The 55,749-nt window shown below is 69.3% G+C and carries 52 protein-coding genes and 1 pseudogene (1 of these 53 only partly in view); 21 read left to right on the forward strand and 32 right to left on the reverse strand.

What is annotated here, in order from left to right; translation table 11 throughout:
* The first annotated feature begins 247 nt into the window (after positions 1 to 247).
* Entirely contained in the window at positions 248 to 2,335 is a 2,088-nt protein-coding gene (locus tag F8M74_RS20970; protein WP_141253940.1) for a prolyl oligopeptidase family protein, read from the forward strand.
* Positions 2,336 to 2,430: 95 nt separating this feature from the next.
* On the opposite strand, the gene F8M74_RS20975 is transcribed toward F8M74_RS20970, so the two are convergent.
* Together F8M74_RS20975 and F8M74_RS20980 are read right to left on the reverse strand one after the other, a co-directional pair.
* A complete protein-coding gene (locus tag F8M74_RS20975) occupies positions 2,431 to 3,015 on the reverse strand; it encodes a GNAT family N-acetyltransferase (RefSeq protein ID WP_141253941.1) in 585 nt (194 codons plus the stop codon).
* 6 nt (positions 3,016 to 3,021) lie between these two features.
* Entirely contained in the window at positions 3,022 to 3,594 is a 573-nt protein-coding gene (locus F8M74_RS20980) for a helix-turn-helix domain-containing protein (protein WP_141253942.1), read from the reverse strand.
* A gap of 78 nt (positions 3,595 to 3,672) precedes the next feature.
* On the opposite strand from F8M74_RS20980, the pseudogene F8M74_RS38660 reads away from it, so the two are divergent.
* Positions 3,673 to 4,328 (forward strand): annotated as a pseudogene (locus F8M74_RS38660) (polynucleotide kinase-phosphatase); the annotation flags it as partial.
* A gap of 47 nt (positions 4,329 to 4,375) precedes the next feature.
* Positions 4,376 to 4,771: a hypothetical protein gene (locus tag F8M74_RS20990; RefSeq protein ID WP_228559199.1), complete on the forward strand. Its 396-nt coding sequence runs from the start codon at positions 4,376 to 4,378 to the stop codon at positions 4,769 to 4,771.
* Between the two features lie 136 nt (positions 4,772 to 4,907).
* Here the strand turns inward: F8M74_RS20990 and F8M74_RS20995 are convergent, their stop codons facing one another.
* Complete coding sequence (locus F8M74_RS20995; RefSeq protein ID WP_141253944.1) at positions 4,908 to 6,572, reverse strand: hypothetical protein; 1,665 nt, start codon at positions 6,570 to 6,572, stop codon at positions 4,908 to 4,910.
* Between the two features lie 251 nt (positions 6,573 to 6,823).
* On the opposite strand from F8M74_RS20995, the gene F8M74_RS21000 reads away from it, so the two are divergent.
* Positions 6,824 to 7,825, forward strand: a complete 1,002-nt coding sequence (locus F8M74_RS21000) for an alpha/beta fold hydrolase (protein WP_171410350.1) — start codon at positions 6,824 to 6,826, stop codon at positions 7,823 to 7,825.
* A gap of 63 nt (positions 7,826 to 7,888) precedes the next feature.
* On the opposite strand, the gene rpsD is transcribed toward F8M74_RS21000, so the two are convergent.
* The 3 genes from rpsD to F8M74_RS21020 all read right to left on the reverse strand — a co-directional run bounded on the left by rpsD (position 7,889) and on the right by F8M74_RS21020 (position 11,340).
* Positions 7,889 to 8,521, reverse strand: coding sequence for a 30S ribosomal protein S4 (rpsD, locus tag F8M74_RS21005; protein ID WP_141253945.1), 633 nt, complete (start codon positions 8,519 to 8,521; stop codon positions 7,889 to 7,891).
* A gap of 140 nt (positions 8,522 to 8,661) precedes the next feature.
* Positions 8,662 to 10,002, reverse strand: coding sequence for an MATE family efflux transporter (locus F8M74_RS21010; protein ID WP_228559201.1), 1,341 nt, complete (start codon positions 10,000 to 10,002; stop codon positions 8,662 to 8,664).
* A 282-nt stretch (positions 10,003 to 10,284) separates the two neighbouring features.
* On the reverse strand, positions 10,285 to 11,340 hold the full coding sequence (locus tag F8M74_RS21020) for an NAD(P)-dependent alcohol dehydrogenase (RefSeq protein WP_141253948.1): 1,056 nt from the start codon (positions 11,338 to 11,340) through the stop codon (positions 10,285 to 10,287).
* 301 nt (positions 11,341 to 11,641) lie between these two features.
* Here F8M74_RS21020 and ppsA point away from each other — a divergent pair, with 301 nt between their 5' ends.
* Positions 11,642 to 13,981, forward strand: coding sequence for a phosphoenolpyruvate synthase (ppsA, locus tag F8M74_RS21025; protein ID WP_141253949.1), 2,340 nt, complete (start codon positions 11,642 to 11,644; stop codon positions 13,979 to 13,981).
* Here ppsA and F8M74_RS21030 read toward each other — a convergent pair.
* Complete coding sequence (locus F8M74_RS21030; protein ID WP_228559203.1) at positions 13,978 to 14,871, reverse strand: symporter; 894 nt, start codon at positions 14,869 to 14,871, stop codon at positions 13,978 to 13,980. The genes ppsA and F8M74_RS21030 overlap by 4 nt on opposite strands.
* 194 nt (positions 14,872 to 15,065) lie before the next feature.
* Here F8M74_RS21030 and F8M74_RS21035 point away from each other — a divergent pair, with 194 nt between their 5' ends.
* The gene (locus tag F8M74_RS21035; protein WP_141253951.1) at positions 15,066 to 16,358 is read left to right on the forward strand and encodes a type I restriction enzyme HsdR N-terminal domain-containing protein; all 1,293 of its coding nucleotides are present in this window, start codon (positions 15,066 to 15,068) and stop codon (positions 16,356 to 16,358) included.
* 16 nt (positions 16,359 to 16,374) lie between these two features.
* On the opposite strand, the gene F8M74_RS21040 is transcribed toward F8M74_RS21035, so the two are convergent.
* Positions 16,375 to 16,773: a hypothetical protein gene (locus tag F8M74_RS21040; RefSeq protein ID WP_141253952.1), complete on the reverse strand. Its 399-nt coding sequence runs from the start codon at positions 16,771 to 16,773 to the stop codon at positions 16,375 to 16,377.
* A gap of 126 nt (positions 16,774 to 16,899) precedes the next feature.
* Here F8M74_RS21040 and F8M74_RS21045 point away from each other — a divergent pair, with 126 nt between their 5' ends.
* Both F8M74_RS21045 and F8M74_RS21050 read left to right on the forward strand, forming a co-directional pair.
* A complete protein-coding gene (locus tag F8M74_RS21045) occupies positions 16,900 to 17,631 on the forward strand; it encodes a helix-turn-helix domain-containing protein (RefSeq protein WP_141253953.1) in 732 nt (243 codons plus the stop codon).
* 99 nt (positions 17,632 to 17,730) lie between these two features.
* On the forward strand, positions 17,731 to 18,108 hold the full coding sequence (locus tag F8M74_RS21050; protein ID WP_141253954.1) for a VOC family protein: 378 nt from the start codon (positions 17,731 to 17,733) through the stop codon (positions 18,106 to 18,108).
* Between the two features lie 141 nt (positions 18,109 to 18,249).
* Here F8M74_RS21050 and F8M74_RS21055 read toward each other — a convergent pair whose 3' ends face one another.
* The 3 genes from F8M74_RS21055 to F8M74_RS21065 form a co-directional block, all read right to left on the reverse strand.
* Entirely contained in the window at positions 18,250 to 19,173 is a 924-nt protein-coding gene (locus F8M74_RS21055; RefSeq protein ID WP_141253955.1) for a bestrophin family protein, read from the reverse strand.
* Between the two features lie 69 nt (positions 19,174 to 19,242).
* Entirely contained in the window at positions 19,243 to 20,169 is a 927-nt protein-coding gene (locus F8M74_RS21060; RefSeq protein WP_141253956.1) for a hypothetical protein, read from the reverse strand.
* A gap of 132 nt (positions 20,170 to 20,301) precedes the next feature.
* Positions 20,302 to 20,562 (reverse strand): DUF378 domain-containing protein, encoded by a 261-nt coding sequence (locus F8M74_RS21065; RefSeq protein ID WP_228559227.1) that lies wholly within the window; start codon positions 20,560 to 20,562, stop codon positions 20,302 to 20,304.
* Positions 20,563 to 20,840: 278 nt separating this feature from the next.
* Between F8M74_RS21065 and F8M74_RS21070 the strand changes: the two genes are divergently transcribed.
* Entirely contained in the window at positions 20,841 to 21,653 is an 813-nt protein-coding gene (locus F8M74_RS21070; protein WP_228559205.1) for a hypothetical protein, read from the forward strand.
* A 29-nt stretch (positions 21,654 to 21,682) separates the two neighbouring features.
* Here the strand turns inward: F8M74_RS21070 and F8M74_RS21075 are convergent, their stop codons facing one another.
* A complete protein-coding gene (locus tag F8M74_RS21075) occupies positions 21,683 to 22,597 on the reverse strand; it encodes a LysR family transcriptional regulator (RefSeq protein WP_141253958.1) in 915 nt (304 codons plus the stop codon).
* Positions 22,598 to 22,727: 130 nt separating this feature from the next.
* Between F8M74_RS21075 and F8M74_RS21080 the strand changes: the two genes are divergently transcribed.
* Together F8M74_RS21080 and F8M74_RS21085 are read left to right on the forward strand one after the other, a co-directional pair.
* On the forward strand, positions 22,728 to 23,729 hold the full coding sequence (locus F8M74_RS21080) for an NAD(P)-dependent alcohol dehydrogenase (protein ID WP_228559207.1): 1,002 nt from the start codon (positions 22,728 to 22,730) through the stop codon (positions 23,727 to 23,729).
* Positions 23,730 to 23,938: 209 nt separating this feature from the next.
* Positions 23,939 to 24,673, forward strand: coding sequence for a glutathione S-transferase family protein (locus F8M74_RS21085; RefSeq protein ID WP_171410348.1), 735 nt, complete (start codon positions 23,939 to 23,941; stop codon positions 24,671 to 24,673).
* Positions 24,674 to 24,879: 206 nt separating this feature from the next.
* On the opposite strand, the gene F8M74_RS21090 is transcribed toward F8M74_RS21085, so the two are convergent.
* From F8M74_RS21090 to F8M74_RS21100, 3 genes are all read right to left on the reverse strand, one after another.
* The gene (locus F8M74_RS21090) at positions 24,880 to 25,914 is read right to left on the reverse strand and encodes a rod shape-determining protein (RefSeq protein ID WP_002638062.1); all 1,035 of its coding nucleotides are present in this window, start codon (positions 25,912 to 25,914) and stop codon (positions 24,880 to 24,882) included.
* Between the two features lie 169 nt (positions 25,915 to 26,083).
* Positions 26,084 to 26,635 (reverse strand): hypothetical protein, encoded by a 552-nt coding sequence (locus F8M74_RS21095; RefSeq protein ID WP_141253961.1) that lies wholly within the window; start codon positions 26,633 to 26,635, stop codon positions 26,084 to 26,086.
* A 184-nt stretch (positions 26,636 to 26,819) separates the two neighbouring features.
* Entirely contained in the window at positions 26,820 to 28,796 is a 1,977-nt protein-coding gene (locus F8M74_RS21100; RefSeq protein WP_141253962.1) for a hypothetical protein, read from the reverse strand.
* Positions 28,797 to 29,184: 388 nt separating this feature from the next.
* Between F8M74_RS21100 and F8M74_RS21105 the strand changes: the two genes are divergently transcribed.
* Both F8M74_RS21105 and F8M74_RS21110 read left to right on the forward strand, forming a co-directional pair.
* Positions 29,185 to 29,637: a hypothetical protein gene (locus F8M74_RS21105; RefSeq protein WP_228559209.1), complete on the forward strand. Its 453-nt coding sequence runs from the start codon at positions 29,185 to 29,187 to the stop codon at positions 29,635 to 29,637.
* A 139-nt stretch (positions 29,638 to 29,776) separates the two neighbouring features.
* Positions 29,777 to 31,876, forward strand: a complete 2,100-nt coding sequence (locus F8M74_RS21110; protein WP_141253964.1) for a cation:proton antiporter — start codon at positions 29,777 to 29,779, stop codon at positions 31,874 to 31,876.
* 42 nt (positions 31,877 to 31,918) lie between these two features.
* On the opposite strand, the gene F8M74_RS21115 is transcribed toward F8M74_RS21110, so the two are convergent.
* Positions 31,919 to 32,638 (reverse strand): glycosyltransferase family 2 protein, encoded by a 720-nt coding sequence (locus tag F8M74_RS21115; RefSeq protein WP_141253965.1) that lies wholly within the window; start codon positions 32,636 to 32,638, stop codon positions 31,919 to 31,921.
* Positions 32,639 to 32,710: 72 nt separating this feature from the next.
* Positions 32,711 to 34,153 (reverse strand): aminotransferase class I/II-fold pyridoxal phosphate-dependent enzyme, encoded by a 1,443-nt coding sequence (locus F8M74_RS21120; protein ID WP_141253966.1) that lies wholly within the window; start codon positions 34,151 to 34,153, stop codon positions 32,711 to 32,713.
* Positions 34,154 to 34,341: 188 nt separating this feature from the next.
* On the opposite strand from F8M74_RS21120, the gene F8M74_RS21125 reads away from it, so the two are divergent.
* The 3 genes from F8M74_RS21125 (at position 34,342) to F8M74_RS21135 (ending at position 36,282) form a co-directional block, all read left to right on the forward strand.
* Entirely contained in the window at positions 34,342 to 34,578 is a 237-nt protein-coding gene (locus F8M74_RS21125; RefSeq protein ID WP_228559211.1) for a SelT/SelW/SelH family protein, read from the forward strand.
* 814 nt (positions 34,579 to 35,392) lie between these two features.
* Positions 35,393 to 35,857, forward strand: coding sequence for a hypothetical protein (locus F8M74_RS21130; RefSeq protein ID WP_240462301.1), 465 nt, complete (start codon positions 35,393 to 35,395; stop codon positions 35,855 to 35,857).
* Entirely contained in the window at positions 35,854 to 36,282 is a 429-nt protein-coding gene (locus F8M74_RS21135; protein WP_163884516.1) for a hypothetical protein, read from the forward strand. The genes F8M74_RS21130 and F8M74_RS21135 overlap by 4 nt, the downstream gene beginning before the upstream one ends.
* A gap of 45 nt (positions 36,283 to 36,327) precedes the next feature.
* Here the strand turns inward: F8M74_RS21135 and F8M74_RS21140 are convergent, their stop codons facing one another.
* From F8M74_RS21140 to F8M74_RS21150, 3 genes are read right to left on the reverse strand one after another with little or no spacing between them, the layout of a single operon-like run.
* On the reverse strand, positions 36,328 to 36,510 hold the full coding sequence (locus F8M74_RS21140) for a hypothetical protein (RefSeq protein WP_141253968.1): 183 nt from the start codon (positions 36,508 to 36,510) through the stop codon (positions 36,328 to 36,330).
* A gap of 45 nt (positions 36,511 to 36,555) precedes the next feature.
* A complete protein-coding gene (locus F8M74_RS21145; RefSeq protein WP_141253969.1) occupies positions 36,556 to 36,738 on the reverse strand; it encodes a hypothetical protein in 183 nt (60 codons plus the stop codon).
* Positions 36,739 to 36,756: 18 nt separating this feature from the next.
* Entirely contained in the window at positions 36,757 to 36,933 is a 177-nt protein-coding gene (locus F8M74_RS21150; protein ID WP_153881031.1) for a hypothetical protein, read from the reverse strand.
* A gap of 229 nt (positions 36,934 to 37,162) precedes the next feature.
* Between F8M74_RS21150 and F8M74_RS21155 the strand changes: the two genes are divergently transcribed.
* The 5 genes from F8M74_RS21155 (at position 37,163) to F8M74_RS21175 (ending at position 40,721) form a co-directional block, all read left to right on the forward strand.
* A complete protein-coding gene (locus tag F8M74_RS21155; protein WP_216620375.1) occupies positions 37,163 to 37,480 on the forward strand; it encodes a hypothetical protein in 318 nt (105 codons plus the stop codon).
* A 53-nt stretch (positions 37,481 to 37,533) separates the two neighbouring features.
* Positions 37,534 to 38,358 carry a 2,3,4,5-tetrahydropyridine-2,6-dicarboxylate N-succinyltransferase gene (locus tag F8M74_RS21160; protein WP_140868529.1) on the forward strand — a complete coding sequence of 275 codons (825 nt, stop codon included), beginning with the start codon at positions 37,534 to 37,536 and terminating at the stop codon, positions 38,356 to 38,358.
* A 40-nt stretch (positions 38,359 to 38,398) separates the two neighbouring features.
* Entirely contained in the window at positions 38,399 to 39,049 is a 651-nt protein-coding gene (locus F8M74_RS21165) for a cupin domain-containing protein (RefSeq protein WP_141253971.1), read from the forward strand.
* 25 nt (positions 39,050 to 39,074) lie between these two features.
* Positions 39,075 to 40,163: a succinyl-diaminopimelate desuccinylase gene (gene dapE, locus F8M74_RS21170; RefSeq protein WP_141253972.1), complete on the forward strand. Its 1,089-nt coding sequence runs from the start codon at positions 39,075 to 39,077 to the stop codon at positions 40,161 to 40,163.
* 165 nt (positions 40,164 to 40,328) lie between these two features.
* Positions 40,329 to 40,721, forward strand: a complete 393-nt coding sequence (locus F8M74_RS21175) for a cell envelope biogenesis protein TolA (protein ID WP_141253973.1) — start codon at positions 40,329 to 40,331, stop codon at positions 40,719 to 40,721.
* A 74-nt stretch (positions 40,722 to 40,795) separates the two neighbouring features.
* Here the strand turns inward: F8M74_RS21175 and F8M74_RS21180 are convergent, their stop codons facing one another.
* From F8M74_RS21180 to F8M74_RS21235, 12 genes are all read right to left on the reverse strand, one after another.
* On the reverse strand, positions 40,796 to 42,307 hold the full coding sequence (locus F8M74_RS21180; protein WP_228565694.1) for a hypothetical protein: 1,512 nt from the start codon (positions 42,305 to 42,307) through the stop codon (positions 40,796 to 40,798).
* 228 nt (positions 42,308 to 42,535) lie between these two features.
* Positions 42,536 to 43,828 (reverse strand): hypothetical protein, encoded by a 1,293-nt coding sequence (locus tag F8M74_RS21185; RefSeq protein WP_141253974.1) that lies wholly within the window; start codon positions 43,826 to 43,828, stop codon positions 42,536 to 42,538.
* Positions 43,825 to 44,136 (reverse strand): 4a-hydroxytetrahydrobiopterin dehydratase, encoded by a 312-nt coding sequence (locus tag F8M74_RS21190; RefSeq protein ID WP_090487889.1) that lies wholly within the window; start codon positions 44,134 to 44,136, stop codon positions 43,825 to 43,827. The genes F8M74_RS21185 and F8M74_RS21190 overlap by 4 nt, the downstream gene beginning before the upstream one ends.
* A gap of 53 nt (positions 44,137 to 44,189) precedes the next feature.
* Positions 44,190 to 45,551 (reverse strand): hypothetical protein, encoded by a 1,362-nt coding sequence (locus F8M74_RS21195; protein ID WP_228559215.1) that lies wholly within the window; start codon positions 45,549 to 45,551, stop codon positions 44,190 to 44,192.
* Positions 45,548 to 47,038 carry a glycerol kinase GlpK gene (gene glpK, locus F8M74_RS21200; protein WP_141253976.1) on the reverse strand — a complete coding sequence of 497 codons (1,491 nt, stop codon included), beginning with the start codon at positions 47,036 to 47,038 and terminating at the stop codon, positions 45,548 to 45,550. Before glpK ends, F8M74_RS21195 begins: the two co-directional genes overlap by 4 nt.
* 92 nt (positions 47,039 to 47,130) lie before the next feature.
* Positions 47,131 to 47,355, reverse strand: coding sequence for a hypothetical protein (locus F8M74_RS21205; protein ID WP_141253977.1), 225 nt, complete (start codon positions 47,353 to 47,355; stop codon positions 47,131 to 47,133).
* 167 nt (positions 47,356 to 47,522) lie between these two features.
* Positions 47,523 to 49,157 (reverse strand): hypothetical protein, encoded by a 1,635-nt coding sequence (locus tag F8M74_RS21210; protein WP_141253978.1) that lies wholly within the window; start codon positions 49,155 to 49,157, stop codon positions 47,523 to 47,525.
* A gap of 164 nt (positions 49,158 to 49,321) precedes the next feature.
* The gene (locus F8M74_RS21215; protein ID WP_228559217.1) at positions 49,322 to 50,197 is read right to left on the reverse strand and encodes a hypothetical protein; all 876 of its coding nucleotides are present in this window, start codon (positions 50,195 to 50,197) and stop codon (positions 49,322 to 49,324) included.
* A gap of 189 nt (positions 50,198 to 50,386) precedes the next feature.
* Positions 50,387 to 51,625 carry a lipocalin-like domain-containing protein gene (locus F8M74_RS21220; RefSeq protein ID WP_141253980.1) on the reverse strand — a complete coding sequence of 413 codons (1,239 nt, stop codon included), beginning with the start codon at positions 51,623 to 51,625 and terminating at the stop codon, positions 50,387 to 50,389.
* A 3-nt stretch (positions 51,626 to 51,628) separates the two neighbouring features.
* On the reverse strand, positions 51,629 to 54,169 hold the full coding sequence (locus F8M74_RS21225) for an FtsX-like permease family protein (protein ID WP_141253981.1): 2,541 nt from the start codon (positions 54,167 to 54,169) through the stop codon (positions 51,629 to 51,631).
* Positions 54,166 to 54,894 carry an ABC transporter ATP-binding protein gene (locus F8M74_RS21230; protein ID WP_141253982.1) on the reverse strand — a complete coding sequence of 243 codons (729 nt, stop codon included), beginning with the start codon at positions 54,892 to 54,894 and terminating at the stop codon, positions 54,166 to 54,168. Before F8M74_RS21230 ends, F8M74_RS21225 begins: the two co-directional genes overlap by 4 nt.
* Before the next feature lie 65 nt (positions 54,895 to 54,959).
* Positions 54,960 to 55,749 carry the 3' portion of a carboxylesterase gene (locus tag F8M74_RS21235; RefSeq protein WP_141253983.1) on the reverse strand. Its footprint extends 17 nt past the window's final position, so 790 of the gene's 807 nt are visible here — the last part of the coding sequence; its start codon lies off the right edge, out of view — the gene reads right to left on this strand; its stop codon occupies positions 54,960 to 54,962.

The raw sequence follows: 55,749 nt of genomic DNA on the forward strand, positions 1-55,749 counted from the left end.
GGCCCGCGGAAGCGGGGGGGCCTGGGGGAAGGGAGCCGGAGGCGCGCTTCAGGGGGCTCGCCTGAGGTCGCCACGCGCGGACCCATACTCCCTTGCAGGCCATCACCGCCAGTCCCGATGCGATGCACGCACGACGGGCGCCCGCGGCCCCGCCAGCACGGCCGCCGTGGCACAGGCGTCATGGTCGGGGGAATGAGCGGCGGCTCGGTCTGTTGGGGGGGCACCTCGGGCATCGGGAGATGAGGACATGAGAAGGGCGTACGTGGCGTCGTTGCTGACCGGGCTGTTGACCTCCTCCGTGGCAACGGCCGAGGCCCCACCCCAGGACCCCTTCCTGTGGCTCGAGGAGGTCCAGGGCGAGAAGGCACTCGAATGGGTTCGCGCGCAGAACGCGCGGACGCTCGCGGTGTTGGAGAAGGACCCGCGCTTCGAGACCTTCCACGCCCAGGCGCTCGAACTGCTCACCTCCACCGACCGCATTCCCTCGCCCGGCTTCCGGGCTGGCGGTGTGGACAACTTCTGGCAGGACCGCGGCAACCCCCGAGGCATCTGGCGGCACACCTCGCTGGACGGCTACACGCGTTCCCAGACGCCGTGGGAGACGGTGCTGGACGTGGACGCGCTGGCGAAGGCCGAGAAGGCCAACTGGATTTGGAAGGGCAGCAACTGCCTGCCTCCCGCGGACCAGCGCTGCCTCGTCGCCCTGTCCAACGGAGGCAAGGACGCCGTCGAGCTGCGCGAGTTCGACGCCGCCGCGAAGCACTTCGTGGAAGGAGGTTTCCAGGTCCCGGAGGGCAAGCTGTCCGCGTCCTGGCTGGACTCGGACACGCTGCTGGTGGGGCGCGACTGGGGCGGGGACACGCTCACGGAGTCGGGCTATCCCTTCGTTCTCAAACGATGGAAGCGTGGCACGCCGCTGACGGAGGCGCAGGATGCCTTCCGGGGTGAGCGCACCGACGTCTCCGCGTCTCCCTTCCTGTTGCGGGACGCGGACGGCGCGCTGCAGGCGGTGCTGGTCAACCGCGCGGTGACCTTCTTCGAGTCGGAGTACTACCTGCTGGGAGACGCGGCGCCCGTGCGGCTCCCGTTTCCCCGGAAGTCCTCCCTCCAGGCCTTCGTGGGCGGGCAGGTCGTCTTCACGATTGAAGAGGACTGGGGCCGCTTCAAACAGGGCGCGCTGCTGGCATACCCGTTGGCCGCGCTGAAGGTAGAGCCGGCGAAGGCGAAGCCCACGCTGCTCTTCCAGCCGGGAGCGCGTCAGGCCATCGAATCGGTGGCGGCGACGCGCGGCCAGGTGCTGGTGAACCTCTATGAGGACGTGAAGGGCGCGCTGGATGTCTACACGCCGGTGAAGAACCGTTGGAGCCGCAAACGGCTGGCCCTCCCGAAGAACGCCTCGGTCGACATCACCGCGACGTCGTCATCGCATGACCGCTTCTTCGTGAAGTCCCAGGGCTTCCTCGAGCCGACGTCGCTGTGGCTGGCGGACGCGAAGGCGGGCACGGTGAAGAAGGTGAAGTCGTTGCCCGCGCGCTTCGATGCCTCGAAGCTCCAGGTGGACCAGTACTGGACGAAGTCGAAGGACGGCACTCGGATTCCGTACTTCCTGGTGCGGCCGAAGGCGCGGAAGCTCGACGGCACGCTACCGACGCTGGTGTATGGCTATGGCGGCTTCCAGGTGTCCAAGCCGCCCGTCTACCTGCCGGAGGAGGGCAAGTTGTGGATGGAGCGCGGCGGGGCCTACGTCGTCGCCAACATCCGGGGCGGAGGCGAGTTCGGTCCGCGCTGGCACCAGGCGGCTCTCAGGGAGCACCGCCAGCGCGCGTTCGACGACTTCGCGGCGGTGATGGAGGACCTGGTGCGGAGGAAGGTCAGCTCCCCGCGTCACCTGGGCATCTACGGCCGCTCCAACGGCGGTGTCCTCACCAGCGTGGAGATGACGCAGCGCCCGGACCTGTTCAACGCAGCCGTCATCGAAAGCCCGCTCATCGACATGATGCGCTACCACAAGCTGCCGGCGGGCGCGTCGTGGGTGGGGGAGTACGGCAACCCTGAGGTGCCGGGGGACGCGGCGTTCATCTCGAAGTACTCCGCCTACCAGAACCTCCGCGAGGGTGTGCGCTACCCCACGCCGTACATCACCACGAACACGAAGGATGACCGCGTCCACCCGGGCCACGCGCGGAAGTTCGCGGCGCGCCTGGAGGCCATGGGGCTGCCGTACCTGTATTACGAGAACACCGACGGCGGGCACTCCAACGACTCGGACCCACTGCTCAACGCGCGCCGGTGGGCACTGCACCACGTCTACTTGTCGCGGCAGTTGATGGACTGAACGGCCGGGGCCGTGCCGGTGTTCGACGCCGGCATGGCCCGGAAGTGCAAGCCCACGGCGAGGCCTGCGAAACCATGTCGTCGCGCGGGCGGATGTCAGACGTCTGGCCGTGTCATGTGCGCCAGGGATGAAGGGTGGGGCGCCAGGGCTTTGTACATGACGGTGGTGGCGTCGAGCCGGCTCCCGGTTGGGGCGAAGCTGAAGTCTGGAATGACGCCCACTGTCTGGTAGCCGAGCGAGGCATACAGTGGCTCGGCGTTGTCACCGGTGCGTGTGTCCAACGTCACCAGGGTGCGCCCCCGCTGGCGCGCATGGTGTTCGAGTCCAAGCATCAACGCGCGGGCCAGTCCCTGACGGCGGAAGTCCGGGTGCACCAGCAGCTTGCGCACCTCCGCGCGGTGGGGCTGATTCGGCGGCGTGTCGCAGTCGAGCTGGACCGACCCGGCAATCCGGCCCGCGCGCATTGCCGCCAGGACGGTGAGCCCACCTGCTCGCGCGGTGGGCAGCACCTTCTGGCGCCAGAATCGCTCACTGTCCTCTGGAGTGAATGGCAGCACGAAGCTGACGCAGGCGCCCGCGTTGACGCAGTCATGCAGCAGCGCGGCGAGCTCGGGGAGATGGCGGGCGACGTCGTCCGCCGAAAGCGCCGAAACATCCATGGTGGGGGTGTCGTGGGCCATGTCGCCTCACACGAGGAAGAGCACGTACCGGGCCGCGCTGTGCTTGGGCGTCGCGAAGGCGCTGGGGCCGAAGAGCTGGTAGCGCAGGCAATCCCCTGGCTGGAGTGTATGGGTTTGCCCATCTACGGTGATGTCCAACCGTCCTTCGAGCAGGAGCAGGTGGTGCTCCAGTCCGCGCCGGGGCGGTTCGTCGTAGGTGATGCTCGCGCCGGGCGCGAGCTCGCAGACCAGGGCTTCACCCGCCAGCGTCTGCGCGGGAGGCGACACCGAGCGCCGCTGGAAGCCCACGCTCGCGTCCGTCCAGACGGGCTGGGCCTCGCGGCGGACCAGCGGAACGAAGTTGGCCTCCACCATGTGCATCAGCCGTGACAGGGGCAGGCCGTAGGCCGCGCAGAGCTTGCCCAGGACCATCGCCGTGGCACTGACCTCGGCGTTCTCCAACCGGGAGAGGGTGGCGCGGCTGACCTGGCTGCGCCTGGCGAGTTCATCCAAGGACCAGCGCCGCTCCGCGCGGAGTGCTCGGAGCCGCTGGGCAATCTGCCGGTCGATGTCGTCCGCTGCCGGCTTGGGGTGTCCCATATTTGGGAATATTTCCCAGAAGGGAGACGTGGTCAATGTGCTGTGTGATGGAGGTGCTCGGGGAGCGTCAACAAGACGGTCAACGTGTCGGTGCTGGAGCAGGCGGTGAGGCGCGGGCTGGAAGTAAGGGAGTTGGCCACACGCTTCGGCGAGAAGGCACGCAGCGTGGAGCGGTACGTGGCGGCATACCGGCGCTACTGCTGGCCCGTGCATTCGCTGGAGGACGTGCGGTTCGCGCCCTTCCATCTGCTGGCGACGGAAGGGGTGGCGCACATGGAGAAGGACCATGTGTGGCACATGGAGACGCTCGCCCGGGTGTGCCAGGCGGATGCGACGTTGCTGGTGGCGACACCGTTCCGCGTGGTGGAGCTGGAGGATGAAGCCGCGGTGGCGGAGGGCGTGCGCTGGTGGGAGGAACTCACGGCGCGAGGAGGGGAGGGCATGGTGGTCAAGCCGCTCGACTTCGCGGTGCGAGGGCGCAAGGGGCTGCTCCGGCCAGCCATCAAGTCACGAGGGCCGGAATCATCTACGGTCCGGAGTACACCGCGCCCGCGAACCTGGAGCGGCTGTGTCAGCGTGGCCTGTCCACGAAGCGCTCCCTGGCACTGCGTGAGTTCGCGCTCAGGGTCGAAGGACTGGAACGGTTCGCGCGAGGAGAGCCACTGCGCCGCGTGCACGAGTGTGTCTTTGGCGTCCTCGCCCTTGAGAGCGAGCCGGTGGATCCACGGCTTTGATGTAGGCTCTGGAGCGGGAGCGCCAGGCGCCCCATGGAGGGATGTGGATGAACTTCTACGAAGCGTCGTCCCCATTCCTCTGGTGGGAGTCCAACCTGGGGTGGGTGCTCGCGCTGGCGATGTTCGCTGGGCTGGGCGTGTGGTGCTGGCTGCTGTGGGGGCCGCGCCAGGTGGGAGATGTCCTGCGGGTGGCGCCTGCGTCTGGCGTTGGCCGTCTGCCGCGGGTGTTGGATTCCGTCGCGTGGGCCGTGATGGCGGCTGCCTTCATGGGCCCCATGGCGTTCGTCACATCCTGGCTGGTGGCGACCGACTCGCTCGTTCCTCACTGTGAGGTGGTGGCGGGGCAATCGTCGTTCTCATTCTTCATCCGGTGGCCTTGGTTCGGATTGGCCCTGGTGGCGCTCGTGGGCGGCATTGCCTACGCGCGCCGGGCCAGGAACTGATGGAGCCCATCGACATGCTGGCGACCTGGGCACTGCGCCGCCGGGAGGCGGTGAAGCAGGCCCGCGCCGCGTAGGACGCTCGCGAGGAGCCTCCTACGCCGCGCGAGCCGCGCTGAAGTCCGTGGCGGTGCGCCCCTCAGGGGCGCTGCTGGGCCAGCATCCAGGCGAACACCTTGGGCTCTTTGTAGACCCGGTCCCAGATGTAGTGATTGCCATCGTGGAAGAGGGTGAAGAGCACGGGTTTCACCGGCCCGGCGCCCGTGGTGTCGGTGTTCGTCTGTCCATCAATCCATTCCCACTGCCCGCTCCCAGGCCGGAAGAACGCCGTCGCTGTACGAGCCGGGGAGGGATAGGTATCCATGACGCCACCTGTGCCGCCCATGGCGTGTCCCAGGTGCGTGAACCAGGCGGCGGTCGCGGTGTAGAAGATGTCGTTGTCGAGCAGGCCGTGTGAGCCCCAGATGGGGAGGTTCGCTTGGACCATCTTCAGGGCATCCGCGGCGCTCGAACCGTAGCCTCCGTTGCAGATGGGGATGGCGGCGGCGAGCTTCGAGGGGAAGAGCGATGCGTAGTTGAACGTCCCCGCGCCGCCCATGCTGAGGCCCGTCAGGTAGACGCGCTTCCTGTCTGTCTTGAGCGTCGCCAGGATGTGCTCGAAGAAGGGGTCCAGGTTGTATTGGGCTTCGTAGGCGCTCCAGAATCCCGACGTCTGTGGAGAGACCAGGATGAAGGGATAGTCCTTCCCCTCCCGGTCGATGTACGCCTGAGGCCCGTGCGCACGAACCCTCTTGAGCTGGTCGACGCCGCCATCACCCTGCTCGCCCATCCCGTGGAGGAAGAAGACGACGGGCCAGTTCGAACCCTCCTCGTAACCGGGAGGCAGGTACAGGACATAGCCGTAGCCGCCCGGCGTCGAGGATGACTTGTAGACCTCCTGCGTGGTGCCACGGCCCGTGGGCGCGGGTGTCACCTGGACCTGCATTCTGTCGCTGGCGGTAGCGCCGTCGTCGTCCGTCACCGTCAGCTCGAACTCGTAGAGCCCCTGCACCAGCCCGGATGCCGTCGCGGAGAGCGTCGTGGCGCCCGTCAGGGTCGCGGTATTGGGTCCGGACACCTGGGTCCACTGCCTCGCCACGACTGTTCCGTCGCTGTCCGTCGCGGTGCCCGTGAGGGTCGCGGCATTCGTGGGTAGCATCACTGACTGGTCCGCTCCGGCGGAGACCGTGGGCGGAAGGTTGGCGGGCGGCTCACCCGTCACGGGGGCGCCGTAGATGACGACTTCGTTCATGCCCGCATAGCGGGTCCTCGAAAGGTGGATGTACCGCGTTCGCTGGGTGACGGGCACGACCCACCAGGCTTGCCACCGGGTCAGGGTGATGTTCGTCACCGGCGTCCAGGCACCCGGCTCGCCGACCGCGAAGGAGACGCTGCCGCTGTCGAAGGTGTCGAAGACGCCAATCTCCGTGATGTCATGCAGCGCGCCCAGGTCGATGATGAGACCCATGGGGTACGCGGAATTGTCGAAGATGACGTCCCCCCAGGTCGTGACGGGCGCGGCGCCCGTTCCCGCGCGAGGGTCTCCAATGAGCGCCTGCTCATCGAAGAGGTTCTGGTACGGACCCGCGACGGGACGAACTCCGTCGGGCTGCACCATGGACGCGGTGAGGGTCAGCTTGCTGCTCGTGAGGAGCGGCGCCGTCGCGGTGACGTCGCCGGAAGGGTCCACGGCTTCGGGACTGCCACACCCGGCAATCATTGCGAGCGCGAAGACTGCCTTTTTGATGCGGTCATGAATATGCATGGAGAATCCAATGGTGGCTGTGAGTGGGCTCCGGTGGCCGGAGCAATGGTAGTCCAAAAGCTGAAATCTTGGAATACTCGTATATATGTGTTTTTAGTGCGTGGGCCTGGCTCCGCACTTTGAGGGGGACACATCCCCGCAGGGCCAGGAGGCATGGCGGCACCATCCCCCCGCCCCATGCGGGCAAGGGGAGAGGCAGCCCCGGCGTGCGCTGGTGCTTGGCGAAGGCGCTCGCCAGTATTCCCAAGCGCATGCGAACGAACCTCGTGGGTGCCGCGCTTCTCTTGTGGGCTGGTTGTGATTCCTCTCCGTTGGCCCCTGGGCCCGATGACACGCCGTCCCTGCACCAGGTGACGCGTGTAGAGGCCGTCCGGGGTGTCGAACTGGAGGTGCTCGACTATGGCGGCCAGGGCCCGGCGCTCATGTTCCTCGCGGGCATGGGCAGCACGGCCCACATCTTCGACGAACTGGCGCTCGAGTTCCGGGACACGCACCACGTCTACTCGCTCACCCGCCGTGGCTACGGCGCCTCGGATTGGCCCGACACCGGCTATGACACCGCCACGCTGGCCACGGACGTCCTGGGGACGCTGGACAAGCTGGGGCTGTCGAAGGCGTCGTTCGCGGGCCACTCCCTGGCGGGGGACGAGTTGACGTGGCTGGCGCTCCACCACCCCGAGCGCGTGGAGGCACTCGTCTACCTGGACGCCACCGACAGCCGGGGCGAGATTGCCGCGTTCCTGGAGGGCGAGCCGTTGCCGCCGCTGCCGTTCTCTGTGCTCGACGGCCTTCCTTCACGGCAGGCGGTGGCGGAGCGGCTGGCGCAAGATTTGGGCGGAAGGCTTCCCGCGCACGAAGTCGAACAGGCGTATGCGTTCGACGCCGCGACGGGTGCCTACCTGCGCGAGCGCCGCCATCCTGGTGCCACGGAGCAGTCCGTCCGGGGTGCAGCCATCATGGACCTCGGGCGCGTGCAGGGGCCTGTGTTGTCCCTGTCGGATGGGCAGGGCTTCACGGGTTGGGTAGAGGCCCTGGTGGCGGCCGAGTCGCTGCCGCTGGAGTTCCGGGAGAAAGCCCGCGACTTCCTGCCCGACATCCAGCAGCACGAGACGGACCTGGAGGACGCGTTGCGGCGTCATCCTGGCTGGAGACACCTTCAGCTGGAAGGCGCGGGGCACTACATCTGGCTGACGAACCGGGCGGAGGTGGTGACGCGGATGCGCGACTTCTTCGCCGCCACCGCCGCGCCGTAGCCCGCCCCCGCCAGCGTTGTCTGTCCGAGCCACCTGTCCGGACAGACAGCCGCGGAGAACGGCTCAGCTCCGCTGCGCGTAGTACTCCACGATGAAGGGCTCGTTCACATCCACGGGGATTTCCTCCCGCTCCGGCAGGCGCATGTAGCGCAGCCCTTCGCCCTCACCCAGCACCTGGACGTAGGCGGGCACGGACCGCGACTTCATCCGGCTGAAGGACTCCTGCACCACGGCGAGCTTCAGGTGCGCCGCGTGGAAGCGGACTTCGCTGCCAGGCTTGACGCGGAAGCTCGGGATGTCCGCCCGCTTGCCGTCCACATGAAGGTATCCGTGGCGCACGAACTGCCGGGCCTGGCGGATGCTGGTGGCCAGACCGGCGCGAAGCACCAGTGAGTCCAACCGGCTCTCCAGCAGTTGCAGCAGCACCGTGCCGGTGTTGCCCGGCGCCCGGCTCGCTTCCTGGAAGGCCGCGCGGCACTGCTTCTCCATCAGGCCGTAGTACAGCTTCAGCTTCTGCTTCTCTCGCAGACGGCGCGCGAAGTCGCTCACGCTGGTGCGCGCGGTGGCACCGTGCTGGCCAGGGGGATAGGGCCGGCGCAGCACCGGGTCCTTGTCCGGGTCCTTCGCGGTGATGCGCGAAAGCGGAATCCCCAGCCGACGACACATCTTTCCCCGCGGTCCCAAGTCGCGTGCCACGTGTTCCTCCGACCATCTCCCGGTGCTTGAATTGGAGATGAAGTTGATAATCAGTATCAATTTCAATAACTCCAGGTCGGGCCGGCGGTCAAGTCCGGAATTCGAGGTGGGGGACGCGGGGGCGGGCTGGACGGCGCCGCTCAGGTGCCGCGCGGCGCCGTCTCCCGGCGGAAGATGGCGCCTGCGAGCACCGCCACGACGGTGACGCCGGCGTAGGCCACCAGCCCGGCGGCCACCATGGCGAACAACGCGGAGAGCCCCGCATCGAGCCGCGCGGCGACGAACCACCCGACGCCCGCGCTGATGACCAGGCGCGAGGTGCCCGCCAGGAAGGGCCACAGCACGTGGCCCGCGCCCTGTGCGGCGAACGCGAGCACGAAGCCCAGGCCCAGCAGTCCGTAGAACGGCGCTACGATGCGCAGGTAGTCCAGGCCCGGCGCCACGACAGATGGCTCGCGGCTGAAGGCATGGAGCCAGACTTCGGGCGCCAGCGCCGCGGCCAGTCCAATGGCTCCCGCGGCCACGAAGCCCAGCCCGCCGCCCAACCAGGCGATGCGCCGGGCGCGCTCGTGCTGTCCCGCACCCACGTTGGTGCCCACCAGCGTCAGCACGGCCGTGCCCAGGCCAAAGAGAATCGGGATGACGAGGTAGTCCAGGCGCGACGCCATGCCATAGCCGGCCAGCGCCTCCACGCCGAACAGGCCCACGGCGCCGGTGATGACCATCACCATCAGGTTGGGCTGAAGCGAGCTCAACGCCGTCAGCAGGCCCACGCGCAGGATGTCGCGAAGCAGCCGCGGCTCCAGCGGCCCCTTCGTGAGGCGGACCGTGGCCCGTCCGGACGCCATGTAGCGCAGCAGCCAGAGTGCCGCGCCCACGTAGAACAACGTCATCGCGAGCCCAGCGCCCGCCAGCCCCAGCGCGGGGACCGGGCCGAAGCCGAAGATGACCCCTGGCGTCACGACGAGGAAGACGGCGGCGCCCACCAGGGTCACCAGCGCCGGGACGCGCACTTCGCCTGCGCCGCGCAGGGCCGCCGCGAGCAGGTTCACCAGCCAGAAGGGAATCGAGCCCGCGAACACGTAGTTCGAATATTGGAGCGCGGCGTCCAACGCGCCCGCCCGTCCACCCAGCGCCGTGTACAGCGCGGGGCCGGTCATCCAGGCGAGGACGCTGAAGACAAGGCCAATGGCCAACGCCAGCACCACGGCATGCCAGACCAGGGCATTCGCATCGTCCCGCCGGTTCGCGCCCAGGGCTCGCGCCACCGCGGAGGCCACGCCGCTGCCAATGCCTCCGTTGGACATCATCGTCATCAACATCACGACGGGGAAGACGAGGGAGACGCCCGCCAGCGCCTCCGTGCCCAGGAAGCTCGCGTACCAGTTCTCCGCCACGCCCACCAACGACTGGGCAATCAGGACCAGCGTGGTGGGCACGGCGAGTTGGAGCAGGGGTTTCAGCAGAGGGCCCCGCAGCATCGCGTCTTGAAGTGCTGTTCGTCCGGGGAGAGCGGAAGGTGTGGACCCGGGCACTGCATCCTGCACCGGGGTTGCGTCGCTGCTGGCTGCGTCACCCATGGGACGTCACCTCACGTGCTCAGCGCACCAGGATAGCCACCGGAGGACAAGCCTTGTTTGACCATGCGGCTCACGTCATCGGCGAGCACTTCCTCCTTGCCGGCTTCCAGCGCAGCCCGCGTGAGACTCACCACATCTGTAGGATTCACCTTCGCGCGGATGCCCCACGGGGTGGGGCGGGGCTCACGGCTGGATGGCCACCTTGAAGACGCCGTCACGGCGCTCGCCGAAGAGGACGTAGGCCTCCTGGATGTCCGCGAGCTTGAAGCGATGGGTGATGAGCGGCGACAGGTCGATGCGCTTGTGGTGCACCAGGTCCATGAGGCGGCGCATGCGCTCCTTTCCTCCTGGGCACAGGGTGGTGACGATGCGGTAGTCCCCCAGGCCGGCGGAGAACGCGTCGTAGGGCAACTGGAGCTTGCCCGAGTACACACCCAGGCTGGACAGCGTGCCCGCGGGCCGCAGGCAGCGCAGCGCGCTCTCGAACGTCTGCTGGGTGCCCAGCGCCTCGATGGCCACGTCGGCGCCGCCGCCCGTGAGCCGTTTCACCTCGGCTACGACGTCCTGCTGACGGTGGTCGAGCACCACGTCCACGCCCATCCTCCGCGCCATCTTCATCCGCGACTCATCGCCGTCCACGCCGACCACGAGCGAGGCGCCCATCAACCGCGCACCAATGGAGGCGCACAGGCCGATGGGCCCCTGCGCGAAGACGACCACGGCATCGCCGATGCGCACACCGCCTGCCTCCGCGCCGCTGAAGCCCGTGGAGGCGATGTCCGACAGGAGGATGACCTGCTCGTCCGTGAGCCCATCTGGAATGGGCGCGAGGTTGGCCTGCGCGGAGGGAATGCGGATGTACTCGGCCTGGGCGCCATCCTGGGTGTTGCCCATGCGCCAGCCTCCCAGGGCCTCATAGCCCGCGCCGTGGCCGCACTGCGAGAGGTGACCGGACAGGCAGGCCCCGCATTGTCCACACGGGGTGATTGCGCCCACGAGGACACGCTGCCCCGGGCGGTAGTCCGTCACGCCGGGACCAAGCTCCTCGATGACACCCACGGGCTCGTGACCGATGACGAGCCCCGGGCGCACCGGGTATTCGCCACGGACGATGTGCAGGTCCGTGCCGCAGACAGTGGTCATCGTCATCCGGATGACCGCCTCGCCGGCTCCCGCGCGGGGACGCTCCACCTCTTCGATGCCGAAGCGGTTCACAGCCTGAAAGACATTGGCTCGCATGCTCCCTCCCGGTGGTTCGTGGGTGTCCACTCGTGAAGTCTCGGCACGGTGTCGGAGGGCGTCATCCGCGCGGGCGTGGAGATGCGGCGGTGGAGCTCATGCCGAGCGCATGCTCGGGCGCATGTGGCCGTAACGGCGGCTCGGGCCCGCGCGCTCCGGGCCCGGATGGATGTCATCACCTCGCACCGGCCGCATCGTCCTCGGTGAGTCGCGCCCGCTTCACGCGGGGATGGGGACCTCGTGCGCGAGCGCCGGTGCGCAGCGTCCGCGCAGTCAGGCGTTTGCTTCAGGGGGCGGTACCATGAACATCTCACCGGACACGGAGAAGCCACGGCAAGCCGAGCATCCGGAGGTGGCCGCCGCGCCTCGTCTGCTCTGGTTCAGCGAGCTGTCCCGCGAGGACGTCGCGCTGGCGGGAGGCAAGGGCGCGAACCTGGGCGAGATGACGCGGGCAGGGCTGCCTGTTCCGCCGGGCTTCGTCATCACCGCCGCCGCCTTCCTGGAGGCCATGGCGCCGGTACGTGCCCGGCTGAGCCGCCTCTGGGCGCAGGTGGACCCGGATGACCCTTCGTCGCTGACCCAGGTCACGCAGCAGCTCCGTGAGCACGTGCGGAGCGCGCCCGTCCCGGAGCGGCTGCGCGCCGCCATCCTGGAGGCGTATCAGCAGTTGGGCGCGGACCGGGCCGTGGCGGTGCGTTCCTCGGCGACCTCGGAGGACTCGGCGACCACGTCCTTCGCGGGCATGCACGAGTCCTTCACCCACGTGTTGGGCGCGGACGCTTTGATGGACGCGCTCCGGGCATGTTGGGCTTCGGCCTACGGCGAGCGTGTGGTGGCCTACCGCAAAGCGGAGGGGCTCACCGAGGAACCCGCCATCGCCGTGGTGGTTCAGGCCATGGTGGATGCGGCTCGCGCGGGCGTCATGTTCACCGCGGACCCGTCTTCGGGAGACACCGGCCGCATCATCATCGAGGCGGCCTGGGGGCTGGGAGAAGTCGTGGTCGGCGGGCAGGTGGAGCCGGATACGTACAGTGTCACCAAGAAGGAGCCTTGCGTGCGCGAGGTCCGGGTGGGCGACAAGAGTGTCCGTCTGGTGCGCGACGCCGAAGGACACACGCAGCGCGAGACACTGAGTCCGGAACAGGCCCATGAGCGCGTGCTGAGCGACGTGGCGGTGCTGGAACTGGCGCGGTTGGGATTGCGGGTGGAGCAGCACTACGGTGCGCCGCAGGACATCGAGTGGGCGGAGGAGCGCGGACGTTTGTTCCTGGTGCAGACGCGCCCGATTACCACGCTGGGAAAGTCCGCCGTGCCACCGTCGGAGGAAGGCCACGCGGGCAAGGCGCTGGTGCTGGGACTGGGTGCGTCGCCCGGTGTGGCGGCCGGCCGCGTGCGGGTGCTGGCGTCACCAGCGGAGGGACGGCAGCTCCAGCCGGGCGAGGTGCTGGTGGCTGAGATGACGTCGCCGGACTGGGTCCCCACCATGCGGCGGGCCGCCGCCATTGTCACGGACCGGGGCGGCATGACGTGTCACGCCGCCATCGTCAGCCGGGAGCTGCGCAAACCCTGCGTGGTGGGCACACGCACCGCCACACGCACGCTGCGAGACGGCGAGGCGGTGACGGTGGATGGCTCGACGGGAGAAGTCTGGGAGGGACAGGAGGCGCCACGTCCACGGGCGGTGGAGGCGACTGCCACCGCATCCACGGTGGGAACGGCCCCGGTGCTGGCCACGCGCCTCTACGTCAATCTGGCCCTGCCCGCGCAGGCTGGCGAGGCCGCGGCGCTTCCGGTGGATGGTGTGGGCCTGCTGCGCGCCGAGTTCATGCTCACGGAGGCCCTGGGCGGTGTGCATCCGCGCAAGCTGATTGCGGAGGGCAGGAGCGGCGAGTTCGTGGAGCGCATGGCGGCGGCCCTGCTCCAGACGACGCGAGCCTTCCATCCGCGCCCCGTGGTGTACCGGACGACGGACTTCCGGACGAACGAGTTCCGAGGATTGGAAGGCGGCGCTGAGTTCGAGCCCGAGGAGTCCAACCCGATGATTGGTTTTCGGGGCGCCTACCGGTACCTGCGCGAGCCCGACGTGTTCAACCTGGAGTTGGAGGTGCTCGCACGGGTCCGTGAGCAGACGCCCAATCTCCAGGTGATGCTGCCTTTCGTGCGCACGCTCTGGGAACTGGAGGCGTGTCTGGAGCTCATCGCCCGCAGCCCGCTGGGACGGCAGCGGGGCTTGAAGAAGTGGGTGATGGCGGAGGTGCCTTCCATCGTCTACCGCCTCCACGATTATGCGAAGTGTGGGATTGATGGCGTGTCCATCGGCTCGAATGATTTGACGCAGCTCATGCTGGGCGTGGATCGGGATTCCGAGTCCTGCGCCGAGCTGTTCGACGAAGCGGACGCCGCGGTGCTGGCCGCCATTGGCGACATCATTCGCGGGTGCGAGGAAGCGGGCCTGACGTCCTCGCTGTGTGGACAGGCGCCGTCGAACCGGCCGGATTTCGCGGAGCACCTGGTGCGCGCGGGGATTACGTCCATCTCCGTGGACCCGGCGGCGGTGCTCGCGACGCAGCGGGTGATTGCGGCCGCGGAGCAGCGGCTGCTGCTGGCCGCCTCGAAGCGGGCGACGCTCCAGGGCTGTTAGGTCCGGCCAGGGTGGGGAACTCCGTGCCGGAGGTGGTGCTTATTCCAGAGCAGGTAGGGGAGAAGCGCCAGCGCGCGCAGCACCAGATAGACCGCCAGGAAGGGCGCCAGCCGCAAGTCCTGGTAGCTGGCCGTCGCGACGGCCAGCGCGATGGAGGGATTGCCGAAAACAGCCGCGAGCGCGAGCGCGGTCCTGTCTTCAGGCCGGGGCCCTCCCGCCATGTGGCCCAGGAGCGCGGAGCCCAGGGTCATCACCAGCATGCCCAGCACCATCCATCCGTCCATGTCGCGCAGCCTCGGGCCGCTGAGGAACAGCACGAGCAGGATGGCGACGACGAACACGGCCTTGAAGAGCCACAGCATGGGATGCAGCAGTCGCCTGGCCAGCATTGGCCGCCAGGCGCGCAGTGCCCAGCCGGCCGCGAGCGGCACGAGGAAGGGCAGCATGACCCGCTTGAGGAGCTGGACGGTGGTTGGGGCCTTGAACACGGCGGGGAAGAACTCGCTGAGCAGCCGCAGGGAGAGCGGCAGGCACACGATGGCCGCCAGGGACAGGGTGAGGGACAGCGCCACCGTGAGGCTCAAGTCGCCACGCTGCCGGTAGGCAGCGACGGCGACGTTGGGCACACCAGGGCTGACGGCCATCAACAGGAGGATGCCGGCGGCGATGGGGGGCAGGGGCAGGAGGTTCACCACGAGCAGGGCGAGCAGCGGGACTCCCAACAGGATGAGGGGAAGGCCTCGCGTGTAGGCAGGCAGCCGCATGGCGCGCTTCACGGCGCTCTCGTCGACGGCGAGCCCGAGGACGAACCCCATGAGCACGACGAGGTGCTGGACCGCGAACTCGACTCCGTGCCGCACGTTCATCGCGGCGGTCACCCCGACGTCCATGGATGGAGGATGCGCACGGCGCGCCTTGTCGGGCACGTTGGGGCGGCCAGCCGTGCGCGCGTTCCTCGAAGCGGTCGCGGCGTGACAGGGTCGGGCCTCACTCACCCCTGGGGGGGATGGCTGCGAATGCGGCATCGCCGTTAGAATCTGTGACGCGCCCGGATGTCTTGCATTCCCGGGCAGGGGGATATGCCATGGACGCGAATCATTTGCTGGAGCTGGTCAAGCGCTATCAGGACAACAAGGCATTCATCTCCAACGAGGAGACCGCGAAGATCGCGTTGGTCGTCCCGTTCATCCGGAGTCTCGGCTACGACCCGAGCGTACCTCGGGAGGTCCGCCTGGAATACGCGGCGGACTTCGTCCAGGGGGACGGCAAGAAGCTGCCGGACCGCATGGACTTCGCCATCTTCGACCAAACGGGCACCAAGCCGCTCATCGTCATCGAAACCAAGCCCTTGGGCACTGACCTCAAGTCCCGCGCGCAGCAACTGGCGCGCTACCTGGCGCAGTTGCCGGAGCTCCACTTCGGCATCATCACCGACGGGTGCCACTACCTCTTCTTCGGGGACTTGGAGAATCCCAACGTCATGGACCCGGAGCCCTTCTTCACGTTCTCCCTGGAGGACACGAAGTCGGACTGGGTGAAGGTGGCCAAGTTCCTGTCCAAGTTCAGCCGTGAAGCCTTCAACGCGACGACGCTGATTACGGACGCGGAGAACAGCCGTTACCGGCAGGGGATGATCGACAAGCTCGCGTCCGCCCTGAAAGCGCCCGGTGAGCACGAAGCCTTCCTCAAGTGGCTCACGGAGGACATCTACAAGGGAAAGCGGACCACCGCGGTGATGGAGCGGCTCGCGGACGTCGCGAAGGAAGCCATCGAGCCGACGCTGCTGCGGGTCATGGGCGACGACTTCCTGAACAAACTCAAGGAGCGCATCCAGCGGCTCAACGAGGGCGCGGAGCCCGCGGTGGCGCAGGAGGGCGCCAACGTGGTGAAGCCGGATTCGGCCAAGGCCTTCGAGGCGGATGGCCGTGCCGCGCCCGATGAGAAGGGCCGCGCCGCCGTGGAGACCACCGAGACGGAGTTGGAGTTCTTCGGCGTGGTGCGGGACATCTGCGTCAAGAACGGCGCCGCCGCCGAGGACATCCTCTACCGGGACACGGCGTCCTACTTCAACGTGTCCTTCAAGCGGCCCACGAAGTGGTTCGCCCGGTTCTTCAGCAATGGCAAACGCAAGAGCATCGTCACCTGGGTGCCGGTGGACGAGGCCCGCGCCATTGCCGCGGGCTTCGAGGTGGAGGCGGCGCCCGCGGGTTTGGGCACCAGCCGCGTCTTCATCGAATCGGTGCCCCAGGTCTGGGCGCTGAAGGCGCTGGTGACCCGGAGCCTGGAATTGTCCAAGACGGTGCGTGACGAGTCACCGTCTCCAGACGCCGCCACACACGAGGACGGGAAGCCCGCCCTCAAGGTCATCACGGGCTGACGCTCCGCCGCGGTGCTCACGCCGCCGCGCGAAGCGACGTGAGACCCACGGCCTTGAGCGCCAGCACGCCCGCCACCGCGAAGGCCTGCCCAGCGAGCAGTGCGACGCCCAAGGTCGTGAGCTCCTGGGCATGCATGATGACGAGCAGCACGCTGCCCACCACCCAGGTGGCATCCACCAGGACATGCACCAGGGCCGCCCCCAGGACGGGCTGCTTGAGTCCGGCCCAGAGGTTGAAGGCCGACCACGGCAGCAGGAAGAGGCCCACGCCGAACAGGAAGCTGGACGGCAGGGTCCAGCCCGCGAGCTGGGTGAGGTTGGGGGCAAGGAGCAACAAGGCCATGCCCATGAGGAGTGAGGCGGCGGCGTCGAAGCGGTAGACGAAGCGGGGATTGCGAAGCAGGTGGGGCATCATCTGGGCTCTCCGGGTGGCTGGGAACGGGAGCACAGTGTTCCTGGCAGGGAATGTTCTCAATTACCTCGAAGGTCATCGTCCCGCGTCACGGCCTGGGGCAGTCTGGGCTTGGAAAGGGACACGGCGATGATTGGACCCCTGCTCAAGGAATGGAGAACGCTGCGCGGCAAGAGCCAGCTGGCCCTGTCGCTGGATGCGCAGGTATCGGCGCGCCACCTTTCGTTCCTGGAGTCGGGCCGCTCCGGGGCCAGTCAGGACCTGGTGCTGCGACTGGCGGAGGCCCTGGGGCTGGGGCTGAGGGACCGCAACGCCCTGCTGGTGGCGGCGGGGTTCGCGCCTCAGTTTGGCGAGCGCGGCTGGCACAGCGCGGAGTTGGCGGAGGTCCGGCGGGCCGCGGGACTCATCCTCGCGTCGCATGAGCCGTATCCCGCCATCGTGGTGGATTCGTCCTCGACGGTGCTCGAGGCGAATGCGGGCGCGCTCGCGATGATGGGGCAGCCGCGTGAGGCGCTCGGACAGGTCAACTTGATGGACCTCGTCTTCGTGCCCGGACCCGTGCGCTCGGCCATTGGCAACTGGGAGGAGATTGCCGGGTATCTGCTCCACCGGCTGCGGGAGGGCGCTCGCATGCGGGGCCCCCGCTCACCCGTGGCATCGGTCCTGGCCCGTGTCCTGGCGCAGCCAGGTGTCGAGGCGTTGACCGCGCTGCGGCCCGCCAACGCCGGCTCGGTGCTGGTGCCCTTGACCTTCACCCGGGATGGCGCGACGACGCACTGGTACACCACGCTCACCAGCTTCGGCGCCCCCCAGGATGCCCTGGTGGAGGAAATCACCATCGAGCAGTTCCATCCGATGTGATGGATTATTCCCCGCGGGCCCGTCGTTGCGTCGGGCGTGGTCCATGTCCACCTGAAGGAGAGCGCCGGGTACGGCGGCCATCCAGCCAGGGAGTCAGGCATGTTCGGAGACACGAAGGCGTTCAGCGGCTTCTCGGTGCGGGACGTGGCGGCGGCCCGGAAGTTCTACGGCGAGACGCTGGGCCTGAAGACGTCCGAGTCGGACGGCATGTTGACGCTGCACATCGCGGGCGGCAGGGACATCCTCGTCTATCCCAAGGACAACCACACCCCGGCGTCGTTCACGATTCTCAACTTCCCCGTGGATGACATCGACAAGGCGGTGGACGCGCTGTTCCAACGCGGCGTGCGTTTCGAGCGGTACGACGGCTTCGACGCGGATGCGAAGGGCATCGTCCGTGGTGACGCGGGGCCGCCCATTGCCTGGTTCAAGGACCCTTCAGGCAACGTGTTGGCCGTCTTGCAGGGCCCGGCCTGAGCAGTGTGCCGTCCTGGGGAATGAAGAACCTCGCGCCGCCCGCCACCAGGCAGCGGTTGGTGTTGTCGGAGCGAACAATCGAGGAAGGGCTGCGCAAGCCACCCTATGGAACCGACGTGATGGCAGCGTGACGCGGGCCGGTCACGGGAGGATGAAGTCGCGTGGCTTCAGCGGCTCGGGCTGCGGCTCGCCCAACGCCTCCATCAGGTTCATCTCCACGCTGCGCGCCATCGCGAGCAAGGAGAGGTCATTGGGCTCCTTGCCAAAGGGCTCCTCCAATTCGTCGCTCAGCCGGTCGAGCCCGAAGAAGGTGTAGGCAATCATCGCCGCGAGCCAGGGCGTGAACCAGCCCAGCGCCTCCGCCAGGCCAAAGGGCAGCAGCAGACAGAACAGGTAGGCCGTGCGGTGTAGCAGCACCGTGTACGTGAAGGGCAGGGGCGTGAAGCGGATGCGCTCACACGCGGAGAGCACGTTCATCAAGCCATGCACGCGCGTCCGCAGCTCGCTCCAGGTGATGTCGGTCAGTTGCTTCTCCCGGAGGAGCGTGGCCAGTTCCCGGTCGTGCTCCCGAAGCAGGGCGTTGGGGCGGTTCGGGCTGGCCAGGACGCGCGAGGCCTCAGGCTCCGGCAGTAGGCGGCTGATGTCCTCCAGGGCGTCGTGACCGCGCAGGTGCGCGGCCAGCGCGTGGGCGAAGGCGATGTTCCGCCTCACCAACCTGCGCACCGCCTGCCTCGCTTCGCTGCCGTCGTCCCCCAGGAGCGCGATGGCCTCATGGGAGAATGAGCGCAGCTCGATGATGAGCGCGCCCCAGTGCTTCCGGGCCTCCCACCATCGGTCGTAGCAGGCGTTGTTCCGGAACCCGAGGAAGATGGAGAGGGCGATGCCCAGCAGGGACAGCGGCGCCGGTGAGGAGATCTGCAGATTCAGATAGCCTTGCCGGTACGCCCAGACGACGAGCGCGGAGAGCGCCGCGATGCCCAGGACGTGGGGCAGGACGCGCGGAAGGATGGTCCCGCGCACGACGAAGAGGAGCCGAAGCGAGCTGAGGCGAGGACGGACAATCACGGGCAGGGACCTTCCTGCGCCAAATGCCTCCGCGTCGCAAGCGCTCCTCTAGAGGGGCTGTTCGGGCGATTAGGGGGAGCGAGGCCCGCTGGTAAGCGTGTGCCACTGTCCGTCGTGAATCCGCCCGATGGTGTGGTCTGCGAACGACCAGACGCCGTCGCAGGCACCCCGCAGTACGGTGAACTGCAACGGCGCTTCTTTCGGGAGTCCCAGGGGGCGCAGCGCCTGCCCGGACGCATGGTCGATGCCAGCCAGATGCGCGACGTAGAGCGTCCCCTGGTGCGCCGCGATGCCCCAGTAGTCACGGTCCCCGTCGAACGGCGTGAGGTCGCTCCATGCGTCTCCGCTGCCCGTCATCACGGCCCCACTCTTTCCGCAGATGGCGTAGCCCTGTTCCAGCTTGCAGATGGCGGTCAGTTCGGTGTGGATCGGCAGTGGCAGTATCCGCCACGTGCTTCCATTGAAGTGGGCGGCGTAGCCATCGGAGGCCACCGCGATGAAGTCCTCGTGGCTGTTGCCGGCGAGGTCCTCGATGGTGACGGGTTGACCGTCCACCGTCAGTGGCGGAAGGGGTTCGAAGTTTTCGTCGCGCAGTCGGTACACCTGGCCCACGGAGCCGGCGCAGAGCACGTCTCCGCCGAGCACGCGAAGGCGGCGCAGTGGCCCCTGGTCGTGGACCGCCCCGTTGGTGAAGAGCTTGCGCGATGCGCGGAGCGCATCCCGCGTCTTGGGCGTCTTCCAATCGAAGCGGACGACGGTGCCGTTCTCCCCCAGGACGTAGGCCTCTCCGCCCGGAGTGGCGTCCACCGACAGGATGGCCTCGTTGGAGAGGCTGAACTCCAGCCATTCGCCGTCCTGTCGGATGCCTACGCGATTCTTGGGCGCGTCCTCGTCATCCCCCACGGTGCAGGCGGCGATGACCACGCCAGGGACCGGGCTGACGCCTTCCTGGATGAAGGCGTCCTGAAGGAACTCGGCATCGGGGATTCCAGACATGGCGACGACTTTCTCATGCGGCGGCCCCGGTCCGGGATGGATGGACCGAGGCGGAACCGCTGCGTTGTAGGTCGCCGAACGTATCACCCGAGGTGGACTCAGGGGCCCGTGAGAACAGCGGGTCCGCCGGAGTCAGGGACGCACTTCGGTTCTGCGGTGAAACCCCATGTCCGTTCTCGGCGTGGTGGTGGTCGTGGTGGCTCCCAGGCTCTTTTTCCACGGGAAGGTGAGTGCCAGCGCGACGCCCGACAGACCCACGATGGAGTAGATGAGGCGGCTGAGCGCGCTCATCGCCGTCCGTGTGTCTCCGCCGAACAGCGCGTTCACGAGGTTCCAATTGAAGAAGCCAATCAGGCCCCAGTTGATGGCGCCGATGATGGCCAGGACGGCCATCGCCTTGGCGAGCCCTCCTCTGGTTCGGTCCGCGTCCACTCGTTCCATGGCTCGTATCCTTGGCTAGGTGTGTCCCACCCGTGCAGGTGGGTGATGCCTCCCGGATAAGGTGTTGCCCGGACCCGTCCTGGCTACTCCACCGGCATTGATTGTCCGGCTCGGTGCTTCGACCGCCGTGCCGTCCCACGGCCGTGCCCTGCGCTGGTGCGATGTCGCCGAGGCGTTCCGTTGCGAACGTGGGTTCAGCTTGCCTGGACGTTCTGGTAGGGCTGACGTTCATGTCCGAAGCCACGCCTCGTCCGCAGCTCATCCCGCCGCATGCCTATGCGCCCGCCGTTGATGGGGTGGTCGCCCGACTCCTGGCAGGCAGCGTGCTCCAGGGAGGCCGCCCCCGCGCCGAACAGCTGACCCGGTGCCTGATGCATGCGCCCGTTCCGGAGACGCTCGAAGCGTTGTTGGACCGGCTCTACGCCGCGCCCGCGTATGGGAAGGACGGCGTCTTCGGCGACGAGACCAGCGCGTTCGCCCTGGTGCGGCTGGCCCTTCAGCTGTTCGGGCCACCTGTCCGCACTGCGTCCGTGCCAGGAGACCTCGTGGTGTCCAATCACCGCGACGGTGCCGTGCGAAGTCCACTCTGGATTCCCGGGCACTTGAACATCGAAGGGTCGCTCGACGTCGACGAGGGGGCCTGGTTGTTGTGCACCGGAGACGTCCGCGTGGGCGGCGCCACCGTCGACTACGAGCCCGGCTCGGTGATTGCCGTGGGGGGCTCGTTCTCCACCACGAGGATGAGCACCATGGGGGCCGTCGTCATTGGCGGCGGGCTGGACGTCGCGGACACGTTGCTCGCGTGGCGGAATGACCAGCGGCTTGTCGTTGAAGAGACGCTGCGTGCCGGGCTCCTGGTGGCGTGGGACCATGTCGTGGACGCGGCGCGGGTGGATGCTGTTCGCCTGGACTCGGACGCGGAGGACGCGCTGCTGCGCCAGCACCTGCGCGACGAAGTCCTCACGGGTGCACCCGGCGCGGCGAGCCTGGACGTCGAGGCCGCGGACCAGTGGATTCGGAGGAACGTTTCGCCCCGAAGGTGACTGGCGGCACAGGGCCTGCGCGCGGCGGCTCAGCGGTGGGTGTCCGCCAGTCGCTCGGGAATGCGCGCGACGAGGAGGTCGATGGCCGCGCGCACCTTCGAGGTCAGGTGTTTGCTCTGAGGCCACACCGCGTAGATTTCGTTGCCATAGGGGCGCTGCGTTTCCAGTACTTCGACGAGTCTTCCGCTGCTCAGGTGCTCGGCGATGAGCCAGCGAGGAAGCCACGCCAGCCCGACCCCCTGCACCGCGGCGTCCATGATGGTCTCCACGTCGTCGAAGCGCAGGCGCGCCTGGATGGCGATGCGCTGCTCGCCGCCTTGTCCGTCCGGGAATCGCCAGGGCTTGTTGACGCCGTTGCGGCCGTAGACGACCGCGTCGTGCTCGCCCAGGTCTTCAAGTGTCTTCGGGCGGCCGTGGCGCTTCAGGTAGCCGGGCGCGGCGCAGACGGACATCGTCTGGACGCCCAGCCGGCGCGCCGTCAGTCCTGCGTGGTCCGCCAGTGGCGCGACGCGGAGGGCCAGGTCGTAGCCTTCCTCGAAGAGGTCGACCACCCGGTCGCTGAAGGCGATTTCCAGCTCCAGTCCCGGATGCTGGAGGACCAGCTCGCGCAGCAGCGGCGCGGCGCAGTGCCGGCCGAACATCACGGGCGCGCTGACGCGCAGGCGGCCCGTGGGCGCGCGCCGTCCGGAGTCCAGCGCCGTCTCCGCCGCCTCGAGCTCCGCCAATGCGCGCACGCAGCGCTCGTAGAAGGCCTGGCCGTCCTCGGTGAGGCTCTGCTGACGCGTGGTGCGCTGGAACAGCCGGGTCTCCAGACGCTCCTCCAGCCGCGCGATGCTCTTCCCCACGGCCGAGCGTGAGAGCCCCATGCGCTCCGCGGCGAGCGCGAAGCTCCCTGCCTCCACGGCCTGGACGAAGGCGAAGACGCCCCCAAGGCGGTCCCTCATGACGCTGCTCCCATTGGTGCCTGCGCGTCTCCAGTGACTCGACAAAGTGTCGCCACTGGCGATGCTGCTTCGTCCGTATAGCTCCCGCATCACTTTCATGCAGGACGTGGAGCGGACGATGGGCGCAACGATGAAGCGTTGGCAGGCGAAGCAGGCGGGACGGGCGCACCTGGAACTGGCGGAGGTGGCGATTCCCTCTCCGGGTGCCGGTGAGGTGTTGATTCGCGTGTCGGCGGTCTCTCTCAACTACCGCGAGAAGCTGATGCTCGACGGGGGTGGCTACCTGACGGCGCACCAGCCCTTCACGCCGGCTTCGGACATGGCGGGCGTGGTGGTCGCGGCGGGCGCGGGCGTGCAGCGCTTCAAGGAAGGGGCGCGCGTCATCGCCAACTTTCAGACGGACTGGGTGGACGGGCCCGTACCGCGTGGGACGGTGCGCAGCCTGGGCGGAAACGCACCGGGCGTGCTGGCCGAGTACGTCGTCATGCCGGAGCAGTGGCTGGTGGCGTCTCCCGAAACACTCGATGACGTGCAGGCGAGCACGTTGCCGTGCGCCGGCCTCACCGCTTGGACGTCCCTGGTGGAGTTGGGCGGGCTGCGTCCGGGGCACACGGTGGTGACGCAGGGCACGGGCGGCGTGTCCCTGTTCGCGGTGCAGCTTGCCGCCGCCATGGGCGCGGAGGTCATCGTGCTCTCGGGGGACGAGGACAAGCTGGCCCGCGTGAAGGCCCTGGGCGCCGCGCACGGCATCCATCGTCGCCACACCCCGGAGTGGCACACGGCGGTGCTCGAGCTGACGCGAGGCGCGGGGGCTGACCACATCCTGGAGTTGGTGGGTGGGGACAACCTGGGCCGGTCGGTGAAGGCGCTCGCGTCGGATGGGCGCGTCTCGCTCATCGGCGTGTTCGAGGGCTTCGAGAGCCGCTTCCCGGTGCAGCCCTTGTTCCTGAGCTCCGGCGTCATCCAGGGCATCTTCGTCGGACACCGGCGCGGGCTGGAGAACCTGGTGCGCGCGGTGGACCGGCTGGCATTGAAGCCCGTGGTCGACACTGTCTATTCGCTCGATGCGCTGCCCACGGCGCTCGAACATTTGGACCGCGGGCCGTTTGGAAAACTGGTCATCACGGCTTGACCTGGACCCGCGGCGAATCGTGCGCCACGACGCGCTCGGGGGGCCCCGGTGGTGGTGCTCCAGGACGAAAGACAGACGCGTTCGAGGGTGAAGGACCACGGCATGCGTTGGCGGAAGACATAACGCCGGGCTCGGGGGGTGCTGCGAGGGTTTGAATCGTCAGCGGGCCTGGAGTGGTGCAGGCGCCCGGGCGTACTGTCCCGGGCGGCATGCGCACACTCTATGGACTCAGTTACTCGCCCTGGACGGAGAAGACCCGTTGGGCGTTGGACCACCACCGCGTCGCCTATCGCTACCGCGAACACTTGCCGCTCATCGGCGAGCCGCTGCTGCGCTGGCGTACGCCGCGTGGCGTGCGGCCCGCCGTGCCATTGCTCATCGACGAGGGCGAAGCCTTTCCCGGCTCGTTCGTCATCGCGCGGCGCGCGGAGGAGCTGGGGCAGGGGGAGCCACTCTTTCCCGCCACGAACCTCCCGGTGATTCAGCGCTGGGAGGACGACAGCGAGCAGGTGCTCTCCGCGGCGCGCGCCAAGGTGGTAGCGGCGTTGCTGGAGAGTCGTCAGGCCCAGGTGGAGAGCCTTCCCGCCTTCCTGCCCGCGGGGCTCCGGTCGGTCCTGGCACCGTCCGCGAGGCTGGGCGCGCGCTTCGTGGCCCGCAAACACCAAGCACCCGTGGACATCGCCGCCGCCGTCCATGAGAAGGTCATCCCCACGCTGGAGCGCCTGCGTGAAGCCCTGGGCGGCCGGGACTACCTGCTGTCGCGCTTCAGCTACGCGGACATCACGGCCGCGCTGATGCTCCAATTCGTGAGGGCGGTGGACGACGGCTACCTTCCCCTGGGGCCGGGGACGCGAGCGGTGTGGAGCGACGCGGCGCTCGCCTCCCGCTTCCCGGACCTGCTCGAGTGGCGGGACGGCCTTTATGCGAAGCACCGCCGTCCCTGATCCACGCGCACGTCACGGCGCCGGCGGGGTGGTGCCCGTGCGCTTCTCGAAGTCGAACAGGACGGACATGCTGCCGCCGGACGCGTCGGGCAGCTCCGCGTCCATGCGCAGCAATCCCTTGCACGCGGACCTGTCAAACAGCGCCCTGAAAGCGAAACGGCGCCAACCTCGTGAGAGGTGGCGCCGTGGAGCCGAGGCCCGGAGGCTCAGCCCGGCTGGCAGACCTGCCGGAGGATGTCGAGCGACTCCAGCGCCTTGCCCGCGCCAATCACGACGGCGGAGAGCGGGTCCTCGGCGAGGAACACGGGCAGGCCCGTCTCCTCGCGCAGCAGCGTGTCCAGGTTCTTCAGCAGCGCGCCGCCACCGGCCAGCACGATGCCGCGGTCGGCGATGTCGCCGGCGAGCTCGGGCGGGGTGCGCTCCAGCGTCAGCTTCACCGCCTCGACGATGCCGTTGACGGGCTCCGCCAGCGCGTCACGCACTTCGTCGCTGGACACCGTCAGCGTTCGCGGCACGCCGGCCACCAGGTCGCGACCCTTGATCTCCATGGTCATGACCTCGTCCGTCGGGTACGCGGTGCCGATGCCCATCTTGATGAGCTCCGCCGTGCGCTCACCGATGAGCAGGTTGTACTTGCGCTTGACGTACTGGATGATGGCCTCGTCCAGCTTGTCGCCGCCGATGCGCACGCTCTTGGCGAACACGATGCCGGCCAGGCTGATGACCGCGACGTCGGACGTGCCACCGCCGATGTCCACAATCATGTTGCCGCTAGGCTCCGTCACCGGAAGGCCCGCGCCAATGGCCGCCGCCATGGGCTGCTCGATGAGGTAGACCTCGCGGGCGCCCGCGTTGGCCGCCGCCTCGCGCACCGCGCGGCGCTCCACCTCGGTGATGCCGGAGGGGATGCCGATGATGATGCGCGGATTGACGAGCGTCTTGCGGTTGTGCGCGCTCTGGATGAAGTAGCGCAGCATCGCGGCCGTGATTTCGAAGTCCGCGATGACGCCATCCTTCATCGGACGGATGGCAACGATGTTGCCCGGGGTGCGCCCGAGCATTTCCTTGGCTTCCTTGCCCACCGCGAGGACCTTCTTGCCCCCGCGCGCGTCATGCTGGACGGCCACCACCGAGGGCTCGTTGGAGACGATGCCCTGGCCGCGGATGTAGATGAGCGTGTTCGCCGTGCCGAGGTCGATGGCGAGGTCACGCGAGAAGAGGGTGTGAAGCCAGTCAAACATACGGGGGCGGGAACTTTCGGGGGGTCGGCGGAATTTCCCCGTCATAGCGGGGGCAGACACGGGCCAAGGTACTACGCGACGCAGCATGGAGGAAGAAAAGCCGGTAGCGGCTTTCACATCCGCCTGGAGGGCAGTCGGCCAGCGGACGCAGGCGCGGCGCTTCCGGCTTTCAGGGAATGGGCGTGGGCTCGGCCTGCACCGACTCGAAGCGCGCCGCCACCAGCCCCGCCTCCAGCGGTTTCTCTTCGGGGTGCGCCGTGGGCGGCAGCGTCCCCTGGGCCTCGGCGTCGCGGTACTCCGGCGTCTGGCGCAGGGCCTCGCTGGTGACGTGGAGCAGCGTGTCACGCACGGGCTCGAACAGCAGGGCGGTAAGGTACCAGGCCGGGGCGTAATCCAGCCGGATGAGGCCGTGCACGCTCCACCTGTGCGGCGTGTAGTCCCACGGGCAGCGGCCGAGCAGGCGCTTGAGCAACCAGCCCGTGCCGTACTCCGCGCCGAAGATGAGCGCCGTGTAGGCCAGCGCCCGCAGCGGCCGGGGCAGGGGCTTGAGCCGGGCGGAGACCTCCTCCAGCGCCAGAGCCGTGCCTCCGTAGATGGGGTGCATCCACAGGTAGGTGCGCGCCGTGGCGTTCCGGTCCTTCTTCAGCGCGGCCCCCGTGCCGGTGAACATCACCTCGAGCACCCAACCCACACACCCATAGACGAGGAATCTTGAAAGCACCTCGGAAAGCTAAGGCTGCCCCGCAGAAGGGGCACTCCCGCCCCCTGGGGTCGGTGCTGGCCGCCTGCCTTGGCTGTGCCATGGCGGACGGTGTGCATGTCCCCAGGGGGAATCCAACTCGGACGACACGGGCCCACACGCCCAGGAGCCCGTCCAGGGCGGGCGGGCCCCCGACAGCGCCGGCTCAGCCCGGGATGCCGGCCGACCAGCGCTGCGTGAGGTACAGCTCGGCGAGCTGGGCCGCGTTGAGGTCCTGCTCCTCGCCCACGTAGGTGCGCTCGGTGGACAGGCCGACCTCGCCGCCGCCCACGCCCGCGTGGATGCCCACGCCAAAGTCGCCGGTGACCTTGTGCTTGTCCTGGACGGTGGCCTTGATTTCGACCTTGTCCTTGAGCTGGTTCAGCGCCTGGCCCACGTCGCCCCGGGCGATGCTGCCGAAGGCGCCGCTGGTGGCGATGTCGTTGATGTTGCCGCTGATCTCCGCCTTCACCTCGCGGCCCGTCGCGCCGCCCAGGCCCAGCGCGGACGCGTTGGCCTGACGCGAGTCGGTCAGTGTCAGCTTGGCCTCATGGGTGTCACGCACGCTGGCGCCAATCTCGCGAGCGGTGCCCTTCGGGTCCTTGATGAAGTCGGTCGGGTTGAAGCCCTCGGGCAGCTCCACGCTCTGCTCCAGCTCCACCCCAAGCGAACCGGACACACCCGCGGACGCGTTGGTGGGCAGCGACACGGAGTCCCCGCCACCGGTGGGGATACCCACGCCCGCGGACGCGCTGGCGTTGCCGTTGATTTCGAGGCTCTGCTTGAGGGTCAGCTTCTGGGGCTTGCCGCCCTCCATCTCGATGCGGGCCGTGGTGCTCTGGTTGATTCCGGCACTCGCGCCGGCGCCCGCGCTGATGGCCTCCGGCAGGCCCTTCATGCCCAGCTCGGCGTTGACGCTGGCCTCGGCGCCCAGCTTGAACTCCACGGCGCTCATGTTCTTCGTCAGGCCCGCCAGGTCCGACAGCGGATCCCCGAGGACCTGATTCACGCCCGCGCCCAGCACGGGGTTGCTCGCGGCGGCGCCCGCGGTGGCGGTGGAGGCCGCGATGATGCGGGTGGCGTTCTTGGCCTCCTCGGCCGTGTCGAACTTGAACTCCACCGTGGCCCCGGCGGTGCCGAAGGCCTCTGCGCCCACGTCCGCCGCGCCCTTGGCGCCCAGCTTGGCCGCGACGCCCGCGCCCACCTCGCCGGTGACGGACACCGTGTAGCCGCCGCCCTCTTCCTCACTGCGGCTGACGCCCAGAGTGCCCTTCACCTTGCCGGCCAGGGTCGCGCCGTTGGCCTCGGCGTAGAGGCTGATGGAGGTGCTCTCACCCGGCTTGAGCTGGTCCACCTGCCGGTTGAGGTTGACCGCGTCGCCAATGGCCCGGGCCGTGTCCACCGGGTCGCGCACCACGTCGGCCGCGCCCTGGAGTGCCCCGCCGATGATGTCGTTGCCGATGCCCTGCAGGGGGTTGAGCGTGGGCGCGTCCTGGATGGCCCGGCCCGCCAGGTCCAGGCCGTCCGCGGCGATGTCGGTCGCCTTGTCGAGCACCGGGCCCGCCCGCTCCGCCGCCTCCTGGAGGACATTGCCCAGGCCATTCGCGGTGACGTTCGCCGCGACGCCGGTGGCGCTCAGCGTGCGCTGGGTCGCGGTGCGGCCCGCCTCGAACACGTCACCGGCGGCATTGCGCACGTTGCCCGCCGCGTCCTGCACCCGGTCCTTGGTTCCTTCGACAACGTTCTGCGTGACGTTGGCCACGCCGCCCACGACGTTCTTGGTGGCGTTGGCCACCCCGCCCACGGCATCACCGGCCTTGTCCTTGGCGCCCTCGACAACGTTCTGCGTGACGTTGGCCACGCCGCCCACGACGCTCTTGGTGGCGTTGGCCACCCCGCCCACGGCGTCACCGGCCTTGTCCTTGGCGCCCTCGAAGACGTCCCGGGTCCGCTCCTGGGCCACGTTGGAGATCTTCTCCTTGGCCTCCTGCGCCTTGGCCGCCGCCTGCTCCGCGGCTTCCGCGGCCTTGCGCGCCGCCGCCTCCGCCGCGCGCCGGGCCGCCTCCGCCGCCCGCTTCGCCGCGGCCTCGGCGGCCCGCTTCGCCGCGTCCGCCGCTCCGCCAATCAGTTTTCCGATTCCCATGGGGGCTTCCTTCTCCAGGCTGTCACGGCCGTGGGTCGTCTCGCGGGGGCGGGACGCAGCGCGTGCGCGCTTCAGGGGTGTGGTGCCGGCTGGGGCCTTGTGGCGGGCCAGCCGAGGCCCTCAGCAGTGTCGAGTCTTGAAAGCAGGCATGGACGACTCCTGCCCTTTAGAAAGAGCGGGTACTCTGTGAGGGCTGCGGGGATTCTCAGGAAATGAGGCGGAAGAGTTTCGTCGGTGCGGCAGAAACCTGGCCGCCGAGCGCTGGATTGGCGTTTTCCCGCCGCAGGGGAGCGCTTTACTGGGTGGCACCCGCGTAATACAGGAGAAGCGGATGTGCTCAGCCAGCCCGACAGCTCCGCTATCCCCACCCGGGCGACGCGCGCGGGGGATGCTGCTGGCCATTGCCCTGGGCACGGCACTTGCGTCCGTGCCGTGGATCAACGTGCTGGAACAGGTGGTGGCCGCCGAGGTCCACGCCGTGTACGGGCCCTCCGAGGGAAACGGCGCGCGGGTGGACCGCAGCAGCGTGGCCTTCGTGGGCAAGCGCACCCGCCAGTGGCGCTGTGGGCGCCTGGCCGGGGTGGGGAGCGACACCTGGGCCGCGGTGATGAGCGCCCCGGCCGGGGTGAAGACGAAACCGACCCTGGGCCGGGAACGAGAGTCCTACCAGCCGGGCTTCTATGAAGAAGCCCACCGTCAGGCTCGAGAACGGCGGCGGGCCGTTGCCACCGACACCGTCCGGCTGCTGCGCTCCGCGGCCCTGATGGTGCGAGGCGGCAACGCCGGTGACCGGCCGACGCTCGTCACCCAGTCGTTGCGCGGGCCTCCCGCGCGCGGCTGAAGACTGCGCTCGGAATCGGGCCGGCGGGTAACGCGCCTGCCTTCTTCGTTTCCTCCCGCATGATGCGCGGTCCGACGCACGCCGCCGGGCCGGTCCGAACCTCAATCTTCCGTTAGGTTGTTTTTTTCGAGGTGTACCGATGCATGGAGCCCACGAGGTCCTCCAAGCCATTGCCGTCGTCCTGTGCGTCGCGGCAGTGACGACGGTCCTCTTCCAGAAGCTTCGCCAGCCCGTGGTGCTGGGCTACATCCTGGCCGGCCTCGTCGTCGGCCCGTACCTGCCAATTCCGCTCGTCGCCAACCCGGAGGTGGTGACGACGCTCTCGGAGCTGGGCGTCATCCTCCTGATGTTCTCGCTGGGGTTGGAGTTCAGCCTCCGCAAGCTGTTCGCGGTGGGGCCCACGGCGGGAGTCACCGCCGTCATCCAGTGCAGCATCATGATTTGGCTGGGCTTCGTGGTGGGGCGCGCCTTCGGGTGGACCACCCTGGAGAGCCTCTTCACTGGCGCGCTCATCGCGGTGTCCAGCACCACCATCATCGCCAAGGCCTTCGACGAGCAGAACATCCGGGGCCGGCTGCGGGAGCTGGTGGTGGGCGTCCTCATCGTCGAGGACCTCATCGCCGTCCTCCTGATGGCGACGCTGACGGCCATCTCCTCTGGCACCGGCCTGTCCGTGGGGGAGCTGTCGTTGACGACGGGCCGCCTGGTGGCGTTCCTCGTCGGGCTGGTGGTGGTGGGGCTGTTCATCATCCCCCGCGCGGTGCGCTACGTGGTGAAGCTCAACAAGCCGGAGACGACCCTGGTGGCCAGCGTGGGCATCTGCTTCGCGGTGGCGCTGCTGGCGCAGGCCTTCGGGTATTCGGTGGCGCTGGGGGCCTTCCTGGCGGGCTCGCTGGTGGCGGAGTCCGGCGAGGAGAAGGTGGTGGAGCACCTGGTGCAGCCGGTGAAGGACATCTTCGCGGCCATCTTCTTCGTTTCCGTGGGCATGCTCATCAACCCGGCGCTCATCGCGGAGCACTGGGCCGCCATCCTGGTGCTCACGGTCGTGGTCATCGTGGGCAAGCTCTTCAGCGTGACGCTGGGCGCGTTCCTCACGGGGCACAGCACCCGGACCTCCGTGCAGGCGGGCATGAGCCTGGCGCAGATTGGCGAGTTCTCCTTCATCATCGCCGGCCTGGGCCTGTCGCTGAAGGCCACGGGCAACTTCATCTACCCGGTGGCGGTGGCCGTCTCGGCGATTACGACGCTCACGACGCCCCTGCTGATTCGCGTGTCGGGGCCGGTGGCCAGCTATGTGGACCGCAAGCTGCCCAAGCCGCTGCAGACGTTCGTGACGTTGTACGGCACCTGGGTTGAGCGGCTGCGCGACGCGCCCCGGCGCCAGACGTTCGGGGCCTCGGTGCGGCGGCTGGCGCGGTTGATGGTGCTGGACGCCGTGTTGCTGATTGTCCTGGTGATTGGCACGTCGTTGACGGCGGGCAAGCTGGGCTCCCTCATCGAGCAGCGGCTGGGCATCGATGAGAACCTGTCCCGCTACATCATCCTGGGCAGCGCGGTGCTGCTCTCCATCCCGTTCCTGGTGGGCGTGGTGCAGGTGGCGCGCCGGTTGGGCGAGGAACTGGCGGAGGCGGCGCTGCCCGGGCGGAAGGACGGGCGGGTGGACCTGGCGGCGGCGCCCCGGCGCGTGCTGCTGGTGACGCTGCAACTGGGCATCATCCTGCTGGTGAGCGTGCCCGTGGTGGCGATTACCCAGCCCTTCGTCCGGGGCGCCATGGGCCCCCTCGTCGTGCTGGCCCTGATTGGCGCGCTGGGCGTGACGTTCTGGCGAGGCGCCACCAACCTGCACGGCCACGTCCGCGCGGGCGCGCAGGTCATCGTGGAGGCGCTGGCGGCGCAGTCCCACTCGCGAGAGCCGGGCGCGGATGAGCACGCGCTGGACCACGTCTCCAAGGTGCTCCCGGGCCTGGGCGAGCCCGTGCCCGTGCGGCTGGAGGCCTCCAGTCCCGCGGCGGGGAAGACGCTGGCCGAGGTGAACCTCCGCGGCCTCACGGGGGCCACGGTGCTGGCCATCCGGCGCGGGGACTCGAGCGTGTCCGTGCCGTCCGCGCAGGAGGTGCTGCAGCCGGGTGACGTGCTGGCGCTGACGGGCACGCAGGACGCGGTGGAGGCGGCCAAGAGCCTGCTCACCGGTGCACCGGCGCCCGCCTCGGCGCCGGAACCGACGGGCGCCCAGGTGTAAGGGACACGGGCCTGGGGGCGGCGTTCGTTCCGCCCCCGGGGCCTACCGCTTCACGCTGTACTTGGCGATGGCGTAGAGGGCGCGTACGCCGTCCTTCCAGCCAATCTTCTTGCCCTCTTCGTAGGTGCGCCCGTGGTAGCTGATGGGCACCTCGAAGACGCGCCAGCGGCCACGGGCCACCTTGGCGGTGATTTCCGGCTCGAAGCCGAAGCGGTCCTCCTCCACCTGCACGGAGCGCAGCACCTCGGCGCGGAAGGCCTTGTAGCAGGTCTCCATGTCGGTGAGGTTCAGGCCGCTGGTCATGTTGGACAGCGTGGTGAGCACGTTGTTCAGCACGGTGTGCCAGTAATAGAGGACGCGCCGGGGCGTGCCGGTGAAGCGGCTGCCGAAGACGACGTCCGCAACCCCGTCGATGATGGGTTGGATGACGTTGGGGATGTCGCGCGGGTCGTATTCCAGGTCCGCGTCCTGGACGATGATGATGTCACCCATGGCTTCGGTGAAGCCTCGCCGCAGCGCCGCGCCCTTGCCCTGGTTCTTCTCCTGGAAGAGGACGCGCACCTCGTTGCGGTTGCGCGGTGTACCGCCCAACAGGCCCACACCCTGCTCCTGAAGCTGGCGCAGGAATTCGCGGCTGCCGTCCTTGGAGCAGTCGTCGATGAGGACGAGCTCCTTCGGGAAGTCGACGGCGACGCAGCGGCGCAGCAGTTCGGCGAGGGTGGGAATCTCGTTGTAGACGGGGATGACGAGTGAGACGAGCATGGCGTTTTGCGGCTGTACCGCATTTTGCGTCATGGGGCGATCTTCTGGCACGGAAGGTGTGGGCCGCGGCGTTCAGCGGAGCGCCGCGGCCCGGAGCGCGTCCATGAGGGCGTCCAGGTCCGCGTCGGTGGTGAGCGGGTTGATGAGGGTGACACGGAGATAGACGCCATGGGGCAGCTTTGTCTGCACCAGGTAGAAATCTCCGCGAGTCACCAGGCGCTCGCGCAGCTTAGTCTGGAGAGTGTCCCACTGCTCGGCGGGGACGTGCGCGGGCGTGTGGCGGAAGCAGAGGATGTTGCACTCGGGCGGCACGGCGACCTCGAAGTCGCTGGCGGCGGAGAGGCGCTGGGCGAAGCGGTGGGCCTGCTCGTAGGACTCCGTCACCGCGTCGGAGAAGAGCCGGGTGCCCAGCACGGCGAGGCAGGCGTACACCTTGAGGGCCATCATCTCCTTGGTGCACTCCAGGGTGCGCAGGGCCACGTCGCTCCAGGGGCGCTCCGCGTCGCCGTGGAAGAGGTAGCTGGCCTCCTGGGCGAAGGACTCGAAGGAGCGGGCGCCGTCGCGGAAGAGGACGGCCGTCACCAGCGCGGGCATCAGCAGGCCCTTGTGGGCGTCCCAGATGACGGAGTCCGCCCGGTCGATGCCGCGCACGAGGTGCCGGTGGGCGGGGCTGAGGACGGCGGAGGCGCCGTGCGCGCCGTCGACGTGGAACCAGAGGCCGTGGCGCTCGCAGAAGTCGGCCACGGGTTCCAGTGGGTCGAAGGCGCCGGTGGCGGTGGAGCCGGCGCTGGCCACCACGGCGATGGGCTTGCGTCCAGCGCGCGTGGCGGACTCGAGCGCGGCGTCGAGTGCCTCGGGGCGCAGGCGGAAGCGTTCGTCCACGGGGACGGGCGTCACGCCGCCTTCGCCAAAGCCCATGATGCGGGTGGCGCGGGCGAGGCTGTAGTGCGTCGTCTGGGCGGCCAGCACGGTGAGGGGCGGGCCGGCGTGGGCGCCGCCGTTCCATGCGTCGTAGCCGGCCTTGGCCTGCCGCGCGGCGAGCAGGGCGGTGAGGTTGCCCAGGGAGCCGCCGGAGGTGAGGACGCCGTCGGTTGTTTCGGGCAGGCCGAGCCGCGCGGCCATCCAGCGCAGGACGTTGCGCTCCATGGCGGTGGAGACGGGGCCCATCTCGTACACGGCCATGCCGTTGTTGAGCAGGGAGGACACCGCGTCGCACAGGGCCGCAAGCGGCACGGGGGCCGTCACCTGGTGGCCCACGTAGCGTGGGTGGTGCAGATGATTGGAGCCGGAGAGGACGCGGGTGATGAGGTCTGCGAAATCGCCCGTGGGCGCTTCGGGGAAGGCCGCGGCGAAGCGGTCCACGTTCACCGCGGGGGCGGCCCAGGGGAGCACGGGACCTTCGGCGCGGGTGGTGCGCGCGAGGTAGTCGGAGAGCGTGTCCATCAACCGGTGGGATTCACGGCGGAAGGCGTCAGCGTCGTAGGCGGCGGCGATTCGCGCTCGAAAGTCCGTCATGGCGCGGCGGACCCTAGCCTCGCCGCTGTGAGGGCGGAATGGTCCCTTCGTCCGTTACCGGGTGTGCGGAGAACCCTTGGTAAGAAGGGGCGAGTGAGCAGGCGGGGTGGCGTGTGGTGGTGGCGCGCACTAAGTCTGGCGCATGGGGCGCGCATGCCGTGTGCCCCGCTCACGTGAGGAGGATGGCCATGGCCGACCCGAAGGTGACGATTACCTACTGTACCGCTTGAGGCTACAGGCCTCGGGCCGCCCGTGCGGCGGCCGCGTTGAGGGATGAGCTGGATGTAGAGGCGGAGTTGTTGCCGGGCCCTTCGGGCAGCTACGAGGTCGCCGTGGATGGCAAGGTCGTCATCCGGAAGGCGTCGCTCGCATTCCCCACGGACCACGAGGTGGTGGACGCGGTGGCGAAGGTGCTGGGGCGGTAGCGGGCGGATTGATGTTGTCGATTCATGAGATGCTGGGCGCGAGTGGGGTGCTGGCTGGCCTCACGACGCGCCCATGTTTCGCAGACAGGGCTCACTGGTTTTGGGGTGGGAGCAATGCCCGCTCGGAGCGCGGCATCTCATGGCCTGAACGTTGGTGCCCTGCTGATGGGGGCGACGCTGTATGCTGAAGAACAGTTCGTTCGGCAGCAGAGATTGAGTTGGTGTACGCAGGATGCCGAGGAGTCAATGGTCTCTCGTAGTGTTTCCATCCTCAAATATGTACTCATTGTCGGTGCTGCATTTTCAGTGACCTGGTTCTTTACGGGGACATACGGCCCCTGTCGCGCTGATGAAGACTGTCCTGGCGCGGAGGGATTGTATCATCCGGGCTCAGCACATTATTGTAGGAGTTGGTAGCCAGGAACTCACCCCAAAGTGGCGCCATGGTGGGGGCGGTTCAAGGCGTATCGGAGTTGCGAGATTGTTTGTAGTTGTTCCGAGTCGAGGTGTCCGAGAGGAATGCGGTGTATTGGCTCGGCGCATGGTGTCCCAAGTATCTGTCTTCCTGAATGACCCATCGTACTTCCTGACGGTGGGATCGTAGGCATGAGCCGGTCAGTAAGATGGGGCCAGTTGGCGTATGGGGACTTCAATGAAGCGTTGGGCCGGGATGCTTCTTGCGATGATGTCTGCATGTAGCAGCGGTGATTGGTACACCCGGAAAGGGGATGGTAATTTCTATGGACGGCGTGCAGGGGACGTCTGGGTCCGCGGGCCGTGGGAGGAAATACGGCCGTCGCAGGACGTGGATGAGGTGATTGACCAACTGTGCCCGGCCATCATGAAGCTGCCTCGCGCAAGCGCAGGGGCCTATGGCCAGGAGTATTGTGGGGTCATCTACAGCGTCAACGGCGTCTACTATGCGAGCTATGGCTCGCCGCTCGGGAAGACCATCCTGATGTACCCGGAGACGCGCAAGCAGTGCTATTCACCGCGTTTCGTGGTCGACGAGAGAGGGCGCACCTCCATCATCGCGGACTACCACAGTCATCCGTGGCAGCCGTCGCCGATGTCTGACCGGGACTTATGGAGTCACAGTCAGCGTTGGTTGCTGCGAATCCAATTCGACACCGCGTGTCGTGTCATGAAGCTCATCCCGTACGTGGGGGAGAGCCGGCCCGGCGAGGTTTTCGCGAGAGAAGGGCAGCGGTGGAAACTGGTCGGGTACATCCTTCCCGAAGACAAGCCGTTCGGAATTGTTACCAAGGTCGAGCCATGAAACGCGTGGTATGGTTGGTGTTTTGCGTTGGTCTCTCGGGGTGCTCGCTGCTCCAGCGTCCCTTCCGTCCCGTGCGGGCTCCACCTGAGGAAGCCGCGAAGGTCACCTTTCCATTCGCACTGTCGGAAGAGGAGAAGCAGGGGCTGATACGAGTCCCGGGCCCCGTTGCCGCGGCGATTGAACTCGCCATGGATGACTTCCGGCCCCGCGACGTCAAGCCCCACCGAGGCGCCACGATAGATGAAGTCTGCATGTATCAGCGAGAGTCGTTCGACGTGACGACCATTCCCGGGCCAGAGGGGATTTTGTTCGTCCGCTTCACGCTCAGCCCGGGCGCTTGCGAGCAGGAAGGCGCCATCAATGACGCGGGCGCCACCTACGCGGTGGACACCCAGGGATGGCGCATCCTGGCGGTCCAGCAATGACGGCGCGCGCCCGCCTACCGCTTGATGTACGTCAGCGCGGGCCGGTCATGTAATCGCGCTGGTCGGGCTCTTCGTCCGGGCAGGCACCAGCAGGCCCGTGTCCGAGTTGTACGCCGGGTCCAACGTGCTGTCCGGCATGAGCGGAGTGCCCTCCAATGAGGTGCTGCCCACGAGGCCGTACTGTCGGTTCCCGCGCAACGTGCCACCCAGGAATGCCGCGCTGCTCACGCGCCAATGCTGGCAGTAATCCTGGCCCATGAGTTCGGTGTACTTCTACGCGTTCGTCAGGCTCGAGTTGGACAGGATGGACTCCACGTCGCCAGAGATGGTCCGCTCCATCTTCGACGCCAGGACGATGGTGGTGAAGTCGTAGTAGCTCTTCCTCGTCATCCCGTACGGCGTCGCCTTCAGATTCGCCACCAGCGTCTTCAGCGGATTCCAGAGGTTGCGCCACATCTGGTCGCGCTGGTCCGACTACCCCTGGTTGCTCATGATGAAGCGCCTGTCTCGGTGCGTGTCGAACAAGCGCAGGCTGCGGTTCTCGATGAAGAACCCGATGGACCGGCCCTTCGTCATCAACTCGTACGACATCAACGCCTGGACGTTGGTATTGGGCGTCTCCTTCGACGTGGCCAACGTGGCGCCACGCACGCGGGGGGGAAGCGCTCATGCGCCCTCCGTGGGGGACGGGGGGATGAGACAAGCGACCCACGATCGTCCGGTGGTCATCCAGCAGGTTGCTGAAAATCCAAGAAACCTAGGAAAATTCAAGTGCCAGGCGGGGCAGGCGGCCGGGCAGCCGGGCGGGAATCCGGCCTCGGTGGACCGCTCCCGGACAGGGCGTGGGGCACCCAGCTTTGGGGCACAGGAGGTGACACCCATGGCGTGGCCGACAGTCGCGTCGCCCTACGAGCGGCGCTCCCTCACCAGTGGACTGCGGGTTCGGGACGAAAGCGGGGCGATGCTGGGCTACGTGGCCCTCATCGGCCGGGAACACCTCTACGCGCGGCGCTGGCCCTTCAGCCGGCGGTGGACGGAGTTCTCGCTGGCCCGCGTGCGGCATGTCTCCCGGGATTCGGTGTTCCTGGAGGGGCAGATGCCGGGCCGAGTGGTGGCGGCCGACAAGGGCGCACACGCGGAGATTCCCACGCAGACCCTGCCGCTGGCGGAACTGGACGAGGCGTCCACTCCCGCCTGAGCCCCTCAACCAGGTGCGGCGCGGCGCGGGGTTTTGTGCTTCAAGGAGGCGCCATGGCCCCCATCGAAGAGTTGTCCCAGAGGGTGTCCGCCGCGTTCGCGGATCGGACGTTGTTGAAGGACGCGGCCCACGTGGCCGCCGTGCGCGAGACGCTGGCGCGGCTGGACTCGGGTGAGCTCCGCGTGGCGGAGAAGGGCGTGGACGGCTGGAAGGTGAACGCCTGGGTGAAGGAGGCCATCCTCCTGTTCTTCGCGGTGTCGGAGATGAAGGTGATGGAGGTGGGCCCCTTCGAGTTCTACGACAAGGTGCCGCTGAAGAAGGGCCTGGAGGCGGCGGGCGTGCGCGTGGTGCCCCCGGGCACGGTGCGCTACGGCGCCTTCGTGGAGAAGGGCGCGGTGGTGATGCCGGGCTATGTGAACATCGGCGCGCGCGTGGGCGCGGGCACCATGGTGGACACGTGGGCCACGGTGGGCAGCTGCGCCCAGGTGGGCAAGCACGTCCACCTGTCCGGCGGCGTGGGGTTGGGCGGGGTGCTGGAGCCGCCTTCCGCGTCGCCCGTCATCATCGAGGACGGTGCCTTCCTGGGCAGCCGCTCCATCGTCGTGGAGGGCGTGGTGGTGGAGGAGGAGGCGGTGCTGGGCGCCAACGTGGTGCTCACCGCGTCCACGCCCATCATCGACGTCACTGGCCCCGAGGAGCGCGTCTTCAAGGGCCGCGTCCCCGCGCGCAGCGTGGTGATTCCTGGCATGCGGGAGAAGCAGTTCCCGGCTGGCAAGTACATGGTGCCGTGCGCGCTCATCATCGGTCAGCGGACGAAGTCCACCGACCAGAAGACCAGCCTCAATGCGGCGCTGCGCGACTTCGCGGTGGCGGTGTAATGGCTGAAATCCAGCAGCCCGCGCGCGCCGTAGAAGGCGTGTGACGGCACGGAACGTGATGATGGCGCACCATCTGGACGACATCCTGCCCGAATGGGCACTGGGGCTGCTGGAGGCCCCAGCCCGGGCGTCCGTCGAGCAGCACCTCGCGGAGTGCGCGCGGTGCCGCGAGGTGGCGGACCGGCTGGTGTCCACGCATGCGGCGCTGGCGTCGCTGGTGGTGCCGCCGCCCGCAGTGCTGGCGCGGTTGATGGACCAGATGGAGGGGCCGGAGCGGCTTGCCCGCTTCGCGGACCGGGTGGCGGCCTTCTTCGACCTTTCGCGCGAGCGAGCGCTGGCGTTGCTGGACGCGGTGAGCGACCCGGCGGCGTGGATGCCCGGACCGGTGGAGGGCTCGGAGCTGATGCCGGTGGAGACGGGCCCCGCGCGCGAAGGGACGATGGCCGCCATCCTCCGGCTCCACCCGGGGGTGCGCTACCCCCGGCACACACACCACGGCCGCGAGTGGAACCTGGTGCTGGAGGGTGGCTTCCGCGAGGATGATGGGCACGAGGTCTGGCCCGGCGAGGAACTGGAGATGACGGACGGCAGCGCGCATGGCTTCACGGCGCTGACGGAAGGGCCGGCGTGTTTGTGTGCCTCCGTCCTGGAGGGCGTGACGAGCTTCGAGGAAGCGTTCGCGGACGGCTGACGCCCGGCGCTATGGTGGGAGGCGTATGGCTTCCATCGACCTCGCTACGCGGCTGGCTCGTACCACGCTCGAGCTGTGCCGCATCCCCAGTCCCATCACCCAGGAAGGGCCCATCGCCGACCATGTGGAGCGCTGGGCGCTCCAGCACTTCCCGCGGGAAGAGGTGTTCCGGGTCGGCCACACGCTGCTGCTCGGCAAGCTGGAGGATGCGCGCCCCACGGTGGCCCTCATCGGTCACCTGGACACGGTGCCCGCGCACCCCAGCGACGCGGGCCGCGAGGCGCGCATCGAGGGCGAGCGCGTCTTCGGGCTGGGCGCCTCGGACATGAAGGGCGGGCTCGCGGTGATGATGGCGCTCGCGGAGGATTTGCGCCGCGACACGCTGCCCGTGAATCTGGCCTTCCTCTTCTACGAGCGCGAGGAGGGCGCCTACGCCGAAAGCGGCCTCATCCCGTTGTACGAGAAGCGGCCGGACCTGGCGAAGGTGCGGTTCGGCATCGCCATGGAGCCCACCGACAGCGTGGTGCAGGTGGGCTGCGTCGGCTCCATGCAGGTCACCGTGCGCTTCACCGGGCGCAGCGCGCACTCCGCTCGGCCGTGGCAGGGGGAGAACGCCATCCACAAGGCGGGGCCGTTCCTCGCGGAGTTGCTCGGGCGTCAGCGCGTGGAGGTCAACGTCGCCGGCTTCCCGTTCTACGAGGTCATCAACGCCACGCTCGCCAAGGGTGGCCGCGCGCGCAACGTCATCCCGGAGGCCTTCGAGCTGAACCTCAACTACCGCTTCGCGCCGGGCAAGAGCATCGAACAGGCGAAGGCGGACGTGCACGCGCTCGTCGCCGGGCGGGCCGAGGTGGAGTTCACCGATGCATCGCCCAGCGGCCCGGTGGTGGCGGGCAACCCGCTGTTCCAGAAGCTGATGGCGCTCACCGGCCTGCCCGCGGCCTCCAAGCAGGCCTGGACGGACGTGGCGCGCTTCGGCGAGTGGGGCGTGGATGCCATCAACTTCGGGCCCGGTGAGACGGCCCAGGCGCATCAGGCCAACGAGAGCGCGCCCATTCCGCCGCTCGCGGACGCGTACGAGAAGCTCGCGGCCTTCCTCACGGGCGCGAGCTGACGAGGGCTCGTCGCGGGACATGCCCTCCAGGGCATGAGGCGCGCGAGGTGCACGTCATTCGTCCGCTGTCGTTCATCTGCGTGCCTTCACCGCACACGCCCTGGCGTGCATGGGCGTACCCTGTCCATGCATCGCCTGCAGTCTTCCCCAACCGGAGCCGACTGAATGACGAACGAGTCCGTCAATCCACAGCTGACCGACGATGTCTCTCCCTCCCCGGCGGAGGCGGGCCTTCCGCCCACGCCGCGGCGCCGCACCGCCACGAAGCGCAAGAGCGCTTCACGTGCGGGCAGCACGCGGAAGTCCGCGCGCAAGGCCACCACCAAGCGCGGGACTCCGCGCGCGAAGAAGACGGCGGCGCGCGGGAAGACGGCCACCCGCAAGTCCGCCACGCGCAAGTCCGCCACCGGCCGCGGCGCGCGCAAGGCCACCACGCGGAAGACGGGGACGGCGGGGCGCACCGCCCGCAAGACGGGGACGCGCGGCACCGCGACGAAGCGGACCACCACACGCGGTGGCGCCCGGAAGTCGCCGGCTCGGCGCACCACGCGCCGCTGAGGCAATGACGCGGACACGCACTTCGGGGCCATGGGGGCTGGACTCCCATGGCCCTTGGCGTTTTCAGGCGCCGCTCAGCGCTTCATCCGCAGCAGGAAGACATCGCCGCGCGCGGAGCTCTGGCGTCCGGTGCCGAAGTCGGTCTCCCGGTCCGTGTGGCCGAAGAGGATGACATCCCCGTCGGGCAGCACGCCCATGGAGGGAATGGCTTCCAGGCCATACAGCTCGCCTCTCGGCTGGGGCGGGTCCGACAGGAACATCGTCGTGAGAAGTGACGTGCCCGCCGCGTCGTAGCGCAGGGCCACGGGCTGCGCCGAGCCCATGCCGTCCTTACCCGCCACGCCGTTCTCGATGCGGTTGAAGGTGAAGCCCGCCACCATCAGCTCTCCGGAGGGCGCCAGCGCGAGTGCGTCCACCTGGAGCCCGTCCCCCAGGCCCTTGGCCCATGTCTCCTGTCCGTCCGCCTTGGCGGAGACGAGGAAGGGGGTTTCCCGGAACGAATGCCCCGGCACCTGCATGTCGCCCCAGCGCACGGTGCCCATGAAGGGGCCCGCGGCCACCACGGTGCCCTCGCCATCCAGCGCCACGTCGCGCATGGTGCCGCTCGCCTGACTCAAGGCCTTGGTCCAGGTCAACGCACCCTGCCGGTAGAACGCGACGAAGGGACTGCCGCCCTCGGCGGCGCTCACCTGCTGGCTGCCGAAGCGCACCGCGCCCTCATAGTGGCCGCCCACCGCCATGCGCCCGGCGCCATCCACCGCCAGCGTCGTGAGCGCCACGCGCCCGCCCCCCTGAGGCTGGCCCACGGACAGGGTGGATTCGGCCAGACCTTCGCGCGAGAACATCACCACCACCGCGCCAGCGCCGGTGACGCCGTTGCCGAAGTCCGCACCGCCCGGCGCGTTGAAAGCCACCAGCGTCCGTCCCTGGGCGTCCACCGCCAGGTCCGCCACCGCGAGCCCGGTACCCAGGGGCGTTTTCGTCCACAGGACGTTGCCGTCCGCGTCCATCCGGACCACGAAGGTGCCGTCCCCCAGCTTGTGGCTGAGGAGGTCCAGGACGCCTTCCTTGGTGCCGGCGATGACGATGCCGCCCGCCGGGTCCGCGGCGATGCGGCCCCGGACGAACGCGCGCAGCTCCAGTGGCACCTCCGGGGCCCTGATGTCGAAGGCCTTCTGCCAGCGCGTCTCGCCCGTGGGCGCGCGCCGCGTCAGCACCAGCTTCGCCCTGTTATCCGTGGGCTGAAGGCTGTCCAGGTCATCGATGTCGTGAAGCGACAGCGTGAGGACGTCGCCGCTGGCGTCCACCGCCGCGCCCAGCGCCAGGTCGTCCTGGGGCGTGCCTTCGCGCTGCATCCACAGCGTGCTGCCCGGCACCGCCGGTGGCGGGGGTGGACGGGGTGGTGGTGGTGGCACGCCGGGTGGCCTCTCTTCCGGAGGAATCTCCGGATTGGGGGCCCCCTCGGGGGGCGCGACGCAGTCCCCCATGGGGTCCTCCGTACAGTCCTCCTCGCCGGGAGGCTCGCTCGTGCTTCCACCACCACAGCCCAACAACATCCCCGCCCCACCCAGAACCGCCGCACTCACGACGGTCCGGACCCATCGCCACGCTGGATGCATGCAGTCCCCCCGCTCCGCCCAGGGGAGGGTCGGCATGCGTGTCTGTGTCAGCAACACCCACTGGGGCGTCTGCCTGCCCGATCGCCCGGATGCGCGCGGCGGCCTCGCTGACCGTGGGAAATGTCACCCCGAAGGTGGCACCCCCGTTTCCCCATCAGGGGTCTGGGGTGCCACGGCCGTGGCGCCTGGGGTGCCTCAGCGCCAGAAGCCCACGGACAGACCCACGTTGGTGTAGCGGCGCGCCAGGTCGAAGGAGGCCGTCACGGACCAGTCCTCCCAGTAGCGGAAGACGAACACCTCGAAGCCGCCGGTGACGTGGGGGCGCGCGGGGCGCTTGTCGAAGGGGGAGGGCTCCGCGTACGCGCCGGCCCGCAGCCGAATCATGCCCGGCACCGTGTCATGCTCCACGCCGATGCGCGGCGCGAAGGAGGTGCCCTTGCCCACCGTGGCCTCGTCCGCCGTGGACGCGAAGGTGCGCGCGGGCACCGCGTTGTCCACGCTGGAGATGAGGTCCACCTGGGCGCTGATGAGCCAGCGGCCAGCGGGCGCGTCCAGGGGCTCGGCTTCTGGCACCGGCAGCGCGTCTCCCTCCACGAGGAGCTGCCGCCGCGCCGCGGGGGACAGCCGGTTGTAGCGCTCCGCGCCTTCGCCCAGCCGCCAGCTGGCGCCCACCGACAGCACGGCGGGGGACACCACCGCGCCGAAGAGGGTGCGCCCCGCCAGCTCCGGGGCCTGGTTCGCCTCGCGCCGCCAGTCTCCCACCACTTCCGGCCGCACCGTCACGCCCATGCGCCAGGCGCGCCCATGCGGCCGGTACAGGATGTCCACCGCCACGCCCGTGTCGCCGTAGCGCAGGTCCGTGCCTCCGGAGTCCAGCCGGAAGGAGGCCTGCGCCGCGTAGATGCCCAGCGCGAGGATGAAGTCGTCCTGGCCAAAGGACATGGCCCCCGCCAGCACCGACTGCGTGAGCGACACGCGGATGCGCTCACCTGGCCCCGCGCACGCGGTCGTGGCGCAGTAGGACACCACGCTGTTGCGCATCGCGAAGCCGATGCCGAAGCGCTTGTACTGGAGCAGCAGGCCGCCCAGCAGCTGCCGGCTGTCGTGGGACTCGTCGGGCTGCCCGTCGTTGTCCACGTCCCGCTTGCGCGAGCCGGTGAAGGGCAGGTCCAACCAGGACAGGGTGACGCCCAAATCCCAGTCCTTCTCCAAGGCCGGACCCCGGTGCGCCAGCGAGGCCAGGTTGCTGGGCAGCCCCGCGGCGCCCTCGGCGATGCCCACGTACGCGCCGCCCATCGCCACCATGCGCGCGGAGCCCAGCAGCGCGCCGGGGTTGAGGTACAGCCGCTCCGGGCGAGGCTCCAGCGGCGGGGGCGTCTCCTGCGCCCAAGCCGCTGATGTGGCGCCCAGCACCAGCGCGCACCCGAACGCTTTCCACCCCCCGCCACCGCGTCCTGCCGGACGCGCCACCGACCTGGAAGGACTCACCGCGCGCGCGTGGCCTCCGTGAAGAGACGGTCCGCCTCGGCGGCCAGCGCGGTGTCGCGGGCGGTGAGGCCCCCGGCGTCGTGGGTGACGAGCGCCAGCGTCACCTTGCGCCAGCGGATGTCGATGTCCGGGTGGTGGTCCGCCTTCTCCGCCGCCTGCGCCACCTGCTCCACGAAGGCGATGCCGGCGAGGAAGGTGGGGGCCTCGAAGGTGCGGCGAATCATCCCGCCCTCGTGCTTCCACTCGGTGTGCTGCGAGAGGAAGGACTGGAGCGCCTCGGGTGCGAGCAGCGTGGGTTTGGAAGCCATGGCTGCCTTTCTACCCGCTCCCAGGCTTGAGGGAAGACACCCGCCGTCCATCGTCATGGGGTGGACGGCCGCGCGTACACTTTCACGCCGTACAGAATGTTCCAGTGCTCCAGGTGGAAGTAGCGCCCACCGACGAAGGGAGGCTGGCGCCCGTCAGGAGACGGCAGCAGCTCCAGGGCGATGGTGCCCGTCTCCGCGCGCCAGCGGGGCACGGCGTAGGGCCTCGAGGAACCCATGGCCGGCGACACCACGGGGACTCCGAAGCCCGTCGTCCGCAGACGCCCGGCGCCCTGCAACTGGAAGGAGGAGGTCATCTCCAGGACGCCGTCCAGGCGCAGGCGGCCGCTCGCCGCCGAGTACCGGAGCAGCTCCAGGTTCTGCGTGCCGGGGGCGGCGCGCACCCACAGCACGCCCTCCTCGTGGCCCACGGGCAGTCCGGGGACGCTGTGGCAGGGCTCGTCGGGGACGGGCTGCGGCGCGCCCGCGGTGTCGAGCTGGTAGGGGCAGGCCTCGATGGCCATGGTGGCGGGCGCTGGCGCCTCGGCGATGCGGACCACCAGAAGCCGCTCGCCCGCGCGCATCAGCAGCGAGGGGATGTCATCGCTGAACGTGGCCAGCCGCGAGGGGGGAACGGGGGTGGAGCCCGTGGCGCGCAGCCCCTCCTCCTCCGAGAAGGCGTAGCGGTGCAGATGCGTTTCATCCAGCAGCAGCAACTCACTCGCGGTGGCGAGCCGCGCATGGGGCGGCGCCTCGGCGGGCGCGCCGGTGGCGGGGAAGGGCGCATCGGCGGAGGTCGCGAGGGGCCCGCTTCCCGGGTCGACATAGCGGCGCACCCGGGCGGCCTCCGTCACCCACACCACGTCGCCGGCCACGACGGCGGGGGCGAAGTAGTCGCCCAGGGGCTGGGGCTCCTGGTCCGGCGTGCGCAGTGCCTGGCTGCCGCACAGCCACGTTCCCGACGACGTCCGGTCCACGCCAAGGCACTCCACCACGGTGGACAAGTCCGCCAGGGGCGCCTGGGCGCTGTGGTCCTCCACCACGTAGAGGGAGGACTGGCGGACGCTGCCCACCGGAGAGAAGGAGACGACGAGGTGGTGGCGCCCCGTCTGCTCCGGCGTGAACCGCACGATGGCGGACGTCCCATGCACCCCTAGCTCCGCGGTGGCGGGGACCACGCGGTTCTGCGGGTCCCTCACCTCCACGGAGACGGACTGCGCCCGGTCTTCCTGCGAGGAGCCACACCTGCTGAAGACGCCGTGGACGGTGAGCGCCTGCGGCTGGCCCACGCCGACCATCGCGCCGTCGAAGAGAGGGGATGGCGCGTGCTCCTCGCAAGGGCCCATGGGGCACCCCACCCCCGTGCCCACCGCCAGCAGCACCGTCAGCAGCCGAAGGACCTGGGGTGCCTGTCTCACGCGCGCTCCACGGCCCGCTTCCACTTGGCCAGGTGCCGCTCGCGGGCATCCGACTTCATCTTCGGCTTGAACGTCTTCTCCGCCTTCCACGCGCGGCGGATGGCCTCGGGGCTGTCCCAGATGCCCGCGCCCAGGCCGCCGAGGAAGGCCGCGCCCAGGCTCGTCGTCTCCAGGTTGCGCGGGCGCACCAGCGGCACGCCCAGCACGTCCGCCTGGAACTGCATGAGGAGGTTGTTGGCCGCCGCGCCGCCGTCCGCCTTGAACACGGGGATGTCCCGCCCGCTGTCGCGGCGCATGGCCTCCGCCAGGTCATGAATCTGCAACGCGATGCCCTCCAGCACCGCGCGCGCCATGTGGGCCACGGTGGTGGAGCGGTCGATGCCGGCGAAGAGCCCGCGCGCCTCGGGCCGCCAGTGTGGCGCGCCCAGGCCGGCCAGCGCGGGCACGAAGACGACGTCCCCGGAGTCCTTCACGCTGGCGGCCAGCGCTTCGATGTCCGGCGCGCGCTTGATGACCTTGAGCCCGTCGCGCATCCACTGCACCGCCGCGCCGGCGATGAAGCTGCTGCCCTCCAGCGCGTACGTGGTGGTGCCCGTCCCGCCCAGTCGCCACGCCACGGTGGTGAGCAGGCCCGCCGACGAGCGCACCGGCTCCGAGCCGGTGTTCATCAGCAGGAAGGCGCCGGTGCCATAGGTGCACTTGGATTCGCCGGGCTCGAAGCACGCCTGGCCGAAGAGCGCGGACTGCTGGTCTCCCGCCATGCCCGCCACGGGGATGCCGTCCGGCAGGCTGCGCATGCCACGCGTGGTGCCGTACACCTCCGCGGAGCCGCGAATCTGCGGCAGGCACGCGGCCGGGACGGACAACATCGCGCGCATCTCGTCGCTCCACTGGAGCGTCGTCAAATCCATGAGCAGCGTGCGGCTGGCGTTCGACACGTCGGTGACGTGCGCCGCGCCGCCGGTGAGCTTGTAGACGAGCCAGGTGTCGATGGTGCCGAAGCACACGTCGCCCTTCTCCGCCTTCGCGCGCGCGCCCTTCAGGTGGTCGAACATCCACGTGAGCTTGGTGCCGGAGAAGTACGGGTCCACCACGAGCCCCGTCACCTCGCGCACGCGCGGCTCCACGCCTTGCTCCTTGAGCCGGCGGCACTGCTCGGCGGTGCGGCGGTCCTGCCAGACGATGGCGTGGGACAGCGGCTGTCCGCTGCCGCGCATCCACAGGCCCGTCGTCTCGCGCTGGTTGGTGATGCCGATGGCGGCGATGTCCTTGCCGCGAAGGCCCGCGCCCTTCAGCGCCCGGGCGATACACCATTCACTGCTGGCCCAGATTTCATCCAGGTCGTGCTCCACCCAGGACGGCTTGGGGAAGTGCTGGGTGAACTCCTTGTAGGAGCGGCCGACCACCTGCAGCTTCGTGTCGAGGATGGAGACGTGCGTTCCAGTGGTGCCCTGGTCCAGGGCCAGGACGTACTTCGCCTTCGGCATGGGGTGTGCCCTCCCTATGGTGGATGCCAGCGGGGAGGGACCCTACTCCAGTCGAGGGGCCGGGCAGGCGAGCTTCCTGCCCGGCGGCGCGGCTAGTAGCCGTAGGGGCGCCGGTTTCCGAGCACCTTCCGGAGGCCGAACGCGGCCAGCCCGCCCAGGGCGATGCGGCCCAGCGAGCTGCCGAACACGCCGCTCGAGGCCGCCCGGCCGCGGCCGTAACCGCCGAGGCCCCGGCGTCCATACCTGCTCCGGCCACGGTTCCATCCACCGAAGCCCGAGCTGCGACGATTCCCCAAGATGTTGTCCAGTAGCGACATGGTGGCTCCTCTGTTCGTCGATGCGTTGAGAGCCCACGCCGGGGCGGAGATGCCCCGCGGGCGCGGAGTGCCCTCAAGTTGACGCTTCCCTCCGCCGGGGGCAGCCCTGGCCGAAGGAAGTGCCTCCCGCGCCCCTGGCAGGCACGGGAGGCAGCCAGGCGGTTTACCTACTTCCCGCTGTAGATGCCGATGGCGCCAGGGCGGACGATGGTGCCCGCCGCGTCCCGCTGGGCGCTGAAGGCCACCAGCACCTTGCGCGCGTCACCGCTGCCCACCATCTGGATGTCCCAGACGGGCAGGGCGGACAACCCTCCGAGCGCCGGGTTGTGGCTGACGAACGCCCCCTCGCCGTGCATGCGCCTCAGGCCCTTGCCCCAGCGGTGGCCAATCCAGAGGCTGCCGTCGCGCGGGTCCAGCTCCAGCGAGGAGACGTTGCGGTCGCCGTCGCCCTCCAGCAGGTAGCTCGTCACCAGCCCGGCGTCGCTCAGCTTCGCCAGGCCCCACGCGAAGCTGGACACCCAGACGGTGCCGTCCGGCATCAGCACCATGTCGCTCACCAGGTCGTCCTTGCGCTGCGCATGGGTGGGGAACTGGGGTTCGGCCACGGCGTCCGGCCACAGGTCGATGCGGTTGGCGACGTGCTTCTTCTCCTCGCTCTGCTTGCGCGCCGCCTCGAAGTTCCATGGAGCGCCGGTGCCTGCGTGGCCCACGGCGTTGGTCATGATTTTGAACCGCGTGGTCCGGATGTGCGTGCCCAGCCAGACGTCGCCGTCGGGCCGCACCGCCACGCCCCAGACGTCTCCGGCGAGCCGGCTGTCCTCGCTGGTGCCGTCGCCCATCGCGATGGCGGGATGGATGTGCTCCATGACGCCGAACTTGCAGCGCTGGCGCTTCTCGCCCCCCATGTAGACCCACGCGTTGGCGGCGATGACCTCGGCGTTGGCGCACGCCTCGCCGCCCTGGTAGTCGGGCTCACCCCACGCCAGGCCGTGGTTGGACGCGAACCACAGGCTGTTGCGTGCCTTGTCCCAGACGATGCGGTTCACCGAGCAGAGCTTCTCGCGGTGGCCGTAACCGGGCACGGAGTGCGCGGGCGAGTGGATGTCGTAGTGCACCACGCGGAGCGTCCCGTCCGCCTGGAGCTCCACGCGGTCCGCGTCACCGCTCTTGAAGATTGCGGGGTCCTCGAACACGCCGGGGGCCTTGTAGAACTCGCTCTCGCAGTTGGGCCGGCCCTCGTAGCCGACGAAGACGGTGCCCGCGGGGCCACCCGTCACCGAGAGGACCTTGAGGTAGCGCGCTTCGGGCGCTGGGTCCTTGCCCTTCCACGGCGCCCAGGGCTTCAGGCCGTCCGCCAGGGTGTAGCAACGCAGGGCGGTGGCGCCCGGACGCAGGAGGCACAGGCCGTCCTCGCCGCCCGCGACCCAGATGTTGCCTCCCTCGTCCTGGGTGACACCCAGGACCTCGCGAGGGCCGCCCTCGGCGGTACCCCAGAAGCGCCAGTTCGCGCTGTCAGGAGGAATGGGTTCGCCGCCGCCCACGGGACCGTTCGTGCCCGCGTCGGGCTCCACCGGTGGTGGGTCCACGGGCGTCCCCGAGTCCGGAACCTCTTCACCCACGGGCGGCGGCTCCTCGCCTTCCCCCGGTGGTGGATCTCCGGGTGAGGGCGGTGGCTCGTTCTCGCCGCCAATCCCATCGTCTGTGGACGGCGGCGACTGGAGCTGCTCGCCGCCATGACAGCTTAGCAGCAATGCCAGCCCGAGTACGCCCGCCAACCACTTGCCTTGTCCAAGTCCGCTCATACCTGGGTCCGCCTCCGGTGTCTGTCTTTAGACGCGTCACTTCGCGTCCTGACTTCAGAGGCAAGCAGGGTGCCAGGGGTTGAATGGCGGGCCGTGGGGTGGGGCAGGGGAAGGCCGAGGAAGCGGCAGGGCTCCGCGCTGCCCTCACGGGGAACCCGGACGCCTCATCCTCGGGGACGTGCCGTGTGTCCGTTGGCCGCGGAGGACAGGGCGCGAGGCCTGCGCACGGGCGGGAGCGCGTCGGGGTCCACGTGGTGCGCCACGCAGCCGGGCCGGAGCCGCTCGAGCTTCCGGGCCTCCTGGAGCCCCAGGCCCGGGTTGCCGTCGAACCAGACCTCCCGCAGGTTCTTGAAGGCGGCCAGGATTTCGACGCCCTCCGCGCCCACGCGGGTCTGCACCAGCCGGAGTCTTGGGACGGCGCCGATGTCCGTCTGCTCCCGCAGCGTGTACAGCATCGCCGTGTCGACCGCACCGCCGAGCATCTGGAACTCCTCCGTCGGCGTCAGCGCGCTCAAAATCTCCATGTCCAGGAAGCGCGCGTCCCGCAGCACCAGCTCCCGCAGGTGGCCGTCGTCGCGCGTGTTGAGGCCGTAGACGAGCTCGCCCTTCAAGCCCCGGCGCTGGATGCGTCCGTCGGGGAACCAGGACGTGTACTCACCGCCGTCCACGTGCATCTTGGGTTGTCCCGACACGTACCAGCGCCGCTCGGACACCTCGGTGGCGAAGCCCCCCGCGTATTCCACCTCGGAGGTACAGTAGCCGTTGCGCGTGAAGGCATAGGCGACGCCCGTGAAGGGCCGGCCCTGGAAGAGGCGAGGGCCGTAGTCCTCGGGCATCTCCAGCAGCGCGCTGTTCACGCGCAGCCCGCCTTCGGGCAGCGGGAGCCAGTCGGGGGAGGGGCCGGTGATGACACCTTCCGACGCCGCCATCAGCGAATCCAGCGTGCCGTCGTGCCTCAAGGAATACGCCAGGCCCGAGAAGAGCGCCTTGCCGTGTCGCAGTCTGCCGTCCACGCCCCGAATCAGAAAGCTTGCTCGCATCCGTTGCATGGTCCGCTCCCATTCTCACCGGGCACGCGCCGGTGAAGGCCCCTGACACCTGCTTCGTGCCACTGGAGCGGAGGCCCGGGCAATCCAGGCAGGCGGCAAAGCGTTTGCCCTGGCCGTTCGGCGATTCCGGCTGTCTGGAGTTGGCGAACGGGATGCCCCCGGGTTGGAGGCGAGGATGGGCTACCGGATGTTCTGCGTGGTTTGCGCATCCGGCGTGCCTCGCGCCTGGGACTCCCTGCGCCGAGGCCCCTGCGTGTCCGCGTAGCCCGTCAGCTCTACATACCCGCGCCCCGTGAAGGGCTGGCCCGCGCGCGTCCCTTCCAGGCCTACCGTGCCTTCCCAGTACAGCACGCTGACGGGGAGCTCCTGGTCCGCCAGGCGCGGTGTCACGGTGAGGTCCAGGCCCAGCGAATCCGCCTGCATGCGCCAGCGTGACGGGTACTCGCCGCCACTGCGTGGGCTCTTCCAGGTGTCCAGCACCGTGAGCTTCATGTCGTCGCGGCCCACGCGCACCGCTTCACCCGTGCCTTCGGGGGGCACCCACAGGCCGGTGCTGAACGCGTCCGCCGAGCCGTCCCGGTGACGGAGCTGGTAGTACATCAGCTCGCTGCCATCGGAGAGCTGGAGCGAGAACCAATCCCAGCCCACCTGGTTCGCGCCGAGCGCGCTGGTGCTCCACTCGCGGTCCATCCAGCTGTGGCCCTTCACCGCGTACGTGCGCCCGTCCACCCGCACCGTGCCGCGCGAGGGCATGCGCGTCATGGAGTAGTAGTAGGACGCGTTGCCGCGCTCCGCGCTCTTCTGGCTCAGGCCCCGGTCGCCCTGGAGCACCGGTGGTTTGCCCGGCTCCAGGAGCAGCTCCAGTGTCACCGTGTCCGTCCGCGCGCGCAGCCGCATGGGCCAGGTGGACGGGCCCGCGCTGGCCGCTTCCCAGTCCTCCAGCCACACCTTGAAGGGTTGCGCGGTGGCACCGGACAGTCCCAGCGCCACGCGGCTGAAGCGCTCCGAGGCGTGGAATCCGCCACTGGCCACGTCCGTCACCGCGAAGTGTCCCATGTAGACCTGGCTCGCGCCCCATGCGGAGTCACGCGGCGCGGCCTCGGGGGCCAGCGCGTTGCGGAACAGGGTGAACTGGTAGCCGAAGGCGCGCCCGTCCTCCGTCTCCAGGTTGCCCGTCCAGTACCACCACTCCGTGCGGTACTCCGGATGCGGGCCGTGGTCCTCGGGGAAGTGGAAGTCCCGAGGTTCCTCCGCGCGCGCGTAGCCCTCCGTGCTGCCGCTCATGGCGCTGGCCACGGTCAGCGTGCCGCCCTGGCGCAGCGCGGGCAGTGGTTGCTCGCGGGTGATGGCCACCACCGCCGCCGCCAGTCCCACCAACACCACCGCCGTTCCCACGACGAGTCCCCGGCCGTTGCTCATGTGTCACTCCTCCCGCAGCGCCAGCGCGGGATGGGCGCGCGCCATCTTCCAGGCGGGGTAGAGGCCCGCCAACGCCGCCGCCACCAGCGCCAGCACCACGGCCTGCACCAGCGTCTGGGGCGTCAGGGCCAGTTGCAGCGTCCAGCCGAAGGACCGCTGGTTGATGACGTGCACCAGCACGTAGGCCAGCCCCACGCCCAACGGCACGGAGAACAGTCCCGCCAGCAGCCCCAGCAGCCCTGTCTGCAGCGACACCAATCCCCAGAGTTGCTCCGGCGTCAGGCCGGTGGCGCGCAGCACGGCGAACTCGCGTGCCCGCTCCAGTTGCAGCGCCATCAGCGCGCTCAGCACTCCGACGAAGGCCACGCCAATGGCGAGCAGCCGCAGCACCTGCGTAATCGTGAAGGTGCGGTCGAAGACGTCCAGGGACGCCTGCCGCAGCGAGCGGTTGGCGCGCACCAGCAGCGCCTGGGCGTCTCCGGCGCGCTCGCGCACCGAGGCCACCAGCGCATCCACGTCCTGGCCGGGCGCCGCGTACAGCGCCACGCCGCTGATGCCCCGGTCGTCGAACCAGTGCTCGTAGGTGGTGCGTGGCATCAGCAGCGTGCCCACGTCGGAGCCGTAGTCGAAGTACACGCCCACCACGCGGAAGTCGCGGGGACCCTTGTCCGTGGCCAGTCGCACCGTGTCCCCCAGTTCCACGCCCCGGTGGAAGCCGAAGGGCTCCGAGACGAGAATCGTGTCGGGCGAGGACTCCAGCTCACGCCACGCCGTCTCCGCGTCGCCCTGCTTGAAGGTGTAGGGGCGCACCGGCGTGCGCGAGAAGTCGACGGCCATCAGGTCCGTGGGCACGCCGTCCACGCGCACGTTCGCCACGCGAAGGGTGCTGCTGCCCGCGACGCCCGGCGTGCCGCGCAGCGTCTCCGCCAGACCGGGGAGCAGCGTCGCGCCTCCGCGCCGCGCCACGAGCGAGGGCGGCGAGATGAACACGTCCGCCTGGAGTGAGGTGTCCAGCCACGACACCACCGTGCCCCGGAAGCTGGACACCATGAGGCCCACGCCCACCGTGGTGGCCACCGCCACCATCAGCGCCGCCATCGCCACGGACGTGCGGCTGAGGCTGGTGTGCACACCACGCGCGGCCATGCGCCCCAGCAGACCAAAGGCCATGCCCAGCGGTCGTGCCGCCAGCGAGGACACCGTCTGCGTGGCCCAGGGCACCAGCAGCGCCGCGCCCAGCAGCACCGAGAAGAGGCCGCCATACGCGGGAAGCAGCGCCTGGGTGGGCCACCGCAGCAGCACGGTGCCCGCGGCCAGCACCCCGAGGCCCAGCAGCGCCAGCCGGGGCGCCCGTCCGCGCGACACGTCCTCCAGCGTGGACCTGCGCATCGTCGTCACCGGCGGCGAACGCGCGGCCTCCCACGCGGGCACCAGCGCGGCCAGCAGCGTGGCGCCCAGTCCCAGCGCCAGCCCCTTGAACAGGGTGAAGGGCTCCAGCGCCAGCCGCCGCACGCTCACCACGAAATACAAATCATTGAGCGTCTGGGTGACGAGCTCCACCAGCCCTCGCGCCAGCAACACGCCCAACAGCAAGCCCGCCACGGTCCCCACCGCGCCCAGCACGGCCGCTTCGCCCAGCACCAGCGCGAAGAGCTCGCGCCGGGTGATGCCCACCGCGCGCAGGCGGCCCAGCAGGCCGCGCCGCTGCACCACGGAGAACGTCATGGTGTTGTAGATGAGGAACATCCCCACCACGAGCGCCAGCAACGACAGCGCGGTGAGGTTGGTGCGGAAGGCCCGCGTCATCTGCTCCACCGTGCCCGCCCGCGCGGCGGCGCGCACCAACTCCAGGCCTTGCGGCAGCGTGGCCGCCACGGCTTGTTCCTGCGCGTCGCCGCCGGTCAGCCGCAGGTCCACGCGCGTCAGCCGGCCGGTGTGCCCTAGCAGCTCCTGCGCGGTGGACACGTCGGTGAGCACCAGGGCCTCCAGGGCCCGCGCGGTGTCCTCGTCCGCGGGCTCCAGCAGACCCACCACGCGCAGCGGCTTCTCCAGTCCTTCCAGGCGCACCGGCAGCGTGTCTCCGGTGGACAGGCCCAGGGCGCGCGCGGCGCGGGCGCTCAGCATCACCGCGCCCGGCTCGGTGAGCAGCGCGCTCACGTTCCCCACCCCCTCGCCCCGGGCGTAGTCGCGGAACGGCCCTTCCGCGAAGGGGTCCACGCCCAGCACGGTGAGCGTGCGCTTGTCGCCCACCGCCGCCTGGACGTAGCCCTCCACCACGGGCGCGGCCACGGGGGCGCCGGGGCGCACGCGCAGCGCCTGGTACACCGCCTCCGGCACGCCCGTGGAGCCGCCCAGGAGCTGGTGCGTGGCGCGTCCGGCCACCGCGTCCGTGGAGCGCTCGAAGGCGCGCAGGGCGCTGCCGCTGGCCAGGTCGATGGACACCACCACCGCCACGCCCAGCGCGATGCCCAGCAGCGACAGGGCCGTCAGCCACGGGTGGCGGCCCAGGTGGCGCAGGCTGGAGCGGACCAGCAGCCCCTTCACAGCGCCTCCTTCATCGCGCGGATGGGCGTGTGCTCCACCTCCACCAGCCGGCCGCCCTCCATCGTCAGGACGCGGTGAGCGCGGGCCACCAGGCCGGGCTCGTGGGTGACGACGAGCGCGCAGGTGTTGCCCTTCTGGGTCAGCGCCTCCAGCAGGTCCAACACCTGCCGTCCCGTGGCCTCGTCGAGGTTGCCGGTGGGCTCGTCCGCCAGCAGCAGCGGTGGTTCATGGGCCAGCGCGCGGGCCACCGCGACGCGCTGCTGCTCGCCGCCGGACAGCCGGTCCGGGAAGCTGCTGGCGCGAGTGCCGAGCCCCACCTGCTCGAGCAACGCCCGCGCCCGCGCACTGGCCTCCGCGCCGCCCTGGCCGTTGAGCTCCAGCGGCAGCCGCACGTTCTCCTCCACCGTCAGCGTGGGGAGCAGGTTGAAGGCCTGGAAGATGAAGCCGATGCGCTCGCGCCGCAGCAGCGTGCGCTCGCGCTCGTTCATCCGTCCCAGGTCGCGGCCATCCACGCGGACCTCGCCCTGACTGGCCAGGTCGATGCCACTGATGAGGTTGAGCAGCGTGGACTTGCCCGAGCCGCTGCGCCCCAGCAGCACCACGAACTCGCCTCGGCGCAGGGAGAGCCGCACGCCGGAGAGCACCTCGCGCGTGGTGTCGCCTTCGGCGTAGGCCTTCGTGACGTCGCGCAGTTCGACCAGGGGAGGGGAGTCGGGCGGGGACATGGGGGCTTCTCCATACACGGATGCCCTGTCCGTCGCTCGACCTTCAGCGCATGCCCGCACCCCACTCAGGCGCCAGCGGCGGGCGACGCGGACTCCCACCACGAGGCGCTCCGCTGCTGCGCCAGGAAGTCTCCGACCTCCGCCGCCAGCAAGGGCCCCGCCGTGTCCCGAGGGATGACGTGATACCCCTGCCGCAGCGACAGGACGCGCACCGACGGCGCCGCGGTGAGGCGCCGTGCGAGCCACCGCCCACCCTCCGGGTCCACGACGTGGTCCTGCTCCGCCACCGCCACCAGGGTGGGGCAGCGCACGCGGGCCACGTCCCGGATGGCCAGCGTCTGCAACGTGCACAAGTCACGCAGCCGGGCTACGGGAAAGGCGGGCAGCACGGGCGCTTCCGCCAGCGCCTCCGGGGCCGAGATGTCGGTGCCCGTCTTCTCCACCCACGGACGCGTCCACTCCAGGACGGGCGTGCGCGCCAGTTGCCGGACCAGGAACATGCGCGGCCCCCGGAAGCGCACGGCGGGCGCCATCAGCGTCAGCGCGCGTATCTCCTCCGGATGCCGCGCGGCCAGCTCGAGCGCCAGCAGCGCGCCCATGGACAGACCCGCCACGAACACACTCCGGTGACCCCGGAGTGCGTGCAGGGCGTGCTCCGCCGCCGCCAACCAGTCACGCCAGGTGACGTCGAGCAGGGCCCGCGGGGTGGTGCCATGGCCGGGCAGGCGCGGCGCCACCACGCGCAGTCCACGGACCGCCAGGGCCTCTCCCAGGGGGCGTACGTCCCAGGGGCTCCCCGTGAAGCCGTGCAGGAGCAGGCACGCGTCTTCGCCCCGGCCCAGCTCGAAGGGCGCC

The sequence above is a fragment of the Myxococcus sp. CA023 genome (assembly GCF_010998615.1).
Classification (GTDB): domain Bacteria; phylum Myxococcota; class Myxococcia; order Myxococcales; family Myxococcaceae; genus Myxococcus.

Bases quoted from the DNA above. Each gene is read 5' to 3' on its own strand.
- F8M74_RS20970 (WP_141253940.1), top strand. From the start codon at position 248: ATGAGAAGGGCGTACGTGGCGTCGTTGCTGACCGGGCTGTTGACCTCC.
- F8M74_RS20975 (WP_141253941.1), bottom strand. From the start codon at position 3,015: ATGGCCCACGACACCCCCACCATGGATGTTTCGGCGCTTTCGGCGGAC.
- F8M74_RS20980 (WP_141253942.1), bottom strand. From the start codon at position 3,594: ATGGGACACCCCAAGCCGGCAGCGGACGACATCGACCGGCAGATTGCC.
- F8M74_RS20990 (WP_228559199.1), top strand. From the start codon at position 4,376: ATGAACTTCTACGAAGCGTCGTCCCCATTCCTCTGGTGGGAGTCCAAC.
- F8M74_RS20995 (WP_141253944.1), bottom strand. From the start codon at position 6,572: ATGCATATTCATGACCGCATCAAAAAGGCAGTCTTCGCGCTCGCAATG.
- F8M74_RS21000 (WP_171410350.1), top strand. From the start codon at position 6,824: ATGCGAACGAACCTCGTGGGTGCCGCGCTTCTCTTGTGGGCTGGTTGT.
- F8M74_RS21010 (WP_228559201.1), bottom strand. From the start codon at position 10,002: ATGCTGCGGGGCCCTCTGCTGAAACCCCTGCTCCAACTCGCCGTGCCC.
- F8M74_RS21020 (WP_141253948.1), bottom strand. From the start codon at position 11,340: ATGCGAGCCAATGTCTTTCAGGCTGTGAACCGCTTCGGCATCGAAGAG.
- ppsA (WP_141253949.1), top strand. From the start codon at position 11,642: ATGAACATCTCACCGGACACGGAGAAGCCACGGCAAGCCGAGCATCCG.
- F8M74_RS21030 (WP_228559203.1), bottom strand. From the start codon at position 14,871: ATGGACGTCGGGGTGACCGCCGCGATGAACGTGCGGCACGGAGTCGAG.
- F8M74_RS21035 (WP_141253951.1), top strand. From the start codon at position 15,066: ATGGACGCGAATCATTTGCTGGAGCTGGTCAAGCGCTATCAGGACAAC.
- F8M74_RS21040 (WP_141253952.1), bottom strand. From the start codon at position 16,773: ATGATGCCCCACCTGCTTCGCAATCCCCGCTTCGTCTACCGCTTCGAC.
- F8M74_RS21045 (WP_141253953.1), top strand. From the start codon at position 16,900: ATGATTGGACCCCTGCTCAAGGAATGGAGAACGCTGCGCGGCAAGAGC.
- F8M74_RS21050 (WP_141253954.1), top strand. From the start codon at position 17,731: ATGTTCGGAGACACGAAGGCGTTCAGCGGCTTCTCGGTGCGGGACGTG.
- F8M74_RS21060 (WP_141253956.1), bottom strand. From the start codon at position 20,169: ATGTCTGGAATCCCCGATGCCGAGTTCCTTCAGGACGCCTTCATCCAG.
- F8M74_RS21065 (WP_228559227.1), bottom strand. From the start codon at position 20,562: ATGGCCGTCCTGGCCATCATCGGCGCCATCAACTGGGGCCTGATTGGC.
- F8M74_RS21070 (WP_228559205.1), top strand. From the start codon at position 20,841: ATGTCCGAAGCCACGCCTCGTCCGCAGCTCATCCCGCCGCATGCCTAT.
- F8M74_RS21075 (WP_141253958.1), bottom strand. From the start codon at position 22,597: ATGAGGGACCGCCTTGGGGGCGTCTTCGCCTTCGTCCAGGCCGTGGAG.
- F8M74_RS21080 (WP_228559207.1), top strand. From the start codon at position 22,728: ATGAAGCGTTGGCAGGCGAAGCAGGCGGGACGGGCGCACCTGGAACTG.
- F8M74_RS21085 (WP_171410348.1), top strand. From the start codon at position 23,939: ATGCGCACACTCTATGGACTCAGTTACTCGCCCTGGACGGAGAAGACC.
- F8M74_RS21090 (WP_002638062.1), bottom strand. From the start codon at position 25,914: ATGTTTGACTGGCTTCACACCCTCTTCTCGCGTGACCTCGCCATCGAC.
- F8M74_RS21100 (WP_141253962.1), bottom strand. From the start codon at position 28,796: ATGGGAATCGGAAAACTGATTGGCGGAGCGGCGGACGCGGCGAAGCGG.
- F8M74_RS21105 (WP_228559209.1), top strand. From the start codon at position 29,185: ATGCTGCTGGCCATTGCCCTGGGCACGGCACTTGCGTCCGTGCCGTGG.
- F8M74_RS21110 (WP_141253964.1), top strand. From the start codon at position 29,777: ATGCATGGAGCCCACGAGGTCCTCCAAGCCATTGCCGTCGTCCTGTGC.
- F8M74_RS21115 (WP_141253965.1), bottom strand. From the start codon at position 32,638: ATGCTCGTCTCACTCGTCATCCCCGTCTACAACGAGATTCCCACCCTC.
- F8M74_RS21120 (WP_141253966.1), bottom strand. From the start codon at position 34,153: ATGACGGACTTTCGAGCGCGAATCGCCGCCGCCTACGACGCTGACGCC.
- F8M74_RS21135 (WP_163884516.1), top strand. From the start codon at position 35,854: ATGAAACGCGTGGTATGGTTGGTGTTTTGCGTTGGTCTCTCGGGGTGC.
- F8M74_RS21145 (WP_141253969.1), bottom strand. From the start codon at position 36,738: ATGTGGCGCAACCTCTGGAATCCGCTGAAGACGCTGGTGGCGAATCTG.
- F8M74_RS21155 (WP_216620375.1), top strand. From the start codon at position 37,163: ATGGCGTGGCCGACAGTCGCGTCGCCCTACGAGCGGCGCTCCCTCACC.
- F8M74_RS21160 (WP_140868529.1), top strand. From the start codon at position 37,534: ATGGCCCCCATCGAAGAGTTGTCCCAGAGGGTGTCCGCCGCGTTCGCG.
- dapE (WP_141253972.1), top strand. From the start codon at position 39,075: ATGGCTTCCATCGACCTCGCTACGCGGCTGGCTCGTACCACGCTCGAG.
- F8M74_RS21175 (WP_141253973.1), top strand. From the start codon at position 40,329: ATGACGAACGAGTCCGTCAATCCACAGCTGACCGACGATGTCTCTCCC.
- F8M74_RS21190 (WP_090487889.1), bottom strand. From the start codon at position 44,136: ATGGCTTCCAAACCCACGCTGCTCGCACCCGAGGCGCTCCAGTCCTTC.
- glpK (WP_141253976.1), bottom strand. From the start codon at position 47,038: ATGCCGAAGGCGAAGTACGTCCTGGCCCTGGACCAGGGCACCACTGGA.
- F8M74_RS21205 (WP_141253977.1), bottom strand. From the start codon at position 47,355: ATGTCGCTACTGGACAACATCTTGGGGAATCGTCGCAGCTCGGGCTTC.
- F8M74_RS21210 (WP_141253978.1), bottom strand. From the start codon at position 49,157: ATGAGCGGACTTGGACAAGGCAAGTGGTTGGCGGGCGTACTCGGGCTG.
- F8M74_RS21215 (WP_228559217.1), bottom strand. From the start codon at position 50,197: ATGCGAGCAAGCTTTCTGATTCGGGGCGTGGACGGCAGACTGCGACAC.
- F8M74_RS21220 (WP_141253980.1), bottom strand. From the start codon at position 51,625: ATGAGCAACGGCCGGGGACTCGTCGTGGGAACGGCGGTGGTGTTGGTG.
- F8M74_RS21230 (WP_141253982.1), bottom strand. From the start codon at position 54,894: ATGTCCCCGCCCGACTCCCCTCCCCTGGTCGAACTGCGCGACGTCACG.